Annotated in this window: 52 protein-coding genes and 3 tRNA genes (1 of these 55 running past the window's edge); 23 read left to right on the top strand and 32 right to left on the bottom strand. The window is 37.6% G+C overall.

Features of this window, described 5'->3' with window-relative positions; genetic code table 11:
* Window positions 1-307: 307 nt before the first annotated feature.
* Window positions 308-1501 (bottom strand): pyridoxal phosphate-dependent aminotransferase, encoded by a 1194-nt coding sequence (locus tag HA632_RS04220; RefSeq protein ID WP_176305966.1) that lies wholly within the window; start codon window positions 1499-1501, stop codon window positions 308-310.
* 129 nt (window positions 1502-1630) lie between these two features.
* Between HA632_RS04220 and HA632_RS04225 the strand changes: the two genes are divergently transcribed.
* Window positions 1631-2965 carry an aspartyl protease family protein gene (locus HA632_RS04225; protein WP_176305967.1) on the top strand — a complete coding sequence of 445 codons (1335 nt, stop codon included), beginning with the start codon at window positions 1631-1633 and terminating at the stop codon, window positions 2963-2965.
* Window positions 2966-2994: 29 nt separating this feature from the next.
* Here HA632_RS04225 and HA632_RS04230 read toward each other — a convergent pair whose 3' ends face one another.
* Window positions 2995-3429 carry a DUF1573 domain-containing protein gene (locus tag HA632_RS04230; RefSeq protein WP_176305968.1) on the bottom strand — a complete coding sequence of 145 codons (435 nt, stop codon included), beginning with the start codon at window positions 3427-3429 and terminating at the stop codon, window positions 2995-2997.
* A 280-nt stretch (window positions 3430-3709) separates the two neighbouring features.
* On the opposite strand from HA632_RS04230, the gene HA632_RS04235 reads away from it, so the two are divergent.
* A complete protein-coding gene (locus HA632_RS04235) occupies window positions 3710-6337 on the top strand; it encodes a valine--tRNA ligase (protein ID WP_176305969.1) in 2628 nt (875 codons plus the stop codon).
* A gap of 84 nt (window positions 6338-6421) precedes the next feature.
* On the opposite strand, the gene HA632_RS04240 is transcribed toward HA632_RS04235, so the two are convergent.
* The 5 genes from HA632_RS04240 to HA632_RS04260 form a co-directional block, all read right to left on the bottom strand.
* Entirely contained in the window at window positions 6422-6772 is a 351-nt protein-coding gene (locus HA632_RS04240) for a DUF2200 domain-containing protein (RefSeq protein WP_176305970.1), read from the bottom strand.
* 42 nt (window positions 6773-6814) lie between these two features.
* Complete coding sequence (locus HA632_RS04245; RefSeq protein WP_176305971.1) at window positions 6815-7903, bottom strand: PAS domain-containing sensor histidine kinase; 1089 nt, start codon at window positions 7901-7903, stop codon at window positions 6815-6817.
* Window positions 7904-8052: 149 nt separating this feature from the next.
* Window positions 8053-8472, bottom strand: a complete 420-nt coding sequence (locus HA632_RS04250) for a nucleoside-diphosphate kinase (RefSeq protein WP_176305972.1) — start codon at window positions 8470-8472, stop codon at window positions 8053-8055.
* A 66-nt stretch (window positions 8473-8538) separates the two neighbouring features.
* Window positions 8539-10125: a bacillithiol biosynthesis cysteine-adding enzyme BshC gene (gene bshC / locus HA632_RS04255; RefSeq protein WP_176305973.1), complete on the bottom strand. Its 1587-nt coding sequence runs from the start codon at window positions 10123-10125 to the stop codon at window positions 8539-8541.
* A 59-nt stretch (window positions 10126-10184) separates the two neighbouring features.
* The gene (locus HA632_RS04260) at window positions 10185-11156 is read right to left on the bottom strand and encodes a hypothetical protein (protein ID WP_176305974.1); all 972 of its coding nucleotides are present in this window, start codon (window positions 11154-11156) and stop codon (window positions 10185-10187) included.
* 91 nt (window positions 11157-11247) lie between these two features.
* On the opposite strand from HA632_RS04260, the gene HA632_RS04265 reads away from it, so the two are divergent.
* The gene (locus HA632_RS04265) at window positions 11248-12369 is read left to right on the top strand and encodes a cysteine desulfurase family protein (protein WP_176305975.1); all 1122 of its coding nucleotides are present in this window, start codon (window positions 11248-11250) and stop codon (window positions 12367-12369) included.
* Window positions 12370-12423: 54 nt separating this feature from the next.
* Window positions 12424-13038: a porin family protein gene (locus HA632_RS04270; RefSeq protein ID WP_176305976.1), complete on the top strand. Its 615-nt coding sequence runs from the start codon at window positions 12424-12426 to the stop codon at window positions 13036-13038.
* Between the two features lie 67 nt (window positions 13039-13105).
* Here HA632_RS04270 and HA632_RS04275 read toward each other — a convergent pair whose 3' ends face one another.
* The 6 genes from HA632_RS04275 to HA632_RS04300 form a co-directional block, all read right to left on the bottom strand.
* Window positions 13106-14086, bottom strand: a complete 981-nt coding sequence (locus HA632_RS04275; protein WP_176305977.1) for an MlaD family protein — start codon at window positions 14084-14086, stop codon at window positions 13106-13108.
* A gap of 8 nt (window positions 14087-14094) precedes the next feature.
* Window positions 14095-14844: an ABC transporter ATP-binding protein gene (locus tag HA632_RS04280; protein WP_176305978.1), complete on the bottom strand. Its 750-nt coding sequence runs from the start codon at window positions 14842-14844 to the stop codon at window positions 14095-14097.
* Window positions 14837-15616, bottom strand: coding sequence for an ABC transporter permease (locus tag HA632_RS04285; protein ID WP_176305979.1), 780 nt, complete (start codon window positions 15614-15616; stop codon window positions 14837-14839). The genes HA632_RS04280 and HA632_RS04285 overlap by 8 nt, the downstream gene beginning before the upstream one ends.
* A 130-nt stretch (window positions 15617-15746) precedes the next feature.
* Window positions 15747-17132, bottom strand: a complete 1386-nt coding sequence (locus tag HA632_RS04290) for an alpha-amylase family glycosyl hydrolase (protein WP_176305980.1) — start codon at window positions 17130-17132, stop codon at window positions 15747-15749.
* Between the two features lie 57 nt (window positions 17133-17189).
* Complete coding sequence (locus HA632_RS04295; protein WP_176305981.1) at window positions 17190-17951, bottom strand: C40 family peptidase; 762 nt, start codon at window positions 17949-17951, stop codon at window positions 17190-17192.
* A gap of 78 nt (window positions 17952-18029) precedes the next feature.
* Window positions 18030-19208: an acetyl-CoA C-acyltransferase gene (locus tag HA632_RS04300; RefSeq protein ID WP_176305982.1), complete on the bottom strand. Its 1179-nt coding sequence runs from the start codon at window positions 19206-19208 to the stop codon at window positions 18030-18032.
* A 318-nt stretch (window positions 19209-19526) separates the two neighbouring features.
* Between HA632_RS04300 and HA632_RS04305 the strand changes: the two genes are divergently transcribed.
* The 3 genes from HA632_RS04305 (at window position 19527) to HA632_RS04315 (ending at window position 19790) form a co-directional block, all read left to right on the top strand.
* A tRNA-Ser gene (locus tag HA632_RS04305) sits at window positions 19527-19610 on the top strand.
* A gap of 4 nt (window positions 19611-19614) precedes the next feature.
* Window positions 19615-19689, top strand: a tRNA-Pro gene (locus HA632_RS04310).
* 27 nt (window positions 19690-19716) lie between these two features.
* A tRNA-Arg gene (locus HA632_RS04315) sits at window positions 19717-19790 on the top strand.
* Between the two features lie 169 nt (window positions 19791-19959).
* On the opposite strand, the gene HA632_RS04320 is transcribed toward HA632_RS04315, so the two are convergent.
* Window positions 19960-21015 (bottom strand): DUF3810 domain-containing protein, encoded by a 1056-nt coding sequence (locus tag HA632_RS04320; RefSeq protein ID WP_176305983.1) that lies wholly within the window; start codon window positions 21013-21015, stop codon window positions 19960-19962.
* 225 nt (window positions 21016-21240) lie between these two features.
* Between HA632_RS04320 and HA632_RS04325 the strand changes: the two genes are divergently transcribed.
* On the top strand, window positions 21241-22704 hold the full coding sequence (locus HA632_RS04325) for an aminoacyl-histidine dipeptidase (protein ID WP_176305984.1): 1464 nt from the start codon (window positions 21241-21243) through the stop codon (window positions 22702-22704).
* Between the two features lie 57 nt (window positions 22705-22761).
* On the opposite strand, the gene HA632_RS04330 is transcribed toward HA632_RS04325, so the two are convergent.
* Window positions 22762-23625, bottom strand: coding sequence for an AraC family transcriptional regulator (locus tag HA632_RS04330; RefSeq protein WP_176305985.1), 864 nt, complete (start codon window positions 23623-23625; stop codon window positions 22762-22764).
* Window positions 23626-23707: 82 nt separating this feature from the next.
* On the opposite strand from HA632_RS04330, the gene HA632_RS04335 reads away from it, so the two are divergent.
* Window positions 23708-24070 carry a DUF983 domain-containing protein gene (locus tag HA632_RS04335; protein ID WP_176305986.1) on the top strand — a complete coding sequence of 121 codons (363 nt, stop codon included), beginning with the start codon at window positions 23708-23710 and terminating at the stop codon, window positions 24068-24070.
* A 40-nt stretch (window positions 24071-24110) separates the two neighbouring features.
* Here HA632_RS04335 and HA632_RS04340 read toward each other — a convergent pair whose 3' ends face one another.
* From HA632_RS04340 to HA632_RS04360, 5 genes are all read right to left on the bottom strand, one after another.
* Window positions 24111-24659 (bottom strand): PepSY-associated TM helix domain-containing protein, encoded by a 549-nt coding sequence (locus HA632_RS04340; protein WP_176305987.1) that lies wholly within the window; start codon window positions 24657-24659, stop codon window positions 24111-24113.
* Between the two features lie 3 nt (window positions 24660-24662).
* On the bottom strand, window positions 24663-26897 hold the full coding sequence (locus HA632_RS04345) for a TonB-dependent siderophore receptor (protein ID WP_176305988.1): 2235 nt from the start codon (window positions 26895-26897) through the stop codon (window positions 24663-24665).
* A gap of 149 nt (window positions 26898-27046) precedes the next feature.
* A complete protein-coding gene (locus HA632_RS04350; protein ID WP_176305989.1) occupies window positions 27047-28192 on the bottom strand; it encodes a PepSY domain-containing protein in 1146 nt (381 codons plus the stop codon).
* 75 nt (window positions 28193-28267) lie between these two features.
* Window positions 28268-30415, bottom strand: coding sequence for a TonB-dependent siderophore receptor (locus HA632_RS04355; protein WP_176305990.1), 2148 nt, complete (start codon window positions 30413-30415; stop codon window positions 28268-28270).
* A gap of 176 nt (window positions 30416-30591) precedes the next feature.
* Window positions 30592-31068 (bottom strand): DUF6265 family protein, encoded by a 477-nt coding sequence (locus HA632_RS04360; RefSeq protein WP_176305991.1) that lies wholly within the window; start codon window positions 31066-31068, stop codon window positions 30592-30594.
* Window positions 31069-31179: 111 nt separating this feature from the next.
* On the opposite strand from HA632_RS04360, the gene prfA reads away from it, so the two are divergent.
* The gene (gene prfA / locus HA632_RS04365) at window positions 31180-32253 is read left to right on the top strand and encodes a peptide chain release factor 1 (protein ID WP_176305992.1); all 1074 of its coding nucleotides are present in this window, start codon (window positions 31180-31182) and stop codon (window positions 32251-32253) included.
* Between the two features lie 50 nt (window positions 32254-32303).
* On the opposite strand, the gene HA632_RS04370 is transcribed toward prfA, so the two are convergent.
* From HA632_RS04370 to HA632_RS04390, 5 genes are all read right to left on the bottom strand, one after another.
* The gene (locus HA632_RS04370; RefSeq protein ID WP_228778752.1) at window positions 32304-32846 is read right to left on the bottom strand and encodes a hypothetical protein; all 543 of its coding nucleotides are present in this window, start codon (window positions 32844-32846) and stop codon (window positions 32304-32306) included.
* Window positions 32847-32884: 38 nt separating this feature from the next.
* Window positions 32885-33037 carry a lmo0937 family membrane protein gene (locus tag HA632_RS04375; RefSeq protein ID WP_176305993.1) on the bottom strand — a complete coding sequence of 51 codons (153 nt, stop codon included), beginning with the start codon at window positions 33035-33037 and terminating at the stop codon, window positions 32885-32887.
* 190 nt (window positions 33038-33227) lie between these two features.
* Window positions 33228-35018 carry a CHASE3 domain-containing protein gene (locus HA632_RS04380; protein ID WP_176305994.1) on the bottom strand — a complete coding sequence of 597 codons (1791 nt, stop codon included), beginning with the start codon at window positions 35016-35018 and terminating at the stop codon, window positions 33228-33230.
* A gap of 10 nt (window positions 35019-35028) precedes the next feature.
* Complete coding sequence (locus HA632_RS04385; protein WP_176305995.1) at window positions 35029-35475, bottom strand: response regulator; 447 nt, start codon at window positions 35473-35475, stop codon at window positions 35029-35031.
* A gap of 3 nt (window positions 35476-35478) precedes the next feature.
* Window positions 35479-36036, bottom strand: coding sequence for an AraC family transcriptional regulator (locus tag HA632_RS04390; protein ID WP_176305996.1), 558 nt, complete (start codon window positions 36034-36036; stop codon window positions 35479-35481).
* A gap of 257 nt (window positions 36037-36293) precedes the next feature.
* Here HA632_RS04390 and pyrF point away from each other — a divergent pair, with 257 nt between their 5' ends.
* Together pyrF and HA632_RS04400 are read left to right on the top strand one after the other, a co-directional pair.
* Entirely contained in the window at window positions 36294-37109 is an 816-nt protein-coding gene (gene pyrF / locus HA632_RS04395; protein ID WP_176305997.1) for an orotidine-5'-phosphate decarboxylase, read from the top strand.
* Between the two features lie 6 nt (window positions 37110-37115).
* Window positions 37116-37925: an ABC transporter substrate-binding protein gene (locus HA632_RS04400; RefSeq protein WP_176305998.1), complete on the top strand. Its 810-nt coding sequence runs from the start codon at window positions 37116-37118 to the stop codon at window positions 37923-37925.
* A gap of 169 nt (window positions 37926-38094) precedes the next feature.
* Here HA632_RS04400 and HA632_RS04405 read toward each other — a convergent pair whose 3' ends face one another.
* The gene (locus tag HA632_RS04405; protein WP_176305999.1) at window positions 38095-38829 is read right to left on the bottom strand and encodes a DUF4197 domain-containing protein; all 735 of its coding nucleotides are present in this window, start codon (window positions 38827-38829) and stop codon (window positions 38095-38097) included.
* Window positions 38830-39003: 174 nt separating this feature from the next.
* On the opposite strand from HA632_RS04405, the gene HA632_RS04410 reads away from it, so the two are divergent.
* Window positions 39004-42429 carry a methylmalonyl-CoA mutase family protein gene (locus HA632_RS04410; protein ID WP_176306000.1) on the top strand — a complete coding sequence of 1142 codons (3426 nt, stop codon included), beginning with the start codon at window positions 39004-39006 and terminating at the stop codon, window positions 42427-42429.
* 46 nt (window positions 42430-42475) lie between these two features.
* On the opposite strand, the gene HA632_RS04415 is transcribed toward HA632_RS04410, so the two are convergent.
* Complete coding sequence (locus HA632_RS04415) at window positions 42476-42622, bottom strand: hypothetical protein (RefSeq protein ID WP_176306001.1); 147 nt, start codon at window positions 42620-42622, stop codon at window positions 42476-42478.
* An 87-nt stretch (window positions 42623-42709) separates the two neighbouring features.
* Between HA632_RS04415 and HA632_RS04420 the strand changes: the two genes are divergently transcribed.
* Window positions 42710-43219, top strand: a complete 510-nt coding sequence (locus tag HA632_RS04420) for a hypothetical protein (RefSeq protein ID WP_176306002.1) — start codon at window positions 42710-42712, stop codon at window positions 43217-43219.
* A gap of 71 nt (window positions 43220-43290) precedes the next feature.
* Here the strand turns inward: HA632_RS04420 and HA632_RS04425 are convergent, their stop codons facing one another.
* The gene (locus tag HA632_RS04425) at window positions 43291-44550 is read right to left on the bottom strand and encodes a pyridoxal phosphate-dependent aminotransferase family protein (protein ID WP_176306003.1); all 1260 of its coding nucleotides are present in this window, start codon (window positions 44548-44550) and stop codon (window positions 43291-43293) included.
* Between the two features lie 119 nt (window positions 44551-44669).
* On the opposite strand from HA632_RS04425, the gene HA632_RS04430 reads away from it, so the two are divergent.
* The 3 genes from HA632_RS04430 (at window position 44670) to HA632_RS04440 (ending at window position 48445) form a co-directional block, all read left to right on the top strand.
* Window positions 44670-45242, top strand: a complete 573-nt coding sequence (locus HA632_RS04430) for a non-canonical purine NTP diphosphatase (protein WP_176306004.1) — start codon at window positions 44670-44672, stop codon at window positions 45240-45242.
* Window positions 45243-45535: 293 nt separating this feature from the next.
* On the top strand, window positions 45536-47458 hold the full coding sequence (locus tag HA632_RS04435; RefSeq protein WP_176306005.1) for a DEAD/DEAH box helicase: 1923 nt from the start codon (window positions 45536-45538) through the stop codon (window positions 47456-47458).
* A gap of 198 nt (window positions 47459-47656) precedes the next feature.
* Entirely contained in the window at window positions 47657-48445 is a 789-nt protein-coding gene (locus tag HA632_RS04440) for a carboxypeptidase-like regulatory domain-containing protein (RefSeq protein ID WP_176306006.1), read from the top strand.
* Here HA632_RS04440 and HA632_RS04445 read toward each other — a convergent pair whose 3' ends face one another.
* The gene (locus HA632_RS04445) at window positions 48446-49102 is read right to left on the bottom strand and encodes an RNA methyltransferase (RefSeq protein WP_176306007.1); all 657 of its coding nucleotides are present in this window, start codon (window positions 49100-49102) and stop codon (window positions 48446-48448) included.
* A gap of 57 nt (window positions 49103-49159) precedes the next feature.
* Here HA632_RS04445 and HA632_RS04450 point away from each other — a divergent pair, with 57 nt between their 5' ends.
* Window positions 49160-49852, top strand: a complete 693-nt coding sequence (locus HA632_RS04450; protein WP_176306008.1) for an NAD-dependent deacylase — start codon at window positions 49160-49162, stop codon at window positions 49850-49852.
* A 74-nt stretch (window positions 49853-49926) separates the two neighbouring features.
* Window positions 49927-51270 carry an adenylosuccinate lyase gene (gene purB / locus HA632_RS04455; RefSeq protein ID WP_176306009.1) on the top strand — a complete coding sequence of 448 codons (1344 nt, stop codon included), beginning with the start codon at window positions 49927-49929 and terminating at the stop codon, window positions 51268-51270.
* Between the two features lie 73 nt (window positions 51271-51343).
* Here purB and guaB read toward each other — a convergent pair whose 3' ends face one another.
* Both guaB and HA632_RS04465 read right to left on the bottom strand, forming a co-directional pair.
* The gene (gene guaB, locus HA632_RS04460) at window positions 51344-52816 is read right to left on the bottom strand and encodes an IMP dehydrogenase (protein ID WP_176306010.1); all 1473 of its coding nucleotides are present in this window, start codon (window positions 52814-52816) and stop codon (window positions 51344-51346) included.
* Between the two features lie 89 nt (window positions 52817-52905).
* On the bottom strand, window positions 52906-53769 hold the full coding sequence (locus HA632_RS04465; RefSeq protein WP_176306011.1) for a hydroxymethylglutaryl-CoA lyase: 864 nt from the start codon (window positions 53767-53769) through the stop codon (window positions 52906-52908).
* 171 nt (window positions 53770-53940) lie between these two features.
* On the opposite strand from HA632_RS04465, the gene HA632_RS04470 reads away from it, so the two are divergent.
* Both HA632_RS04470 and HA632_RS04475 read left to right on the top strand, forming a co-directional pair.
* Entirely contained in the window at window positions 53941-54552 is a 612-nt protein-coding gene (locus HA632_RS04470) for a SatD family protein (RefSeq protein ID WP_176306012.1), read from the top strand.
* A complete protein-coding gene (locus tag HA632_RS04475; RefSeq protein WP_176306013.1) occupies window positions 54549-55271 on the top strand; it encodes a DUF3307 domain-containing protein in 723 nt (240 codons plus the stop codon). Before HA632_RS04470 ends, HA632_RS04475 begins: the two co-directional genes overlap by 4 nt.
* Here HA632_RS04475 and HA632_RS04480 read toward each other — a convergent pair.
* Window positions 55241-56266, bottom strand: coding sequence for a quinone-dependent dihydroorotate dehydrogenase (locus tag HA632_RS04480; RefSeq protein ID WP_176306014.1), 1026 nt, complete (start codon window positions 56264-56266; stop codon window positions 55241-55243). The two genes, HA632_RS04475 and HA632_RS04480, sit on opposite strands and share 31 nt — an antisense overlap.
* Before the next feature lie 98 nt (window positions 56267-56364).
* Between HA632_RS04480 and nadC the strand changes: the two genes are divergently transcribed.
* Window positions 56365-57222, top strand: coding sequence for a carboxylating nicotinate-nucleotide diphosphorylase (gene nadC / locus HA632_RS04485; protein WP_176306015.1), 858 nt, complete (start codon window positions 56365-56367; stop codon window positions 57220-57222).
* Between the two features lies 1 nt (window position 57223).
* A protein-coding gene (locus tag HA632_RS04490) for a YihY/virulence factor BrkB family protein (protein WP_176306016.1) crosses the window boundary here: on the top strand, window positions 57224-57671 show its 5' portion. 509 nt of this gene lie beyond the right edge of the window; the window shows 448 of its 957 coding nt (coding positions 1-448); its start codon is at window positions 57224-57226; the stop codon falls past the right edge of the window.

A 57671-nucleotide genomic window follows, 5' to 3' on the forward strand; every position in this document is an offset into this window, starting at 1 on the left:
AAACCATTACCTTCAACAGACTATTGGTTTACGGTAGATTTCCCTGAGCAAGGAACAATGAAGCAATTTAAAGCACACTTCTCGTTGAAACGATAAAAGAAAATACACTTATCAAAAAAGCCACTCAAACGAGTGGCTTTTTTGTTGTGATAGAAAATCAAAGGGTGTCGTTAGCCCCGATTGCAGCGGCACCGCGTAGAGCGGAAAGCGGGAGCAGAAGTGAAAAAAACACAATAGGTCTGCTCCTGAAAATAAAAAACGCCTCAATCAATTGAAGCGTTTTAGTATTGAGAAAAGTGAACTATTATTATTGGTTATACACTTTTAAAGCTTCTTTTAGGATGGCCACAGAGCGAATCAAATCATCTTTTTTAAGGACGTAAGCGATTCTCACTTCGTCTAAACCAACATTAGGTGTAGAATAGAAACCAGCCGCAGGAGCGACCATAACGGTTTCACCATTGTTGTCGTAAGATTCTAAAAGCCATTGGGCAAAATCATCGGCATTTTTTACCGGTAATTGAGCGATGCAATAGAAAGCACCTTTTGGCGTGGCTACTTTTACACCTTCAATTTTTTGCAACTCGGCAATTAAGGTATCTCTACGGTCTTTGTATTCGGAAATCACATCGTCAAAATAACTTTGTGGCGTTTCTAAAGCGGCTTCGCTGGCAATTTGTGCATAAGTAGGCGGGCTTAAACGGGCTTGAGCAAACTTCATAGCTGTTGCCATTACTTCCTTATTTTTGGAAACAATACAACCAATTCTTGCGCCGCACATGCTGTATCTTTTCGAAACAGAGTCAATCATAATGGCATGCTCTTCTAAACCGGGAACGTTCATTACCGAGAAGTGTTTGTCGTTTTCATCATAGATAAACTCTCTGTAAACTTCATCGGCAATAAGGAATAAATCGTGTTTTTTTACGATTTCAGCCAACTGCATGATTTCTTCTTTGGAATACAAATATCCGGTTGGATTTCCCGGATTGCAAATTAAAATGGCTTTGGTTTTTGGGGTAATCAATTTTTCAAAAGCTGTAATCGGAGGCAAGGCAAATCCTTCATCTATAGTAGAGATTACCGGAACAACTTTTACCCCTGAAGCCGTTGAAAACCCATTGTAGTTGGCGTAAAAAGGTTCAGGTATAATGATTTCATCACCTGAATCCATTGTACTTCCCATGGCAAAAAGCAGAGCTTCAGAACCACCGGTTGTAATGATAATATCGGCCACATCAATAGGTAAACCGTGTGATTTGTAGTAAGCCGATAACTTGGTTCTATAGCTTTCAAATCCGGCCGAATGACTGTATTCTAACACGCTGATGTCTGCATTTTTTACAGCATTCAGCGCCACATCCGGAGTTTTGATATCGGGTTGACCAATATTTAAATGGTATACTTTGTGTCCTTTCTTTTTAGCAATTTCAGAATACGGAACCAATTTTCTAATAGGTGATTCAGGCATTTGCTGACCTTTCAATGATATCTTAGGCATGTTGTTGAATTTAGTGGTGCAAATTTGCGATTTTTTTAGTTTGAAAGCAATTCATTCTTTGGATTAAAAATTGTTAAAAAATATTTTTTGACAGCCTATTTTTACTAAATTTATAAAAAATCATACTTGATGCGATTCTTTTTCACTTTAATACTGTCTTTCGCCACTGTTGTGTCTTGTTTTTGTCAGTCGGGTTTCCAATTTGAAAAGAATCAAAAAAAAACAGTTATTCCTTTCCAACTTATCAATAATTTGATTTTTATTCCCATCGAAGTTAATGGAGAAACCTTGACTTTTTTATTGGATACCGGAGTTGAAGAAACCGTCCTTTTTAGCTTGGATGATAAAGAACAAGTCAGTTTCTTTAATATGGAAAAGATAATGCTGAAAGGTTTGGGCAGCAATGAGGCTGTGGCTGCTTATAAATCTTCGAAGAATAAATTGGACGCCAAAGGGTTTATTGATTTAGAGCATGAAATTTATTTGGTTCTCGATCAAGAATTTAATTTTTCTTCCCAAGTCGGCATACCGGTGAACGGTATTATTGGCTATCATTTTTTTAAAAACCACTTGGTCGAAATTGATTATGATAGAAAAAAAGTCATCGTTTACAATGAATCCAATCAAAAAATACGAAAGCGAATGGCCAAGTCCTACCACAAAGAATCGATTACTATTGAGAATAATAAACCCTATTATGTCACCAAAGTAGTTACTGCAGAACAATCACGCCCTTGCAAAATGCTCATAGACACTGGTAATAGTGATGCTATTTGGCTGTTTTTGAGTGAAGCCGAGGATATAAAACTACCGGCTAAATCCATACAATGTTTTTTAGGAAGAGGTTTTAGCGGTAATGTTTACGGACAAAGAGCCAGAATCGATAATTTTTCTTTTGGCAATAAGACCTTTAAAAATCCTATCGGTACTTTTCCGGATTCAACTTCTTTACGAAGTGTCAATTTTGTGGAGAATAGGGTAGGCTCTTTGGGAGGCGAAGTGCTCTCGAGATTCTCGGTGTTTTTTGATTACCAAAACAATTGTCTGTACTCTAAACCCGGCGCTAAAATTGGAAATCCTTTCAACTTTAACATGAGTGGACTTGAAGTCCAGCACGACGGGTTGGAATGGGTAACCCAAACCTATCAAGACCGTAGCAGTACAGCTGCCGTTTTCAAAGCCACGCAAGGCAGCGATGGACATGTGCAAGACAATCTGAAAATCAAGTTTGAATTAAAGCCGGTTTTCAGAATATTCAATGTGCGGGAAGGATCAACTGCAGCACAGGCCGGAGTCAAAAAAGACGACCGTATTATCAGTATTAACGGTAGAAACACCCATTATTTAACCATTGAAAATATAAACGAACTCCTTAAATCAGAGGAAGGTAGAACCATAGTAATAGAAGTAGAACGCAAAGGCGTAATTCTTACTTATAAATTCCAACTCAAAAGTATCTTATAAAAAAAAGCCCCGAAATTTCGGGGCTTTTTTTATTGCATCATCGGACTTTTAGTCTTCTTTTCTAAGAGGTTTTCAACGGGTTTAACGATTACTTCTCCTTTTATTTTTAGAACCACTCGACCATCTTCTGCATTGACGGCATTAGTTTCTACCGTGATGGTTTTTCTGATAGGACCAGGATTCATATTGTATTTCACTTCAATCTTTCCGGTTTTTCCCGGAGCAATTGGCTCTGTTGGTTTTGACGGCACCGTACAACCACAACTCGATTGTACATTTGTTATGATCAGCGGAGCAGTTCCCGTATTGGTGAACTCAAAAACCCTAATGCCACTGTCTTCTTCCTTAGTAACCTTACCATAATCTATGGTATTGTCTTTATCCTTAAATTCAATTTTTGGACCGACTTGGGCAAAAACCACTGCATTTACAAGGATTGCCGCGATAAGTAAATATTTCTTCATAGGTCAAAATTTAATATTTGGTTAGTAAAAATACTCCGTTTAAATTAATACACAAAAATTTAATTCTTAATTTTTTCTAAAGTCTTTATTAATTACTTTTGCAGTTCAGTTTGCAAAATGCGTGCCACATAGTTTTGGAGCGAATGGTCAGTGACTATCAGCCATCCATTTTCCCGCTTTCCGGGCTACACGGTAGCCTCTATAATCGGGGCTAAAAGAGTTTCGTATTGCATATTTGTAAACAAATAACCAAATTAACAAATCAACGAATTATTCATATATGATTCCAGCTCAATTCAATGCCTCCGCCGTAGAAAAAAAGTGGTACGACTACTGGATGAAAAACAACTATTTTCATTCCAAACCCGACCATAGAACGCCTTATACCATAACAATTCCACCACCAAACGTGACCGGTGTATTGCACATGGGACACATGTTGAACAACACGATTCAAGATGTATTGATTCGTCGTGCGCGTTTAAAAGGATTCAATGCTTGTTGGGTTCCCGGAACAGATCACGCGTCGATTGCAACGGAAGCAAAAGTGGTGGCAAAGTTGAAAAGCGAAGGCATCAACAAAAACGATTTAACCCGTGAAGAATTCCTAAAACATGCTTGGGATTGGACAGAAAAATACGGTGGAACAATTTTAGAACAATTAAAACAATTAGGTTGTTCTTGCGATTGGGACAGAACCAAATTCACCATGGATCCTGACATGTCGGCGTCTGTAATTCGTTCTTTCGTAGATTTATACAACAAAGGCCAAATTTACCGCGGTTACCGTATGGTCAACTGGGATCCGGAGGCCAAAACTACGTTGTCTGACGAAGAAGTAATCTACGAAGAAAGGCAAGGAAAATTATACCATTTAAAATACGCTATCGAAGGTTCAAACGAGTTTGTAACCATAGCGACTACACGTCCTGAAACGATTTTAGGTGATACTGCCATCTGTATCCATCCGGATGATGAACGTTATGCCCATTTGAAAGGAAAGAAAGCGATTGTACCAATTTGCAACCGAGTAATCCCAATCATTTTTGATGAGTATGTAGATATGGAATTCGGAACCGGCTGTTTAAAAGTAACTCCGGCACACGATATCAACGATAAGACATTAGGTGAAAAACACCACTTAGAAATCATCGATATTTTTAATGAAGATGCAACGTTGAATTCTTATGGTTTGCATTACCAAGGCAAAGACCGTTTTGTTGTTCGTGATGAAATCGCTTTAGAATTAGAAAAAATCGGTTCGCTAGCCAAAACCGAAAACCACCTCAATAAAGTAGGAACCTCAGAAAGAACCAAAGCCGTAATCGAGCCGCGTTTGTCTGACCAATGGTTCTTGCGCATGGAAGATTTGGTAAAACCCGCCATCAAAGCCGTTTTAGAAACCGAAGAAATAAAACTTTATCCGGCGCGCTTTAACAATACGTATCGTCATTGGTTAGAAAACATCCGCGATTGGAATATCTCACGCCAACTTTGGTGGGGACAACAAATTCCGGCTTACTATTATGGTGACGGAAAAGAAGATTTTGTTGTTGCTGAGAATATTGAAGAGGCGTTAAAACTAGCGCAGGAAAAGACCAAAAAACCACAACTGACAACCGACAACTTAACCCAAGACGCCGATGCTCTCGACACTTGGTTCTCTTCTTGGTTATGGCCAATGGCTGTTTTTGGGGGTATTATGGAACCGGAAAATGAAGACTTTAAATACTATTATCCTACCAATGATTTAGTTACAGGACCGGATATTTTGTTTTTTTGGGTTGCGCGTATGATTATCGCCGGTTATGAATATACCGGACAAAAACCATTCACCAATGTTTATTTGACAGGTTTGGTTCGCGACAAACAACGTCGTAAAATGTCGAAATCATTGGGGAATTCGCCCGAGCCTTTGGAACTGATTGAAAAATTTGGTGCCGATGGCGTTAGAGTTGGTTTATTGTTGAGCGCTTCTGCCGGAAACGATATTATGTTTGATGAAGAATTGTGCAACAACGGTAAAGCTTTCGGTAACAAAATTTGGAACGCTTTCCGACTCATCAAAGGTTGGGAAGTAGTCGATATTGCACAGCCGGAAAGTTCTAAAGTAGCGATAGAATGGTATGAAGCCAAATTGCAACAAACGCTGGTAGAAATCGAAGACCATTTTGAAAAATACCGTTTATCCGATGCTTTGATGAGCATTTACAAATTGGTTTGGGATGATTTCTGTTCGTGGTTCTTAGAAATGATAAAACCGGCCTACCAACAACCAATTGACCGCACGACCTTTGACAAAGCGATTGAAATGTTGGAAGCCAACTTGAAATTATTGCATCCATTTATGCCGTTCTTAACAGAGGAAATTTGGCAATACATCGCCGAAAGAACTCCGGAACAAGCGTTAATCATTGCGGAATATCCTAAAGTAACTTCGTTTAACGAAAAATTGATAGCCGATTTTGATTTTGCAGCCGAAGTAATTGCCGGTGTGAGAACCATTCGCAAAGACAAAAACATCGCGATGAAAGAGGCCGTTGATTTGAAAGTGGTGAATAATGAAAAGGCGTCCACTTATTTTGACAGCGTGATTACCAAATTAGGAAATATCACTAGTTTAGAATACATCACCGATAAAATTGATGGCGCACTAACTTACCGTGTAAAATCAAACGAATACTTTATTCCCGTTTCCGGAAATATCGACATTGCGGCCGAAATTGCTAAGCTCACCGAAGAGTTGAAATACACTCAAGGTTTCTTACGCAGTGTACAAGGTAAACTGGCCAACGAAAAATTTGTTTCCGGTGCACCGGCACAGGTCATAGATAACGAACGCAAGAAAGAAGCCGATGCTTTGGCAAAGATTGCCACGATAGAGCAGAGTTTAGCAAGTTTGAAATAATAAAAAGTCCCGAGAAATCGGGACTTTTATAATAATAGGCAAACCAAGCGACATGATGTTACACAAGCAAATCGTATGGCGAAACTAGATTCTTAAAATTTTGTCTAAAGCTTTGCCTTTGGCTAATTCATCGACCAGTTTATCGAGGTAGCGAATTTTTTGTATCAAGTCATCCTCTATGTCTTCCACACGGTAGCCACAAATTACACCTGTGATTTTTGATACATTCGGATTGATTTGTGGCGCTTGAGAAAAAAAAGTCTCAAAGTCTACTTTAAGGTCAATTTGTCGTTCTAAAGTAGCGGTATCATAACCCGTTAGCCAACAGATAATGGTATCGAGTTCTGCTTGTGTACGGCCTTTTCTGGTGGCTTTGTTCACATAATGCGGATAGACTCCGGCAAATGACATTTTATAGATTCTGTTTTTATCCATAGCGGTTGTATTGTGATTTAACCGGCTTATCGTTGCCGGTTTTTAGGAATTACTTTTGAAGCTGATGGTGAATGTTGTACCTTTTCCTATTTCGCTGGTCACGTCAATTTGGCCACCCATATCGGTCACATGATTATAAACCAAGTAAAGTCCTATGCCGTGACTGTCAATGTGCTGGTGAAACTTTTGATTGAGCCCGAAAATCTTGTCTTTTACTTTGTCGATATCAAAACCGCAACCGTTATCGGCCACAACCAGTTGGGCCACACCATTTTGGAATTGGGTTTTAATGGTAATTATCTGAGGTACTCCAAGTTGGCTATACTTAATAGCGTTGGTGATAAGGTTAATAAAAATACTTTCCAAATAAACCCTGTTGAAAAGGACCTTGTCAAAGGCCTCAAAATCAAGTTCAATTTTTATGTTAGACTCTTTGATTTGTGACTGTATTGAATGGAGCACAGAGCGGACCACATTTTCTAAAGACAAGTTTTCAACTTTAATGTTCAACTGGTCGTGATGACTAATGTTATCTACATAACTGTTGAGCGTTGTCTTCAAATTTTTAGTGGTCGTTTTAAGCATATCGATAAACTCGATGGTTTCTTGGTCTTGAATTTTGGTGACATCCAACAATTCAAATACCGACAACAAATTGTTTACCGGAGAACGCAAATCATGTGAAGCGGTATAGGTGATTTTTTTTAAATCCTGGTTGATTTTCTTGATGTTAGCAAGCAAATTGTTGCGTTCTACTTCTATTTTTTTACGGTAGGTTACATCCTTGGCAATGGCATAAACAAGTTCGTGATTTATGTGTGGCATAGAAGTCCAAGCCAACCAAACAATCTCACCGCTTTTGGTTATATAGCGGTTTTCAAAGTGAAGCAGCGGTTTTCCGCTTTTCACCAGTTCTCTGCTTTGGATGGTTTTTTCAAGGTCTTCGGGATATATAAATTCGTTGATAGGTCGCGACAATAATTCCGATTCGGTATAACCTAAAAGTTTGCAAACAGCAGGATTCACTTTTTTGAAATAACCGTCATATCCGGCTATGAAAAATAGATCCGCAGAAATATCAAAAAAAATTTCGGGCCGATAATGATCCGTCAGGGTTTGATAATCATTCATTTTGTTAAGAGATTCAGGACCGTAAATATAGCCAAATGTTTTTACCAATTTCCTCATTGCATAAAAAAAATCCCGTCTCAAACGAAACGGGATTGTATTGTAAAATAGTGATTAAGCTGAGAACTAATCACAGAAAACTAAGCGTTAAATTAAAACTGCTCTCTACCGGCAAAGTGAAAAGCACTTTCGATTGCTGCATTTTCGTCAGAGTCAGAACCGTGAACGGCGTTTTCTCCGATTGAAGTAGCATATTTTTTACGGATAGTCCCTTCAGCAGCATCAGCAGGATTAGTCGCGCCGATTAAAGTTCTGAAATCTTCTACTGCGTTGTCTTTTTCTAAGATAGCTGCAACGATTGGACCACGAGTCATGAATTCTACTAATTCGCCAAAGAAAGGACGAGCCGAGTGAATTGCATAGAATTTTTGAGCGTCAGCTACAGTCAATTGTGTTAATTTCAAAGATACAATTCTGAAACCACCTTCAGTAATCATATTTAATATTCCACCGATGTGTCCGTTTTCCACAGCATCAGGCTTAATCATAGTAAATGTTCTATTCGTTGCCATTTTGTTTGTTTTTTTAATTTGGGTGCAAAAGTAGTGTTTTTTAACCTATTTGCAAGTAAAGTACAATTATAAAATTGAAATTGTGAAGGTTTGTTCCAAAGGCTTTAATTCATTCAATAATTTTTGAATTAAATCATTTCCAAAGTCAAGATAAAATTCAGAGAAGTTGTTTCTTCTTTCCTGTAGTGACTGGTTGGGAAACAATTCGTTTTGCAATTGAAGAATACGTTCTAATTTTTCTGCGTGATTTTTTTTCTCTGCTTTGAGCAAACGTTTTTCAAGGTTTTCTAACCCTTTTAGTTGTTTGACTTCTTGCGCTTTTACGGCATTGCCAAAAGATTTGTCGGTTTGTGACGCCATTTGATGTAAAGTGGCAAACTGCTTTTTCAAATGTTCTTTCTGTTCCGTAAAATCAAGATTGAATTGCGAGAACTCTTGTGTTTTTTTGTTGAATAAATCTTGCTGATTTGAAAATAAATCGGACCACGAAAGGTTTAGTTTGTCTGCTTTTTGCAGTTGCTTTTCGGTTGCCAAAACTACAGAATTACGCACTAAAAGTATCGGAAATGTAACTTGATTTGCTTCGAAATTAGCCTTTAATTGTAACCAATAAGCAATCTCGCCGCCACCGCCAATGTAGCACAGATTAGGCAAAATGACTTCTTGGTAAAGTGGTCGAAGGATTACATTCGGACTGAATTTTTCCGGATTACTCTCTAAAAGCGTCAGGATTTCGCTTTCTGAAAAGACCAAATTAGTGTTATTGACTTTGAATTGATTATCTTCAAAAACGAGGCGTTCGCGGAGGTTATCCTCTATATAAAAAAGATTAATTTCTCTTGGATTTACTTGAATGGTATAGTCACGCAACAGTTCATTAGTCTTAGTGACATTTTGAAATGATGTTTGGTGAAGTAATTCCTCTTTAGCATAAGAAGTAAACAATTGCTTTAGCGCAACATCATCTCCGTCAAGGATTACCAAACCTTTTTGGCCAAACAATTCGTTGGCTAAAAATCTTGTTGCATCGGCCAAATTCGAATATTTCAAGTAGCTGTTATCAAACAATGATTTCAAATAATTGGCGTTGTCTCCTAATCCCAAGTCTTGAGCAAAAACTTCATAAACTTCCTCTAAACCTGCTGTCGACAAACGTCCTACTGGTCCGAAACTTTCTCTGTCCCATTGTATTTTCACGTTTTTGAAATGAAAATAATTGATTTCTTCAAAATCGTGGTCTTCAGTTGCCATCCAATAGATTGGGACAAAATTATAGTCAGGATATGCTTGCTTTAATTCTTGACAAAGATTAATTACTGAAATGATTTTATACAAAAAATACAGTGGTCCGGTAAACAAATTCAATTGATGACCGGTTGTAATGGTAAAGGTTTTATTGTCGGATAAGAGCGAAATGTTGGTTTTAGTAGTTTCGGAAATCTCAAACCCTCGGTATTGATTTTCTAAAGCGCTTACCAAAGTTTGTCTGTTGCCAGTGAAGTTTTTCGCCTTTTCTTCTATTTGAGGCTTGAAGTTTTCCAACTTCGGGAATCGATTGTACAAGGCTTTCAGTTCTGGTTTTTCATCTAAATAATCAACGATTAATTTAGAGAAATACCCCGATTTTTGATAGCTGATACAGTCGTTTGGCATGTTTGTTTTTTTGTAAAAATAAGAAAATTGAAACCACTAAAAGGGTTTTTAACTTTCAATTAAGGCGTGATTATCGTTCCGTATAAATAGTCGTTACCCAAATAAAAATCGCTGTTTCCTTTGGTCATAGTCACCTTCTTCAAACGGATGGTATGCAGAAAAAAGCCCGGTGTAGAAGTGGTTGTGCTGACTTCAATAATTCCGGTTCCTGCAGTGGCATCACCATAATTGGCGGTCCATTCTTGGTTTAATGTTGGCGTAACCGGTGCCGGAATAGTACAGAAATAATCATTATTAATTGTTCCGGAGAATAATTTATAGACCACTTTATTGGTTGAGCTAATCAAAGCCGTTCTGGGTGTAGTTGTAACTTCATTTTGAAATAGCGTACCAAAATCGGCTAAGTCTAATACAAAAGCTTCGCTACTGTTAAAATTAAATATTCGGTTGTCACCGGCACAAGTGCTTTTGGCGGCTTCTTCGTTAAATCCGAAGGCTAACGGACTTTGGGTAGCATTATAATTTCCAAATACAAAAGAGTTTCCGGCATAGGTTTGGGTTGTACCGTCTGGTTTTAAAAAGACAATGTCTTCAAAAACGATGTAATGTCTGTAACCTGTAATTTGGGTTATCCCGGTAGTTGAATTTACGGTTTTTATAGCGGTGGAAGTGATTAAAATCGTGCCCGAAGTAGCGTTCCATTCCTCTGACAAATTGGGCGTTGCTGCGGTTACTACATCACAAATGTTATCATCAGTGGGTGTTCCGTTATATTGTCTGTAAACTACTTCGATATTCCCGCTGATTTGCACTTCAATGGGATCGTTATCAGGGGTTTCGTCATTCACAAATGTCGTTGCCGGAATGGCTAAGATTAACATTTTGTTGTCGCTTATTTTATATAGAATGTCTTTTTGAGGACATTTTTGAATCGATACATCGGCAAAGTCAATAGTGTCAACGGTTAAATCACCATCATCACAGGCATTGATAAATAAAGCTACGGCTAATAACCCTAAAATTCGTTTCATTGGTATAGAGATTTTTAGCAAAAATAAGTTTTTTATACTATTAAATTTATCTTTTATCATTTAATTAGGATACTCGTTTTATATTTGCATTATGCAAAAAGTATATCTCGATAATGCCGCTACAACGCCCATTCGTCAGGAAGTTATTGATGAAATGGTGAGCGTGATGCAATCTGATTTTGGTAATCCTTCCTCTACCCACAGCATCGGCAGAAGTGCCAAAGCTGTTATAGAAACTTCGCGTAAAACCATAGCTAAGTATTTGCATTGCAACGCCCAGGAAATCATTTTTACCTCAAGCGCTACTGAAGCGACCAATTGGATTTTGAGGAGTTCTGTTAAAGATTTCGACGTCAAAAGAATCATTACTTCCAAGGTTGAACATCATGCCACTTTATATACGGTACAAGCTTTACAAGAAGAGTTCGGGATAGCCGTTGATTTTGTAAAAGTGCTCCATGATGGTAGTTTAGATTATGCACAGTTGGCCGAATTGCTCTCGGAGGAAACCAAGACCTTGGTCTCTTTGATGCATGTCAATAACGAAACCGGAGTCATTCACGATATTGCCAAAATAGGAGTGTTGTGTCACCAAAACAAAGCATTGTTCCATTGTGATACTGTGCAATCTGTTGGCAAAACGGAATTGGATTTACAACAATTGCCCATAGATTTCTTAGTAGCGAGTGCGCACAAATTCCATGGTCCAAAAGGAATTGGATTGGCATTTGTTCGGAAAAATTTGGTTTTACAGCCTATGTTGTTTGGTGGTGAACAAGAAAAAGGTTGGCGCGCCGGAACCGAATCGGTACATCAAATTGCCGGGATGGCCAAGGCTTTGCAGTTGTCTTATGATTATTTGGAAACAGAAAGAAACTATATAGCTGATTTGAAAGCTTATTGTTTGCAACAATTGCAAATGGCTTTTCCAACAGTAAAACAAAACGGAGCGAATACTTTTTACAACATACTGAATGTAGTATTGCCTTTTTCTCCTGAAAAAACCACTATGATTTTGTTTAATCTCGATATGAAAGGCATCGCTGTTTCTCGTGGAAGTGCTTGCCAAAGCGGAAGTATCAAGCCTTCGCATGTTTTAGCAGAAATGCTTTCGGAGGAAGATTTGACTAAACCGAGTTTACGTATTTCATTCAGCCATTACAATACCAAAGAAGAAATTGACTATTTAGTTAAAGTTTTAAAAGAAATCTAAATTGCTTTATAATTTTTAAAAAAAGCGTATTTTTGATTGACAAAACACCAGCTTATGAAAAATATTGTATTATCAGCGATTGCTTTATTGGGATTATCGTTATCTCTTTCGGCTCAAAAAAAAGGAGATGTCGAGTTTGGCTTTAATGTAGGTTATAACAGTTATTCTGTTTCTGACGCGCATACTGCTTCGGATGCCGGTATTGGATACAATTTTGCCGGTTCAATTGACTATTATTTTTCAAATGCTTGGAGCATCAAAGGAAAATTAATTTATGATCAAAAAGGATGGGATAATGGCTTTATTGAAGACGAGTTTGGCTCTTTTACTACCGATTTTAATTTAAATTATGTCACTTTGCCGGTAATGGCCAGTTGGCATTTTGGAAACAATAGGAATTGGTATTTGCATTTCGGACCTTACTTTGGTTTTCTGCTCAATGCAGAGGAAACCAGATATGGAGAAGATATTACGGAGGCTTTCAATGAAAATGATTTTGGTTTTGCCTTGGGGATTGGAGTTAAGATACCGGTTTCAAACAAGTTAAAGCTGTTTTTTGAACTTGACGGTCAAGGTGGTTTAACCGATATTTTCAAGCAAAATAATTATTCTGCAGTGACCAATAGCCGTACAAGTTTTAATATCGGTCTCAATTTTTTAATGAAGTAATCATTTCAGTTTACAATGAATAAAAAAATCTGCCATAGTGCAGATTTTTTTATGTTGATCACACGACTTATTTTTTAGCTTCGGCTTTCTTTTTGGCTTTTTCCTGCTTTTTGAAATAGCCTCTGAACAAAAAGTTGCTTTTTAAGGCTTCCAAATTTTCGTTGAGTTTTTTACTGGCTTCGTTGATATTGGTCATAGTCGAATCGATTTTCTTTACCAGTTTCGGATCGTTTGATAAATAGTTTATGGCACCTTTTCCTTCTTTGATGTTTAAAATCGTAGCATTAAGATTGCTGACAACTTTATTGATTTCCTGACTTGAAGCATCAAGATTGGTCACTGTTTTTCTGATTTTATTGCCAACAACCGTATCTTTTAAAACTCCGATTACATTGTCTTTGTTATCTAAAGCGGCAATTTGTTTGTTCAAATTGTCCATGGTTTGATTGGTTCTTTCACTGGTAACTCTGAGGTTGTGGATGGTTGCTTTTAAATCTTTGGCCATCACAGTATCCCGAAGTAAAACCCCGATGGTGCCTTTGCCTTGATTAATTTCATTAGTGATTTTGAGTAAATCTATTGTGAGTTGGGCCGCATTTTGATTGGTTACATTCAAAGTGGTCAGCATATCGTCTGTCCGTACCCGGTTTTGTGATTGAATGGCATCTCCGGGTCTTACAGGAGGCATATTGCCTTTTCCGGGAATGATATTAATGATTACACTTCCCACTAAACCGTCCGAACCAATAGTGGCCACGGCATCTTTTTTAATGTGTGGAAAAATGGCTTTGTCAATTTGCATGTTAACACTGATGGTAGAATCGTTTACAATTTCAATACCTCTAACGGTTCCAACATTGATTCCTGAGAACCGAACGTTATTTCCCAATTGCAGTCCACCGACATTGTTAAAAACAGCTTTCAGGTGTTCGGTTTTACCAAACATCTGTTGTTTGTTGCCGATAAAATAAATCGCCAAAACAAAAAAGGTTAGTCCGATGATGACGAATAACCCCAAGCGAATTTTTTGTGTGTCTGTTTTTTCCATATGCTAATTTACTTAAAAAAGGCTTTAATTTTTGGGTCTTCTGAAGCCGAAAGTTTTTCAAAAGTTCCTTCGGCATAATTGATATTATCGATGAGTAAAATCATTCTATTGGCAATAACTCTTGCACAATCCACATCGTGAGTGATAATGATGGAAGAAGTGTTGTATTTCTTTTGAATGGACATCATCAATAGTATAATTTCTTTGGATGTAATCGGATCCAGACCGGTGGTGGGTTCATCATACAAAATTATTTTCGGTTGCAGAATTAAGGTTCGTGCCAAAGCAATTCTGCGTTTCATTCCGCCTGACAATTCACTGGGCATTAAATCTATGGCGTGAGCCAAACCCACATTCTCCAAAGCTTCCATTACTAAAGGCGTAGTGTCTTCGATTATTCCGAACTTCTTGGTATGCCTTCGCAGCGGAAATTCTAAATTCTCTCTCACCGACATCGAATCATACAATGCGCTGCCTTGGAACAAGAAACCGATTTCGGTACGCAACTCATCCAATTCCCAATGTTCGAGTTGGTTGATGTTTTTGCCCATTACGGTAATCGTTCCGCTGTCGGGTTCTTCCAAACCAATAAGACATTTAATCATCACCGATTTTCCGGAACCCGATTTGCCCATGATGACCAAATTTTCGCCTTCGTATAATTCCATGTTAAAACCTTCTAAGACATGGTTGTCACCAAAGCTTTTTCTCAGGTTTTTGATTTCTATGATGGGTTTTTTATCCATTGGGCTAACCATAAAAAATATTAGTGACAAATACAGCTATAAAATCTATAATAAACAACAACATCGAGGTGTAAACAACTGCAGAATTGGCTGCCAATCCTACACCGGCAGTTCCTTTTTTGCAATTGTACCCTTTGTAGCAACCAACTAATCCTATGGCAAAACCAAAGAAAAAAGTTTTAAATGTGGTTGGAATCAAATCGCTGAATTGTAAGCTGTCAAAGACCTGATTAAAGTAAAGTAGGAAAGAGACATTGCCTTTTATGTTTTCTACCATGGCCGAACCAAAAATGGCAATGGTATCTCCAAAGAACACTAATATTGGCAGCATCATTGTGGTTGCCAGAATTCGGGTTACGACTAAATATTTAAAAGGATTGGTTCCCGATACTTCCATAGCGTCGATTTGTTCGGTAACGCGCATCGAACCCAATTCGGCTCCAATACCCGAACCGATTCTTCCGGCACAAATCAAAGCTGTAATGATTGGGCCTATTTCTCTTATGATAGAAATGCTGACCATTGACGGCATCCAAGAAACAGCTCCGAATTCTTCTAGAGTGGGCCGCGATTGCAATGTAAAAACCAAACCGATGATAAAACCGGTTACACTTACCAGCAACAAAGAGCGATTACCCATATTGTAACATTGGCGCAAAAATTCTTTGAGTTCGAAAGGAGGATTGAAAAGTTCTTTAAAAAAACGAGCGGTGAAATAGGAGAGTTCGCCAATTTCAATTAAAAAGTTCTTAAATGATGCTACAACTTTGGAATTGTTGTTCATAGATTGAAATTAAGCAAAAATCCTTATCAAATTTAGAAAATTATGCTGAGAATAACTACTTTTTGTCAACAAAAAATCCACTCTATCAATATAAATAAAGTGGATTCTCGGTACAATTGAACCAATGGTGTTATTTTTCCAAAACTGCATACTCCCAAGGTTTTAGCGTTAGGATATCATCTCCTTTGAGTGCTGTTTTCTTGCCTGAAAACACTTCGGTATAATCACCTTTCAGATATTTGGAATTTAGTTTTACGGTTACCGGTTTATCGCTATAGTTGATAATCGGAATTACCCTGTTTTTGTCTTTGGTTCGAGAAAATGAAATCACTTGTTCCATCTTGTCGTTATACAGGCGAACCATTACACCGCCTTCATTACCGTTCCACAAAGCTGGGTTGCGATGTTTTAGGGCAAAGAGTTTTTTGAACAATCCTTCATAAGGCATTTTGCTCCAATCAATCAAGTCTTTATCGAAAAACTTGAGCGAACGATTCAAACCAGCTTCTTGTCCACCATAGACTAGCGGCATTCCGTTGATGGTTCCGGTTAAAACGATAGAAGCCTCTAATCCGTCACCAAAATTATATTCCATATTATTATTCCAAGAATTCATATCATGGTTATCGGTAAAAAGCATTCTGTATCCATCACGCGGAAAAGTGCTCACGTCATGCGCCATGTATTCCACCAAACCGGCTATGCTTTTCTTATCGCGGGTTACGGCGACCATTTTATCGAATAGGGTCCATGAATAAGTCATGTCGAAAGCTTTTTTATGCAAATCACGAGATTCCCATTCACCCAGCATAAAAACAGGTTTTACCGCATCCATTTCGGCTCGAGCATTATCCCAAAAATCAGTTGGAATAAATCCGGCAGTATCACAACGGTAGCCATCAATATCAAAATCTTTTACCCAATATACTAAAGCTTCGGTCATGTATTTTCGAAGTTCGGGTTTATCATAATCAAAGTCGATTACGTCATCCCAATCGTACCAAGGTGTTGGTTGGAAATTGCCTTCTTCTGTTTTAGTATACCAGTCCGGATGGTCTTTGACCAATTGGTTGTCCCAAGAAGAGTGATTGGCCACCCAGTCAATGATAATATGCATGCCCATGCTGTGGATTTTGTCTACCAAATGTTTGAAATCTTCTTTTGTCCCAAACTCAGGATTAACACCGTAATAATCTTTTACCGAATATTCGCTGCCTAAAGTTCCTTTTCGTTTTTCAACACCAATCGGATGAATCGGCATCAGCCAAATAATGTCAATGCCCATGGCTTTTATTCTGGGCAAATGCGCTTCAAAAGCTTTGAAAGTGCCTTCGGGTGTAAACTGTCGAATGTTGGCTTCATAAATCGTTGCATTTTTGCTCCACTCAGGATGTTTAACTTCAACGAATTCTTTGGGTTGGTAGCGTGAATCACTGGTTTCACCGTTTTTTTCTTTCATACAGCTTACCGAAAGTAAGCCTAAAGCTAAAAATAAAATTTTGCTGATGGATTTCATTGTTAAGGAATTAAAAAAAACTAATTTAGATAAAAAAACCGAAACAGTTGTCTCGGTTTAAATTATTTTCTTGATGACTCTCAGTCGATGGGTATGACGGTTTTGATCTGCATTGTAAATCCCCAAATGGTCGAGTCTGTCAATTCTGACTTTGCCGCTGGCGTGGATGATGTAGTTGTTTTCCATCATGATGCCAACATGGATAATTTTGCCTTCATCGTTGTCAAAAAAAGCCAAATCACCGGGTTCACTTTCTTCAATAAAACTCAAGGCATCGCCCTGAGCAGATTGTTGTGACGCATCTCGCAATAGATGATAACCATTTAATTTGTAAACCATTTGGGTAAAACCGGAGCAGTCAATTCCAAAAGGTGTTTTGCCACCCCAAAGGTATGGGGCATTCAAATACATATAAGCTGTGGCAATCAAATCTGATTTTGCTTTTATGCCACTGGTTCGCATGCCTTCAAATTCAAAACCTTCAATGTTGATGTCATTGTGATTCAAAAAAGAAAGTGAAGCGCCTAACGGAATAGGTAAGAGCATGTTTTTGGCATTGGTTACATATTCCACTAAATCAGAATTTAGAATGATTGCGTCTTTGGATAAATCTTTGAAGTTCTTTTCGGAGATGATTTGGTATTGCTTGGAATCAACCCAACCTTCATAATCGTCGTATTGCAATTTGATTTTGGCCCACTGGTTTTGACTTTCCAAAACTTCAAAATGCTCACCAAACAAGACTTGAGAAACGATTTCGCTTCGATCACTGGGTTCGGCTCGTAGAGGAATTATGGCAAGGTTACAAATGGCAAACATCTAAATCAATTATGAATTATTAATTACGAATTATGAATTAATCAAACCGTAATTCATAATTCGTAATTCGTAATTATTTTAAATTCTTTCTATTACTATGGCAGAAGCACCACCACCACCATTACAGATAGCTGCAGCACCAATCTTAGCATTATTTTGTTCCAAAACGTTAATCAAAGTTACAATGATTCTTGCTCCTGAACATCCCAGAGGATGGCCTAACGAAACGGCACCACCGTTAACATTTACTTTGTTATTGTCTAATCCTAAGATTTTGGCGTTCGCCAAACCAACAACAGAAAATGCTTCGTTGAATTCGAAATAATCAACATCTGCTATTGACAAACCGGCTTTGTTTAAAGCGATAGGCAATGCTTTTGCCGGAGTAGTGGTGAACCATTTTGGTTCTTGTGCTGCATCGGCGTATGATTTGATGTAAGCCAAAGGTTTTAGACCTAGAGCCTGAGCTTTTTCTTCACTCATTAAAACTAAAGCAGCTGCTCCGTCATTGATGGTTGAAGCATTGGCAGCGGTTACAGTTCCGTCTTTAGTAAATACGGCATTTAACGTAGGGATTTTGTCCAATTTTACATTGGTGTATTCTTCATCTTTAGAGAAAATAATCGGTTCGCCACGGCGTTGCGGAATTTCAACCGGAACTACTTCATTGTCAAATTTTCCTTCAGACCAAGCTTTAGCCGAACGCTCATAAGATTGAATCGCAAAGGCATCTTGTTCTTCTCTGGAAATTTTATATTCTGAAGCACACAAATCGGCACAAACACCCATGGCGTTTCCATCGTAAGCATCGGTCAAACCATCTTTTTGCATACCATCAACCATAGTGGTTGGACCAAACTTCACACCGTTTCTCAAATGAACATAATGTGGAATCAAACTCATGTTTTCCATACCACCTGCCACTACGATTTCGGCGTCACCGCTCATGATGGCTTGTGCGCCTTGCATCACGGCTTTCATACCCGAGGCACATACTTTATTGACGGTTGTTGTTGGAACAGTATTCGGTAAACCGGCAAAAATGGCCGCTTGAGTAGCCGGAGCCTGCCCAACGCCTGCCTGGACTACATTACCCATTAAAACTTCGTCTACTAAGTTGGGATCTAAATTGATTTTATTTAGCGCCCCTTTGATGGCAACGGCGCCTAATTGTGTCGCAGTAACAGTCGATAAACTCCCCATAAAACTTCCGATAGGGGTTCTGACAGCTGATACGATAACTACTTTTTTACTCATGATAATATGCTTGTTTTGTTGTTTGTTTTTTGCTTCGGCATTAATGTTAAGTCTGTTTTGCCGAATGTCCACAGGACATTCTCCTCTTAATATCAAATGTATTGCAAAACTAATCTTTTCTTGGAAAATTAATGAATTTGTGTCATAATAAATGTTGATTTGAGAATAAATAAAGAAATCTTATTTTCTACTTGATTGAAAGAGAAGCGGTTTTAATTAAAATTTAAAAAAAGAAATGAAATAGTTGTAAATTATAGAATGATAAATTACATTTGCAACCGCTTAAAGAAAATGTTCTTAAACAAAATTGAAAATTTAGGAGAGGTGCCGGAGTGGTAACGGAGCAGATTGCTAATCTGTCGACGGGTAACCGTCGCCAGGGTTCGAGTCCCTGTCTCTCCGCTCTCGGGGTGTAGCGTAGCCCGGTTATCGCGCCTGGTTTGGGACCAGGAGGTCGCAGGTTCGAATCCTGCCACCCCGACAATTTTCAAGACATTTTTTTTAGCATGGTTCCATAGCTCAGCTGGATAGAGCAACTGCCTTCTAAGCAGTAGGTCGAAGGTTCGAATCCTTCTGGGATCACAAATGAATTCATTCAAACAGAAAAAATGACAAGTTTACTTGATCATTTTTTTGTTTTTAAGAAATTATCAAAGCGGAGCTTTGAAGGATGTTGCGCAGCAAAAATCCTTGTGTGATTAAAAGATAAACCACTGAGAAATCAGTGGTTTTTTTATTCCATTATGCTTTGTTATTTTATTTCCTTGTCTTTATAGTAATTGATGAGCAAATCCACAAACTTACTATAACTGTCAATGCCATCTTCTTGTTGATTCGACTTCAAATATTGGTCATAAAAAGCGTGAAAAGCTTTGTCAATTATGGTGTCATATTGCTTCCAAAAGGTTTCGCTTTCTTTGTAATTTTCCAAAATTCCCGGATTGATTTTGACTTTTAAACGGTTGAATTCTTTTTCATTTTTCATTCCTATATTCGACATACAATAGCGTAAAGCACTTGTCAAAGCGGAATATTGAAAATACAAATCCTCATTTTTAACACCAGCCATAAATCCTATAAAATTACATTCGCTTTCGCTACCAAAGCCTATTTGGTGTGCCATTTCGTGACAAACGACATTTGGGAAACCATACATCGGTAACTTGTCATTGACTTGTGCTTCATTGGTAAACGGATTCAAATAGCCACCAAACCCCATATAAGTCAGTGGTAAACTCATCAAGGATTTCTTTTTGCTTGGGGTTTCATATTTGAAAACAGGATACTGTTTGGCCAAATGATCATAACCATTTTGTGTTAATTTAAAGACACTGTCTTGCGAATACGGATTGACCACTTTTTTAGTGCTGTCTTTGGTTATGGCCAATTGTACTTCGTTGGTTTTGATAATCAGTTTTTCCGTAAAAGCGACCAATTCTTTTTCAGTGTATTCTCTTTTGATACTCATTTTTTCGAAAAGCGGTACACGGTAATAGTTGAAAGCCCAAAGAAAGTGAAAGATAAAATACATTACCGAAACAAAACTTAAAGAAGCCCAAATCTTGTCTTTCCAATTCAGTTTTCGATTCTTGTAAAACCAGTAAATACAATAGATAATGGTAATTCCGTAAATAATATCGCCTACTGAAAAAGGAATTTTGCCCAACATCGTTCTGGAAAAACGCGAAATCAAAACGTACAATCCATTACTGTAAAAATGTTCTACCGTTTCCGGAAAAAAGGCGAGGATTTTCAGAAAGAGTATCTGAATTACTAAAAATAAAGGAAGTATATGTTTGCGTTTCAAAGTCAATTTTTAAAAATGTAAATATAATCACAATTTGCACAATCGTCAATTCGAGTGTTTTTTATGTAATAAAAAATGTATCGAGAATAGTTTTGAAGATGAAATGTTCTTGATTAGCTTTGCTCAGTTCGGCTAAAAGCCTCGTGTCAATTTTCTGTCGAAAATCACTCGAACTGACGACGCAACTTTGTAACTTTGCTACTTTGAAACTAACAAACTAAATAAATGAGCCAAGAAATTAGAAACCTTGAACCCAAAGCACTTTGGAACAAGTTTGCCGATTTAAATGCGGTGCCTCGTCCGTCCAAAAAAGAGGAACGCGTGATTGAATTCATGAAAAACTTTGGAAACAGTTTGGGATTGGAAACTTTTGAAGATGACATCCGAAACGTAATCATCCGCAAACCGGCTACTCCGGGCATGGAAAGCCGTAAAACCATTGTCTTACAAGGGCATTTGGATATGGTTCACCAAAAAAATAACGACACCGTTTTTGATTTTTTGACCCAAGGCATCGACATGTATGTGGATGGTGATTGGGTTCGTGCTAAAGGAACGACGCTTGGCGCTGACAACGGTTTAGGTGTTGCGGCTATCATGGCGGTTTTGGAGAGCAAAGACATTCCGCATCCTGCGATTGACGCACTTTTCACGATTGACGAAGAAACCGGAATGACCGGCGCTTTGAATTTAAAAGGCGGTATTTTAAAAGGAGAAATTTTGTTGAATTTAGATACCGAAGAAGACGATGAAATTGATATCGGCTGTGCCGGTGGAATTGACGTTACAGCTACCAGAAGCTATACTGAAGAAGAAACGCCTGAAGGTTCGGTAGGTTACACCATTACCGTAAAAGGTTTGAATGGTGGGCATTCGGGAATGGATATCCATAAAGGTTTAGGAAATGCCAATAAAATCATGAACCGTTTGTTATTTGACGGTTTCGAAAATTTTGGACTTCAAATTGCCGAAATCAGTGGTGGAAGTTTGCGCAATGCGATTCCTCGTGAAAGTGTGGCCAAAGTAATCGTGGCCGGTATGTATGACGAAGCGTTTGTATTTGACATGCAAGAAATCATCAACGATATTAAAACCGAATTCAAAACCATGGAACCCAAACTTGAGATTGAAATCGTAAAAAGCGATTTGCCTTCTAAAGTGATGGATTTGGGTGTTCAAGAAGGTTTGTTGCGTTCGATTTATGCCGCGCACAATGGTGTTTACCGTATGAGTGCTGACATGGCTGATTTAGTGGAAACCTCTAATAATATCGCTCGTGTGATTGTAAAAGAAGGTCAAATTTCAATTCAGAACTTGACACGTTCCTCTGTAGAGACTTCTAAAATGGATTTGGCCAATGCGCTGCGTTCGGCGTATGAATTGTTTGGTTGTGAAGTTGAATTCTCAGGCAGTTATCCGGGCTGGACTCCGAATGTTAATTCTGAAATCTTAGACGTTTTGGTTAATATTTACGAAAAGCAAAATGGCAGCAAACCCAATGTAGTGGCTTGTCACGCCGGATTAGAATGTGGTATTTTAGGAACCAATTATCCGGGTATGGATATGATTTCTTTTGGGCCTACGATTCACGGTGCTCACAGTCCTGATGAAAGAGCTTCGATTAAATCTTCACAGAAGTTTTGGAAGTTTTTCTTGGAGATTTTGGCGAATATACCAGAGAAAAAATAGAGTATAGAATATAGAAAATAGAAAATAGAAACCTCGTTTAGCCATAGACGAGGTTTTTTAGTTTAGTTTTTTTCGGAACTCACTCGGCGTCATTCCGGTTTGCTTTTTGAATAATCGAGTGAAATAAGAATAATTTTCAAATCCCAATATATCAGCAACTTGATTTATCGTTTTTGAAGCATTGGTTAAAAGTCTCTTGGCTTCTAAAATGACTCGATTTGTAATTAATTCTGTTACGGTTTGGTTTAAAATATCTTTGCAAATTCGATTTAAATGTTTCAAGGTGATGCTCATTTTATCTGCATAAAACGACGGTGACTTTTCGGTTTTAAAATGCTGTTCCAAAAGTTGTTCAAGCTGATGAATTTTGTAATTATAAGAATGTGATTTATGATTTGCTGTAGAAAGGTATTTTCGGGAGATTTCGATATGAATGCTATCGAGTAGGTTTAATAGTTTGTCTTCTTTTCTTTGATTGTTGTTTTGGCTTTCGGCTATCATCAAATCGAAATAGGGTAGAATAGAGGCTAATTCACCGATTTCAAAAACGATTTCCGGTTGGTTCATCACCGATTGGTAAAAAGGATAGTCTTCAATTTTTTTGTTGCCAAAATAGAGGTTGTAAATTTCCTGTGCGTAAAAGAAAATATATCCCTCAATGTCTTCGGATAATTGCCAGTGGTGTATTTGTCCGGGTTGGAGTACAAACAAGCTTCCGGGTTTGATGTCATAACGAGTGAAATCAATTTCGTGTGTGCCGCTGCCATTCGTAAATAAAACCAACAAATAAAAGTTGTGTCGATGCGGTTTTTCTATAAAACTGTGGGCTTTCAAATGGTTTTTGAAAGTGTTGATGTACAACTCTTTTTTGCCCAAATCGGCTTTAAAATGGTCAATATTGTAAATCGGATGTTTTTTCAAAATGTCTTTATTGTGCTATTATTAGCGAAGATACTAAACAATTGATTGCCATAATCCTTTTACCTTTGCCTAAAAATAAATCATGCTAAGTAGTTTATACCATATTTTCAGAAATGAGTGTCCTAATTGTCACAAAGGCAAAGTCTTTGCTGATAAGAGTTTCTTCTTTAGTTTTGGGTTTCCCAAAATGCATGAACACTGCAGCCATTGTCATTTCAAGTTCGAAAAAGAACCGGGTTATTTTTTTGGCGCCATGTTCGTCAATTATGGTTTGACTGTAGGGCAAGGCATTATTACTTATCTTATCGCAAGTCCGTTTTTTGACAAAACTTTCGATTTGAGAATCATCCCCATTATCGCTGTTGTTATTGTATTGCTAAGTTGTTTCAACATTCGGCTGTCGAGGATGATATGGATTTATATGTTTAAGAATTATTCGATGTAAAATAAAAAAGCTCCCAAGAAAGGGAGCTTTTCGCATCTTATTAACCCAATAAGAATAAAAACAACAGTGGGAAAAGTAACCCGGCGATGGCCAGTTTCCAACCCCTGCGTTTAAAGGTAAACTTCCCGGCCGGAATCATAATCGCGCCCGTGATAGCTATAGTTATCAATGATATTCCAAAAATGTCTGAATAATAAATCCACCAATTGGAGGTGTTTTTGTGCAGCTTCATCATGTGACTGATCAATGGTGTTTTTTGGAAAGAAACAATTTCGCCTTTTCCGGTTGTCATGTCGATTTCAACATCGTGTTTTTCGAAAGAAATTTTAAATTTTCCTTCTTTTACATTATGACGTCTGATTTTATCCTCAATCCCGAGAGTTTTACCTAAGGAATCGGCAAAAGGCTCGCTGATTTTGTCTTCGGATGGTAATTTTACCTCGATGGCTTTGGTTTCTACCGTATATTTTTCGGGATGCCAACTTTCTCTGTGGTTCATCATAATCCCCGAAAAGGCAAACGAAACAATTAATCCTATGTAAAAATATCCTAAGTCGCGGTGCAAATTTCTGATGGTGGTTTGCTTCATTTTTTAGAATTTATAGGATAGCGTTGTAGTAAGCATTCTTGGGGTAATTGGTGTCACGGTGTTGTCATCGTATACGTAATAGTTGACTACATTGCCTAAGTTGGCTAATCTGGCTCTGATAGCAAAATTTTTGATGGAATAACCCACTGAAGCATCAAACTGTAAAAAACCTTCCACGGGAATTGGTTTTCTGGCCATTTCTGCTGCAGTAGAAGCATTGTTTGGTCTTAATCTTCCACCCAGGCGTTCTCCGATATATGTTGATTGTACACCCAATTCCAATCCTTTTAACTTAGTATTTTCAAAAGTGTAGAAAGCACTCGCATTGGCTGTGTGTTTTGGAGAGAATCTCAGGTGAGTTCCAACATTGTAAATGTTACTTTTGGTATACTTTGTTTCATTAAAACTGTAACCCGCAATCAATCTTAATCCTTTGTGATGACCGGTAATATCTAGTTCAACTCCTTTGCTTTCGTAAGCGCCGGCCAATTCTTTAATGTTGGTGTTGGTATTTCCGTTGGAGAAATCGGTTTGTGCCAAATTGCTGTAGTCGATTAAGTATGTAGTCAAATTGGCTACCAAGTGACCTTTGAAGAATTCGTTTTTGATTCCCACTTCATATTGATTAATGGTGGAATGAGGCAAAGCATTTAGGTTTCTGTCGGTTCCGGTATTCAAAACAAATGAATCAGAATAGCTGGCAAAAATGGAATTGTTTGTGGTAGGTTGGAATACAAAACCAATTTTTGGTGACACTATATTATCGTTGGAGGTAGTTTCAGCGTTAGCGTTTGTCGTAAAGGTCAAAGTGTTGGTAGTGCTTTCCAAATAGCTGTAACGCAAACCGGCCAATACTTTGAATTTTGTATGTAATTCAATTAAGTCTTGGAAATAAACACCGGCTCTTTTTATATTGGCTAAGGCATTAGTGTTTTTATCCAAGGTAGGCACAACAGTATTGTCATAAATTGAATTCTTTGAAATTATATAATATGGATTGAAGATGTTTATTTTGTCGTAATAATTGATGTTTTTGTAAGCCAAAGTTGTGGTATTGCTTTGGTCGGCATCGGCACCAACTAATAAGGTATGTTTGATTTTTCCGGTATTGAATTTTCCGTTTAAATCAATTTCAACCAAACTATAGTCTTGCTCAGTATCGGCTTTTTGAACCCCACGAATCCAATCGCCATTGGCACGAACTAAATTGTTATTGGAATTATTTGGGTCATTAATACCAGCATTTGGTCTTAAACTCGACAACAAATTAGTACTGTAGCCTTGGTACGAAAAGATGCCTTTTAATTGCCAATTTTTATTCAAATCATGGTTGATGGTTGAAGTGAAACCTATTTGCTCCGAATCAAATCTTCCCCAATTGAAACCTAAGAAAGTGTTTATGGGCAATTCAACTACTTTATAGTCAATGGCGGCCAAACCAAAATCAGGTGTTCTGTTGTCCTTGGTGTAATCCGCTTCTACAATAATGTTTGTTTTGGCAGAAATATCAAATAGGAAAGACGGATTAAAATAAATGCGTTGCGTTTGTACTTGATCTCTAAAGCTGTTACCTTGTTCGTAGCTGCTGATGAATCGATAAGCAACTGTATTGCTGTTGTTTACAGCGCCGTAAACATCAACGGTTGGCTTGAAAAAATTATATTCAGTGGCTCTAAAAGATAATTCACCACCATGATCAAATCTTGGTTTTTTAGTGATAAGGTTCAGGATTCCACCCGGTGCAACGTTTCCGTATAGAAGTGCGGCACTACCTTTTAAGATTTCAATGCTTTCCAAAGAACTCGTTTCGGGAATTAAGGAGCCGTTGAAACGAATCCCATTTTTAAAAGTATTACCGCCGCTAAAGGTAAAACCTCTAGAGCCCAACTCTTCTTGGTTGTTTCCTGAAGCATTACTCGCTCCGGAAACATAAACACCATTAGCATTTTTTAAAGCGTCTGATAGTCTTAAAATCTGTTGTTGTTTGATGGTTTCTTTTCCTATTACAAAAGTGGCCTGTGGTAAATCTAAGGGCTTGATATTCGTTTTACCACCTTTTACAATAGTTTTTTGTTGTTGTGAAATGATCACTACTTCTTGAAGGACTTCTCCTTTTTTGTTTTTTACAGTATCATTTACTGCATAAAGTTCTTCTTGATAATTATTGTTGGTCTCTTGGGAAAAACCAATGGCACTAGTAGTAAGTGTTAGGGCGAGAATGGAAATATATTTATACATTTATTTAGAATAATTTAAAATAACGATGCAAATATAAATACGGAAAATCGAATAAAAAAGTTTATTTAGATTAAATATAAATAGTTTTCAACAGCTTGAATTTAATACTTTGATTTACTGAATACTACAAACAAAAAAAAACGCCTGAATTATTTAGGCGTTTTTTTATTTCTTCTTCCATACCAAATCAAAAAGCCGGTAACGGGTAAACTGGCAATTAGTAGACTAATCAAAAAGGCAAATATTTTTCCCGGTAAACCCAATATGGCGCCGGTGTGAATATCATAATTCATTCGCATCAATTTATCAGAAGTGGTGGCGTCTTGCAACTTACCGTAAATATGATTGACCTTTTTTTCTTTTAAGGTATATTGGTCGAAATAGCGATAATCAGTTTTCCAATAAGTACCTTCGTCCAAATTGGCATTGGCGGCAATGGAACCGGAATCGCTTTCAGGTGGATGAACTTCAATGGATTGAGCCTTTGGATATTCCTTTTTCATTAATATAAATACTTTATCCAAGGGTTTTTCCACGGAAGCAAAGGAGATTTCTTTTTTGGAAGCCGGATCTTCGTACACCAAAGATTTATCACCACCCATTAGGGTATAATAACCATAAGCAAACCAAGGGAATCCCCAAACCAATCCGGTAACAGCAAAGATTAGCGCAATGGACATTACATAAAATCCCGTGATATTGTGCAAATCGTAGTTTTTTCGTTTCCATTTTAAGCCTTCTCTCCAACGGAACCAAAAACGTTGTTTGGCTGCTTTTCTGTTTTTGGGATACCAAAGAATCAAACCCGTAATTAACATGAACATGAAGATTAAGGTAGCCGAGGCACAAACTGTTTGTCCGATTTCATGTGGTAACCAAAGGTAAAAATGGCCATCCAAAATCCATCTGAAAAAACCCGAATACATATCTGCCACTTCTAAGACTTCTCCGGAATAGGGATTAAGGTAGATAATATTGTAATAATCATTGCTTTCAACAACATCGTCATGACTAAAAAAAATGGCTTCAGCCGATTTGTTTGAACCGTTGTATTTAATAGCGTGAAGGACTTTGTTCGGGAATTCCTTTCGGGCAATTTTTTCCAATGATGAGGGTAAAAGGAGAGGAGCATTTTGCTTTTCTACAAAGCGATATTCTTCAGTGATGTTTAAAATCTCTTCTTGAAAGGCATAAAAGCAACCGGTAACAGCAATGATAAAAACGATAATGCCCGAACTTAGTCCAAGCCATAGATGGATGCTTCTGATGATTTTTTTGAAAGCGCTATTTTTCATTTATAAAGGGTAAAAACTCCCCATCGAAATGAGGAGTTTAATTAAACAAACAGGAAACCAAATTCTAATGAAGAATTAAAATTTATACGTTAGTCCGGCAGTCAAACTTCTCAGCTTTTGCGGAGTTACTGTAGACCAACCTGAATAATATTTTTCGTTAAGCAAATTGTTTACTTTTAAAGTAATGTTGAATTTATCGCTGTTGTAAGACAGGGCAGAATTCAAAACGGTGTATGAGGGCAATTCGAAAGTACCAATATTGCTCCGGTTTAAGGTTTTATATTCGCTGGCATAATTTCCGCCAAATCCGAATCCGAATCCTTTTAAATCTCCACTTAAAAAAGTATAGTTGGCCCATAAGTTCACTAAATTTTCCGGTCCGGCTTCTTCCGGGCGCAATCCCAAATAACCGTCTCCAGGATTGTCCTTGGTCACTTCACTATCATTATACCCATAACCGGCAATAATGTTAAACCCTTTCATGGGATTGGCGGTAAAACTAACTTCTACACCTTTACTGTTTACTTCACCGCCTTGAATGGCATTATTGATGTTATTCGGGTCAGTCATCAATCGGTTTTTAACATCAATGTTATAATAGCTGATTGAAGCTGAAATAATGTCTTTGTAAAGATTTGTTTTTAATCCGAATTCGTATTGATTGGCCTGTTCCGGGTCGAAAGATTTCATTCTCGGATTGGAACCGTCTACATCAGAAACTTGTTGAGGCGCTACATTGATAAAACCATTCATGTAGTTGCTGAAAACGGAAACTTTGTTTTCTATAATTTGGTATACGGCTCCAAATTTAGGAGAGATACTGGTTTGGCTGCTTACTTCGTCTGTCGACCAGTAAGCGGTTTTGCCCTTGAAAACATCGGCACGCAAACTGGCCATCACTGAGAGCTTGTTGGTAATATTGAATACATCTGAAACATAAGCACTTAAAATTTCGCTTTCAGCGGTTGAATTGCCTTCAAAAGAACCAACCAAAAGATTGTCCACGCCGGCTTGCGTCAAGTCACCGCTGTCAGTTTGGTTTACCAAAGAAACTATTCCGTTGCCAACCCATCCGGTACTGCCGTTAAAAATATCCGATCTGAAATAATCAACTCCGGCGACCATGCGATTTCTTAGTTTTCCGATAGTGAAATCACCAATAAAATTTTGTTGGATACCGGTGGTTAAGGTTTCCCCGTTTCTTTTTGAAATGTATCGGGTAAATTCATCCCCGTTAGCTGAGTCCCACAAATAGGAGTAATAACCACTGGTTTTGCTGTTACTTCTGGCCAAAACAGTTTGTGAAGTCCATTGATCAGATAGTTTGTAAATCATTTGTGCTTGCAAATTAAAGGTAGGATTGCTGATGGCTAATTCATTGGAAGTATATGATTTTTTATAGCTTTTTTCAAATAAATCTATTGAATCGAATGAAAGGGGAGAATACCTGCTTAAGAATATCATCGGGGCATTGGCTGATGTTCTTTCGTAAAATTCAGTATTGATTAAAAAGGAAAGTTTGTCATTAACTCTATAACTTAAAGATGGTGCTACTAACAACGATTTTCCGAAACCGGCATCTTGAAATGAACCTTCTTTTTGGTAAGCGGTATTTATTCTGAAATCAACATTGGAATTTATAGGAATGTTGACATCGGCAGTGACTCTGTCCATACCATAAGTTCCGGCATTATAACCAATTTCGCCGCCAAATTTTGAATAGGGCTTTTTAGTTACGATATTGATTAATCCACCATAGGAAATTAAGCTACTGCCATACAATGTGCCCGAAGGTCCTTTTATTACTTCAATATTATCAATGTTAATTGGGTCTATGGTTCCGTTATTGATGCCGGCAAATCCATTGATCATGGTTGGTTGCGTGGCAAAACCTCTAACGATATAAAATTCAGCACCATCTCCGCCACGACCGGTTGACTCCCATAGCCTTGAAACACCTGTAGCATTTTTAAGAGCATCATTAAAATTGGTGACAACTTGTTCTTTTAAGAGTTCACTGGTAACTGTATTGTAGACTTGTGGATTTTCAATATTGTTTAGCGGCATTTTAGAAACAGTGGTACTTTTTTCTCTCTTGTACTTGTATTTGTTAGTGTTGATTTCAACTTCTTTTAAGGTATTTATAGAATCTTTTTGTGTTGTTTGTCCCAAAAGAGTCGTTGAAAAAAGCAATGAAGCGGATAGGATTAGTATGTTTTTCATTTTTATTTAGATTGATTAAAAATAATTATGCAAATATAAAAGGCGATTTTAAATTACAAAACTTATTTAGAATAAATATAAATAATAATTTTTATACTGTTGATTTTCTAAGTTTTAGAAATAAAAAAACCTCACCAAATGGGTGAGGTATTGAAGTTTTATAAAGATTAAGAGGGTTATTTTTTTGTCATCGGATAACTTTCTGAGCTTTGTTTTCCTTGTTGTAACCCCGAAATAGTAGCCACCAATGCTTTTTCATTGACTTTTTTATAAGTGATTTTCTGTGGATAATCGTGTTTTGGGTTTTCAAAAGCAAAACTGTTTGCAACGTCAGTTGTTAATTTAAAATCGACAGGTTTCTCATTATTTTGCCCTTTTACAGTTGGTCGGTAAATTAAATCATCATCGACTTGCGTTAATACAATACTTTCGGAATGTACAGTGTCTTTTTCCTTAACAATAAAATAAGCTTGTCCCGAAAAAGTACTATCGTTGTCTTTGGTCCAAGTTTCTGTCAAACGGCCTTCAGGTGTTTTATTTTCCCATTGTCCAATTAGCCAGTTCATTTGCTCTAACTTGTCAAAGTTTTTTTCCGACTTGGTTTGACATGAAGCCAATAATAAAACGATTCCTACTGTAATTAAGATTTTCATGATGTTGTTTTTTTATGATAATACAATACTAAGAAAAAAACTTGAAACCTTTAACTTTAAACTTGAAACAAAAAATTGTATTTTTGCACTCCGAAATAGAAAGACAAACACATGTTAGACAGATTACAATATGTAAAACAGCGCTTCGACGAAATCTCAGATTTGATTATCCAACCTGATGTTATCGCCGACCAAAAGCGTTATGTACAGTTAAATCAGGAATACAAAGGATTAAAAGCGTTAATGGAGAAGCGTGATGAGTACGTTCGTTTAACAGACAATATCGCTGAAGCCAATGAAATTTTAGATGATGGTTCTGATGCCGAAATGGTGGAAATGGCTAAAATGCAAATGGACGAAGCCAAAGACCGCTTGCCACAGTTGGAAGAAGAGATTAAATTCATGCTGATTCCAAAAGATCCTGAAGATGCGAAAAATGTAATGGTGGAAATCCGTGCCGGTACCGGTGGAGACGAAGCTTCTATTTTTGCCGGAGATTTGTACAGAATGTATACCAAATATTGTGAAGGCCGCGGCTGGAGAACTTCAGTTGTAGATATGAACGAAGGTACAGCCGGTGGTTTTAAAGAAGTAATTTTTGAAGTTACGGGTGAAGATGTTTACGGTACTTTGAAATTTGAAGCCGGGGTTCACCGTGTACAACGCGTACCACAAACTGAAACTCAAGGTAGGGTTCACACGTCTGCCGCTACCGTAATGGTGTTGCCGGAAGCAGAGGAATTTGACGTGCAAATTGATATGAATGACGTTCGTATCGATTTCTTCTGTTCTTCAGGCCCGGGCGGACAGTCGGTAAATACTACCAAATCAGCAGTGCGTATGACTCACATCCCAACCGGATTGGTAGCCCAATGTCAGGATGAAAAATCACAACATAAGAATAAAGACAAGGCGTTAACCGTTTTGCGTTCGCGTTTATACGAAATGGAGTTGGCCAAAAAACAAGCGGAAGATGCGACTAAACGTTCGTCTCAAGTAAGTAGTGGTGACCGTTCGGCGAAAATCAGAACGTATAATTATGCCCAAGGAAGAATCACCGACCACCGAATTGGTTTGAGTATTTTTGACCTTGATGGTTTTATGAATGGTAACCTTCAGAAAATGATTGATGAACTTCAATTGGTTGCCAATACCGAAAAGCTAAAAGAAAGCGAAGTTTTTTAAAATAAAAAGGGCTAACAAAATGTTAGCCCTTTTTATTTTTTCAATATAAATTACAACTTAAATCCATAGGCAATCCTCAAAGCAATTAATCCCAAACCTTTATCGATTGTGTTGTTTTCTATTATAGGAAAATCACTGTGGTAGTCGTATCTTACACTAAGATCGATGGTTTCGGTGGCATAACCAATTCCCGGACTTATCAACAATGATGTTTTATCGTAATTATTAGTTACCGCAAAAGCCGCTCCAACTTCGCCCAACAAATACAGTTTATCTTTTAAAACAAAAGCTTTAAATCCACCTTTCAAGGGTATATATCCCAAGTCATTGTCTTTTCCGCTTACAAAAAAATTGCTGAAACCGGTTGTCAAGGTCAATGAATATCTTTTGGATAAATCATATTGCAGTCTTATATCGGCGCCAATATTGTAATCATACGGATCTTGAAGCGGAAGACCACCGTTAAGTCCAAATCCTAAGCGGAAGCCTTGGTCATAGTTTTTTGTCGGTGCTTCTTGAGCAAAGGTTGTAAGTGTTCCAAAAAGGCACAGTACTACAACAAAATTCACGGAATTTCTAAGAATAGTTTTCATGGTACAGAATTTAAATAATTGTTAGCGTCGTTTTTTTTCTATATCTCTTTTCCTTTAATGATTCTAAGCAATATTGCAATTACTGCAATAACCAATAGTATGTGAATTATGGAGCCTACATTATAAACAAGGAATCCAAAAAACCAAAGTATTACTAATACTACCGCTATGGTATATAATAAATTTTGCATGGTGGTGTGTTTATGAATTAATTTTTACCCAAATTTAGCCTTATCAATCAAGGCTTAACAACGATACAAAGTTGCAATCGTTTGCCCTTTTTTGCGTTACAATAATTTTTCAAATTGTTACAGAATTTCCATTAAAGACAAAAAAAATCCTGTGCAAAACACAGGATTGATATTTTAAAGCTGAATCTTCTTAGCAATCTTCCGAGAGATAGATGGTAAAGATTGAACCTTCATTGGGCTTGCCTTCCGCAAAGATGTAGCCTTTGTGATTTTCTACGATTTTTTTACAAATGGCCAACCCGATACCGGTTCCGGCATATTCGTTTTTGTTGTGTAATCGGTTAAAAAGGATGAATATTTTTTCGGCATATTCTTGTTCGAAACCAATACCATTGTCTTCAAAAGTGATTTTATAAAATTTGTCTTTGGTGTTTTTAGGGATTAAATCTTCTTCAAAAGCGGACACTCTTTTGCACGATATTTTGATTTCGGGTACGACATTTTCCTTACTGTATTTGAGTGAATTCCCAATCAAGTTAATAAACAACTGTTGGATTTGAAAAGGGATAACAGTCATTTTAGGCAAATCATCGTTTTGAATAACGGCATTTTTTTCTTCAATAGATTGGGCCAAATCAAATTTGGCATTTTCCAACAATTCATTCAAATTGACTTTTTCAAAAATCTTTTCTGTTTTGTTGGCTCTGGAATATTGCAACAAATCATCAATAAGGATTCTCATTCTGTCCACTGAGGAATGAATTCGGGTAATGTACTCTTTTCCGTTTTCAGAAAGGTTATCGTATTCCTTGTCCGAAAGGCGTGAAATAAAGGTTTGAATTTTTCGCAATGGTTCTTGTAAATCGTGACTGGCCACATAATTAAACGCCAAAAGTTCTTTATTACTGGCTTCAAGTTCAATATTTTGTTGTTCCAATGATAAAGAAGCTAATACTTCATCGGTTACATCACTGGTGGTACCAATCAAAAGTTTGTTTCCCGATTTATTGGTCACAATTCGACCGGTAGTTCTGAAGTATCGTAACTTCTTGTCTTTTTTAATCACGCGATAGGTGAAAGACGGAAGATTGTCATTTTCTAATCGCTTTGAATTTATTCCTTCAAAATACGATTTGTCCTCCGGATGCACGTATTTCAAAAAATCATTTTGCCCGTTTTTAAAAGATTGTGGTTCGCAACCCAATAACCTGTAAATATTGTCTGAAAAGGTATATTCATCCGTGTCAATATTGAGTTGCCAACTCCCGAAATTACCCACTATTTCTGCCAAATTACTCGATTCGTTGAGTACGGTTAAACGGTTGTTGGATATTTGCATTTTCTCTAAATCGCGATTGATTCTGATGTAGGAAATAGAAATCAGCACCAAGGTAATCAGCAAAGTAATGTAAATAAAAATCGGAGTTACTTTGATGGTGTCTTTATAGCTCAATTCTCTTGTCTTTAAGTTTTTTTTCTCCAAAAGAATCATCACATTAATTTGATTGCGAACACTGTCCATGGTATATTTGCCTACCAACAGTTTTTCTTTTAAGACGGTGTCATTTAATGATTTGTTTAAAGAAAGGTGCAATGCTGCCGAAAGGTAATTTTGTCTTTTATTAATGTAAAATTCTAATTTTCTGAGGTTGTTTTCTTGGTCAGGATCATTTTGAGAATAACTTTTAACAATGTCTAAGGAATGGGCAATTTTCTTTTTGGCTTGGATATAGGGTTCTAAAAAGGTAGAGTCTTTGGTAATCAAAAAACCACGCTGACCGGTTTCGGAATCTTTTAAATAGGAAAATAAGCGCTCCAATTCGAGGTTGACATCATAAGAATGATTCACCCATTTGGAGGAGTTATTCAACAAATTGATATGCTTAAAAGTAACGGCGGATATAAAAAATATAGCAAAAATTGAAACCACAAAAATGCTTTTGAGAAAGATAGGAGATTTGTAAAAGGCATTTAGTTTCATGATTCGGGCTTTATATTTTTAGTAAAAAATTTTCCTTATTTAATCCCGAAGTATGGTATTGCCAATTGATGGTTACCACATCCGATAATACTTTTTTCAGCGTTGCAAAGTCGTTTGGCTTTTTGATGTAAATATTAGCACCTCTGATAAAGGTTTCTTCCACATGTTCTTCAGAAGAAGAAGTTGAAAAAATTGCTATCGCAATGTCATCAAAGCGATTGTCTTTTTTTATTTCGTCCAAACATTCAATACCGTTTTTTCTGGGCATGTTTAAATCAAGAAACAACACATTGGGCAAAACCGCATCAGGTTGGTTCAAATAGTTCATGAGTTCAACACCGTCATTAAACGTATTTACTTTGGTATTAATTTTTAATTCCTCAAACGCATCAGTAAAAAACAGCCTGTCATCTTCATCATCATCCGCCAAAATAATATGTATATATTCCTTCTCCATAAATTATTTTTTGTTTGCAATCTCTCTTCTCTTGTTTATAATCCTTTGGAAAGCCGAGGGCGTTATTCCAGTGACATTCTTAAATTGAGTACTCAAATGAGCTACGCTCGAGTAATTAAGTTTAAAGGCAATTTCGGTTAAACTTAGTTGACCGCTCACAATGAGTTGTTTGGCATATTCTATTTTTTGCATAATGATGTAATTTTCTATAGAAGTATAGGTTACATCTGAAAACAAATTAGACAAATAGCCATAACTGTGGCTCAATTTTTCTGCAAGATAAACAGAGCTTTTGACATTTACTAATTCAGGACTGTGAATCATTTCTATAATGGTGTCTTTCATTTTCTGAACCAAAACAGTTTTTTGGTTTTCAATGATATCAATTCCATATTCTTTGAGTTCATCGGTGAATTCCTGGAAAGTTTCTGAGTTGGTTTTATCAAGAATTTCTACTTCGCCAAACCCCAAAATTCGATGCTTGATTTCGTGCTTGATGAGTTTTTCTTCTAAAACTTTGCGGCACACAGCATTAAAGTCAAATTTGATAAAAATTTTCATAAATGAATACGGATTTATTATTGTCTATAAAAGTAACAAAATATTTCCATCAAAAAAGCCGTAAATTAATACGGCTTTTTTTCTCTCTCTAACCCCAACTTTTATTGTTGCCAACAATAATTAAGGCATTACTTATTATTAGCTTTACAAAGATATTTCAGCCATAAAAGTTAGGCGTTATATAATTTTCAGCTTATGTTATAAAATTTTCACTTTTCACATTTCAATTAGTAACTTTGCCACACAACTACTAAAAAATGACAACAACACAACTCGTTCAACAAATTCGTCAAAAAAAATCTTTTCTCTGTATAGGTTTAGATGTTGATTTAACTAAAATTCCACAGCATTTATTGGCACTGGAAGATCCTATATTCGAATTCAATAAAGCCATTATTGATGCCACACACGATTTGTGTGTTTCCTATAAGCCCAACACGGCTTTTTATGAAGCTTATGGTTTAAAAGGTTGGCAATCATTACAAAAAACCATCAATTATCTTAACGAAAATCACCCTGAAATTTTCACTATAGCCGATGCAAAACGCGGTGACATCGGCAATACATCAACCATGTATGCCAAAGCTTTTTTAGAAGATTTGAACTTTGATTCCGTAACTGTAGCACCTTATATGGGTAAAGATTCGGTTGAACCGTTTTTGGCTTTTGAAAACAAGCACACTATCATGTTGGCACTAACGTCAAATGAAGGTGCTTTTGATTTTCAAACTAAAAATGTTGAGGGTGAAGAATTGTATAAAACGGTCATCAAAACTTCCAAGACTTGGAAAAACAGTCAAAACTTAATGTATGTTGTGGGCGCTACTAAAGCAGAATATTTTGCTGAAATTCGAAACATCGTCCCTAACAGTTTCTTCCTGGTTCCCGGTGTTGGTGCGCAAGGCGGAAGTCTTTCTGATGTTTGTCAACACGGAATGAATGAAGAAGTCGGTTTGTTAATCAACTCCTCGCGTGCGATTATTTATGCTTCCAATGGGATTGATTTTGCTCAAAAGGCTAGGGAAGAAGCTTTAAAACTGCAACAGGAAATGGCAGAAATAATGAAATTTTAATTCAGCTTGAAAACTTTTACAGACCAACTAGGAAAGACTCATTCTTTTGAAATCGTGCCAAAACGCATTGTTTCTTTGGTGCCGTCGCAAACAGAACTTCTATATGATCTGGGTTTAGAAGAAAATATAGTCGGAATTACTAAATTCTGTGTGCATCCGTTTCATTTCAAGTCTACCAAAAAGATTATCGGCGGGACTAAAAAAGTTCATTTCGAAAAAATCCGTTTACTACAGCCAGATATTATCATTGCTAATAAAGAAGAAAACACCATAGAAATTGTAGAAGAGTTATCCAAAATCTGCCCGGTTTGGGTAACCGATATCATTACTTTGGAAGACAATCTGAAAATGATAGCAGATTTCGGCACGCTTTTCAACAAAAGAACCGAAGCGCGGAAATGGATAGACAAAATCAATTTTGCACACGCTGATTTTCAACACTTCATCATAGACAAGCCCGTGAATAAAGTAGCCTATTTTATTTGGGCCAACCCTTATATGGTTGCCAGTGGTGATACTTTTATCAATGAATTATTGAAGCTAAATAAATTCGAAAATATTTATGATAATCATCCCAAGTACGAAGGAAGGTATCCTGAAGTGATTATCCAAAAAATGCGCATACAAGGCGATCCCGATTTGGTTTTGTTGTCTTCAGAGCCATTTCCGTTTACTGATGAGCATGCCTTTGAATTAGGTCGATTTACCCATCATGCGAAGACAGTTTTTGTTGATGGCGAAATGTTTTCTTGGTACGGAAGTCGCATAGTTAAAGCCTTTGGATATTTTAAAATACTTCACGAAAAAATAGCCTAAAAAAATAGCCGATGCTCTTTCGAACACCGGCAATTTTTTAACTAACCTAACCAAATAATAAAAAACCAATTTATTACGATACAAAGATAAGGCTCGTTTTTGAGTTCTTATGTTAAGGTTATGTTATTCTTATGTTATTGATTTCTAAAATTTTAATTGAGCTTCGGCTTTACTTTTTGTCTTGTTTGGCAAATACTTTTTTTAGTAAGTCGGTGCTTCTCGCATTCAGATTGGTTCTGATGTCTTTTTCCTCAACAGCGATCATTTTAAACACACCTTCTAAGGCTTTATTGGTGGTGTAATCCGTTAAGTCGGGATTGACTTTGGTAACCATTGGCAAACTGTTGTACTTTTTAATTATGCTGGCCCAAACTTTATCAGCGCCTACTTTGACAAAAGAGTTTTGAATAACCGGATTAAATTTGGCATACAGTGGACTTGTAGTTTCTGTTTGTAAATAAGAGGTTGCGGCATTTTCGCTACCCATTAGGATATTTTTGGCATCAGCAAAACTCATGTTCTTTACGGCATCCACAAAAATAGGAGTCGATTCTTTAACTGCGTCTTCAGCCGCACGATTCAGCATCAATATTCCTTTGTCTGCTAAAGAACTCATGCCCATTTTGCGCAATGTTTTATCAACTCTTTGCAATTCCTCCGGGAGTAAAATTTTGACCATTTCATTTTTGTAAAAGCCATCTACTGCGGTCAATTTGGTTACTTGCTTTTCAATACCTTTGTTTAAAGCTTCTTTTAATCCTTGCGAGATATCTAACGAACTTAGCGAACCCAATCCCGAAGAAGAACTGTTTGATGGAACTATTTTTTTAATTTCATCCAAAATTTTAATCTGTGAAAAACCTAAAGTAGGAACTAAAAGGAGTAAAGCGATTTTTGTTTTCATAGTCGTATTCTTTTGTTTTTCAAAAGTAAGCAATCTTCATGTCGAAAAAGTTAGGCTTCTGTTAATTTAATCATTCTTTCTAAAAGCGACTTTTGGTTTTATTTTTCAGATTTTAAATGGTACTTTTTTAATAATTCTGTAAATTGCACCCTCAAAACAGACACTTATTTAACAATGGTTCAAGAACAACCCTATATTCCTAAAAATAAAGTAAGAATTGTAACTGCAGCTTCTCTTTTTGACGGTCACGATGCCGCCATCAACATTATGCGTCGTATTATTCAAGCCACCGGTGTGGAAGTAATTCACCTTGGGCACGATCGCAGCGTAGAAGAAGTCGTAAATACTGCTATACAAGAAGATGCCAATGCCATTGCAATGACTTCCTACCAAGGTGGACACAACGAGTATTTCAAATACATGCACGATTTATTGAAGGAGAAAGGAGCCGGACATATCAAAATATTTGGCGGCGGCGGCGGCGTAATTCTGCCTAGTGAAATCAAAGAACTTCACGAATACGGCATTACCAGAATTTATTCTCCGGATGACGGTCGTTCTATGGGACTACAAGGCATGATTAATGATTTGGTAAAACAATCTGATTTTCCTGTTGGTGACGAATTGAACGGAGAAATCAATCATTTGGAAGAAAAAAATCCAACGGCTATTGCTAGAGTGATTTCGTCTGCTGAGAACTTTCCTGATGTGGCCAAAGAAACTTTAGAGGCCATTCATAAGAAAAATGAAACCACACATATACCTGTTCTTGGAATTACCGGAACCGGTGGCGCCGGAAAATCGTCTTTGGTAGATGAATTGGTTCGCAGGTTCTTAATCGATTTCCCGGAGAAAACAATCGGATTGATTTCGGTTGACCCATCAAAACGCAAAACCGGTGGCGCTTTATTAGGAGACAGAATTCGTATGAATGCTATCAATAATCCTAGAGTTTACATGCGTTCGTTGGCTACTCGTCAGTCAAATTTGGCTCTGTCTAAATATGTAAACGAAGCAATTCAGGTATTGAAAGCCGCAAAATATGATATCATCATTTTGGAAACTTCCGGAATTGGTCAAAGCGATACTGAAATTTTAGAACATTCAGATGTGTCGCTGTATGTAATGACGCCTGAGTTTGGTGCTGCCACGCAATTGGAGAAAATCGATATGTTGGATTTTGCTGATTTGGTAGCGATTAATAAGTTTGACAAACGCGGGGCGCTGGATGCGATTCGCGATGTGAAAAAACAATACCAACGCAACCACAATCTTTGGGATACGAATCCGGATGATATGCCCGTTATAGGTACTATTGCGTCACAGTTCAATGACCCGGGAATGAATACGCTCTACAAAAAAATCATGGATAAAATTGTGGAGAAAACCGGAGCCGATTTAAAATCGACTTTCGAAATCACCCGTGAAATGAGCGAAAAGATATTCGTCATTCCGCCACACAGAACCCGTTATTTATCGGAGATTGCCGAGAACAACCGCAAATATGATGAGACGGTTTTAACGCAAGTGGAAGTAGCTCAAAAGTTATATGGTATCTATAAAACCATTGAATCTGTTAGCAAAAAACAGGCTGAAATTGATAAGGCAGGAATTGAAGTTAATAGTTTGAATTTCAATGATGATAACAAAGACTTCCTAAACTTATTGGTTAAAGAGTTTGACCGCGTAAAAATGAACCTCGATCCATTCAACTGGGAAATTATCCTGACTTGGAATGACAAGGTCAATAAGTATAAAAATCCGGTGTACAGCTTTAAAGTGCGCGACAAGGAAATCAAGATTGAAACGCATACCGAAAGTTTGTCTCACTCTCAAATTCCAAAAGTAGCCCTGCCAAAATACAAGGCTTGGGGTGACATTTTAAAATGGAACTTACAGGAGAATGTTCCGGGAGAATTCCCTTTTGCATCAGGTTTGTATCCATTTAAAAGAGAAGGTGAAGATCCAACTCGTATGTTTGCGGGAGAAGGCGGACCGGAAAGAACCAATCGTCGTTTTCACTATGTTTCCCTTGGAATGCCTGCAAAGCGTTTGTCTACAGCATTTGACTCAGTAACTTTATACGGAAATGACCCTGATTTGCGCCCGGATATTTACGGGAAAATCGGAAATGCCGGAGTTTCTATTTGTTGTTTGGATGACGCCAAAAAATTGTATTCCGGTTTCGATTTGAGTCATCCGATGACTTCGGTTTCGATGACCATTAACGGTCCGGCACCCATGTTGTTAGGATTCTTTATGAATGCGGCTATAGACCAAAACTGTGAAAAATACATTATTGAGAACAATCTTCAAGTGGAAATTGAAGAGAAAATCAACGAAATCTACAAAGCAAAAAATGTAGCGCGTCCAAGATACAACGGCGATTTACCCAAAGGAAATAACGGCTTAGGCTTAATGCTTTTAGGCGTTACCGGAGATCAGGTTTTACCCAAAGAAGTTTATGACGAAATCAAAATCAAAACGCTTACACAAGTTCGCGGAACGGTTCAGGCGGATATTTTAAAAGAAGACCAAGCACAAAACACTTGTATTTTCTCGACTGAATTTGCGTTGCGATTGATGGGTGATGTTCAAGAATATTTCATCCAAAAGAATGTCCGCAATTTCTATTCGGTTTCGATTTCGGGTTATCACATAGCAGAAGCAGGAGCGAATCCGATTACGCAATTGGCGTTTACGTTGGCGAATGGTTTCACTTACGTGGAATACTATTTAAGCCGTGGCATGAACATAAATGATTTCGGACCGAATTTATCATTCTTTTTCTCCAACGGAATTGATCCGGAATATGCTGTAATCGGAAGAGTAGCGCGTAAAATTTGGGCGAAAGCCATGAAAAATAAATACGGCGCCAACGAAAGAGCACAGATGCTGAAATACCACATCCAAACTTCGGGACGTTCATTACACGCTCAAGAGATTGACTTCAATGATATTCGTACCACTTTACAAGCTTTGTATGCTATTTATGATAACTGTAATTCATTGCATACGAATGCGTATGACGAAGCGATTACTACGCCAACGGAAGAATCAGTACGTCGTGCGATGGCGATTCAGTTGATTATCAATAAAGAATTGGGCTTAGCCAAAAACGAAAACCCAATCCAAGGTTCATTTATTATAGAAGAACTAACCGATTTAGTAGAAGATGCTGTTTTACAAGAGTTCGACAGAATAACAGAACGTGGTGGTGTTTTAGGTGCAATGGAAACGATGTACCAAAGAAGCAAAATTCAAGAGGAATCATTGTACTACGAAACTTTGAAACATACCGGTGAGTTTCCAATTATCGGAGTAAATACTTTTTTAAGTTCGAAAGGTTCGCCAACGGTTGTGCCGATGGAAGTCATTCGTGCCACTGAAGAAGAAAAACAATTCCAAATCAAAACATTGGAAACGCTTCACCAAGCCAATACCGGTTTAGAAGAAGAGCATTTGAATATGTTGCAAGAAGCAGCCATTTCCAATAAAAACTTGTTTGAAAGATTGATGGAAGCCACTAAGTATTGTTCGTTAGGTCAAATTACTTCAGCTTTGTTTGAAGTAGGCGGACAGTATAGACGGAATATGTAAAACAAAGGCTTTTATATTTAAAAAAACTCTCAGTAATGTGGGGTTTTTATTTTTCGTCTTTGCTTTCATTAAATTTTCGAACCATTGTTTTTAACAGTTCGGCACGCGCCACTTTCTTAGCTTTTTCCTTATCTTGCGCCTTGTGAAGTTTGTCGTTGTGCGCTTTGATGTTTCTCGGATTATTTCTTCCCATTCGTCAAAAGTACAAATTTTTGTTAAAAAGAAAGTTTGGCATCAATATTGAACTGCCCAAAACATCAATCATTTAAAATTATAAACCATGAAAAAGATTACCCTTATTTTAGCTTTTATCGGGATGATAACGCTACAAAGTTGCACCGTTAACGATAATGACAGTGATGGAATTGATAACGATACCATCGGTGAGGTATTTGAATATAGCAATGTAAATTTTTTGCCAAATGACTATACTTCAGTATTGGTTTTCCCTCATTCTATTTACAATTCTGATATGGTTTTAGTCTACCGATTATCAGGAACTTTTCAAGGAGAAGATGTTTGGAAACCACTACCTGAAACTTACTTTTTTGGAGACGGTACCTTAGATTTACGCTATGATTTTGACTTTACCCGATTTGACGCACAAGTCTCTATGGAAGGCTTTGATTTAGCGGGAGTAAGTTCAAGTTTCAGATTGAATCAAGTATTTAGAGTGGTAGTAGTACCGGCTTATTTCGGAAACAAAACCAACGGAGTAAACTTAAAGGATTACAAAGCGGTATTGAAAGCCTTTAACATTGATGAGAGCAAAATAGTCAAAGTACAATAAATTTTAATAGTCTTTAAACAAAAAACCATCCTTTAAGGATGGTTTTTTAGTTATATAAAAATATCTTTTTATTAGGATACGTCAACCGTAGTAGCTTCTGCAATTTTTTTATAAGTTCCGTTAACTAATTTTTCACGGATTGCATCAAAAGCCGTAAGCGTTTCTTCGATATCGGCCAAAGTGTGTGAAGCTGTTGGAATCATTCTCAATAAGATAATCCCTTTAGGAATCACAGGATAAACCACAATGGACAAGAAAATACCGTAGTTTTCTCTTAAATCATTCACCATAACCATCGCTTCAGGAATAGAACCTTCTAAATAAACAGGAGTAACACAAGTATTGGTATCACCAATGTTAAATCCGTGGGCTTTTAATCCGTTTTGTAACGCATTTACGTTTTCCCAAAGTTTGGCTTTCAATCCCGGATTGTCTCTCAACAATTGTAATCTTTTCAAAGCCCCAACGGTTTGAATCATCGGCAACGCTTTGGCAAACATTTGCGAACGTAAATTGTATTTTAAATAATCTATAATGTCTTTATCAGCGGCCAAGAAAGCACCAATACTCGCCATTGATTTGGCAAACGTAGAGAAGTAAACATCAATTCCGTCTTGACAACCTTGCTCTTCACCGGCTCCGGCACCGGTTTTTCCTAAAGTTCCAAAACCATGAGCGTCATCGACTAACAAACGGAAATTGTATTTCTTTTTCATTTCTACAATTTCTTTCAACTTTCCTTGTTGCCCACGCATTCCGAAAACACCTTCGGTAATGAAAAGAATTCCGCCGCCGGTTTCAGTCGCCATTTTGGTCGCACGTTGAAGATTTTTCTCCATGCTTTCCAAATCGTTGTGTTTGTAAGTGAAACGTTTACCCATGTGCAAACGCACACCGTCAATGATACAAGCATGAGCATCAACGTCGTAAACAATAATATCGTTTTTGGTTACCAAAGCGTCAATACATGACATGATTCCTTGGTAGCCAAAGTTTAATAAGTAAGCTGCTTCTTTTTGTACAAAAGCGGCCAATTCTTTTTCTAATTGTTCGTGTGCATCGGTATGGCCACTCATCATACGAGCCCCCATTGGGTAAGCTGCACCGTATTGTGCTGCAGCATCAGCATCAGCCTGGCGTACTTCCGGGTGATTGGCTAAGCCTAAATAGTCATTCAAACTCCAGTTCAAAATATCTTTTCCGTGAAATTTCATTCTTGGGCCCAATTCGCCTTCCAATTTTGGAAATACATAATAGCCTTCCGCCTGAGAAGCCCATTTTCCTAATGGACCTTTATTGTTTTGTATTCTTTCGAATAAATCTTTTACCATTGTAAAGTGTATTTAAAAACGAGGCAAAAATAGTAATTATATTGTTGAAATTAAAGATTATGAAAATATGTTTTAAGACTTTCTCATCTATTATATTTGTGAACTTAATATTCAAATTTATGCATCTCGTTTTCGCCTCTAACAACCAAAACAAAATCAAGGAAATACAACTTTTACTTCCTGGATACATTCAAATATTGAGTTTGGAAGAAATAGGTTGTTTTGAAGAAATTCCTGAAACTGCTGCCACCATCGAAGGCAATGCCATACTTAAAGCCAATTATGTCACTGAAAAATACGGATACAATTGCTTTGCCGATGATACCGGTTTGGAAGTGGAAGTTTTACACGGTGACCCCGGCGTTTATTCTGCCCGTTATGCAGGCGAACAAAGAGATGCGAATGACAATATGGACAAATTATTGGATAATCTTAAAGATAAAACCAATAGAAAAGCCAATTTCAAAACCGTCATTTGCCTGAAGATAAATGGGCAACAACATCTTTTTACCGGAATTATCAACGGCCAAATCATCGAAGAAAAAATAGGTACGAATGGTTTTGGTTACGACCCGATTTTTGTAGCTGATGGTCATACTAAAACCTTTGCAGAGTTGACTATAGAAGAGAAATCAACTATAAGTCATCGCGGTTTGGCAGTAAAGCAATTGGTTGCGTTTTTGAGTCGCTGAGTGGCTGAATAAAAATTAACGTTCTAATTAGCCCCGATAGGAGCTAGCTACCCTGCCTGCTGGCAGGCATGCGTGTAGCGCGGATAGCGGGAACATAAGCGAGAGTAAGATAAAATTACTGCTCCTAATTACACTATAAACTTGCATAAAAAATGTCTGATATTCAGCTACTCAGCCACTCAGCTACAGAGTTGCTTTGTTGTGTAAAAGTTAACTTTCTGATTATCAAATCAAAACAAATTAGCGTATATGGTTTTTAAAACTTACCTTTGCACCAAATTTTAAAACTTTATATGAATAAATTTGAACAATTAGGTCTGAATGAATCGTTACTGCTGGCGATCAAAGATCTAGGATTTGAGAATCCGTCAGAAGTACAAGAAAAAGCGATTCCAGTACTATTGGAACAAAACACAGACTTGGTTGCCTTAGCGCAAACAGGAACAGGGAAAACGGCCGCTTTTGGTTTTCCGCTTATTCAAAAAATTGATGCCGAAAACAGAAATACACAGGCGTTAATTTTATCACCAACGCGTGAGCTATGCTTACAAATCACCAACGAGATTAAACAATACTCAAAATATGTAAGAGGTTTACATACAGTGGCAGTTTATGGTGGTGCAAGCATTACGGAACAAGCCAGAGATGTAAAACGTGGAGCACAAATTATTGTGGCAACTCCGGGAAGAATGCAAGACATGATTAATCGTGGGCTTGTTAACATTAAGAACATTAACTTCTGTATTCTTGACGAAGCGGATGAGATGTTAAACATGGGATTTTATGAGGATATCGTTTCGATATTGTCTGATACTCCCGATGAAAAAAATACGTGGTTGTTTTCAGCTACTATGCCTGCAGAGGTTGCCAGAATTGCTAAAAAATTCATGCACGAACCGGCAGAAGTAACCGTTGGAACTAAAAATTCAGGATCTGCTACAGTATCACACGAATTTTATTGCGTGAATGCTCGTGACCGTTACGAAGCTTTGAAAAGATTGGCCGATGCTAATCCGGACATCTTCTCGGTAGTTTTTTGTAGAACCAAAAGAGACACCCAAGCCGTGGCTGAAAAGCTAATTGAAGACGGATATAACGCCGCAGCTTTGCACGGAGATTTATCTCAGGCGCAACGTGATGGTGTTATGAAATCTTTCCGTGGTCGTCAAATTCAAATGCTTGTTGCGACAGACGTTGCGGCTCGTGGAATTGACGTTGATAACATTACGCACGTAGTAAACTATCAATTACCGGACGAAATTGAAACGTACAATCACCGTTCAGGCCGTACCGGTCGTGCCGGTAAATTGGGAACTTCAATCGTAATCATCACCAAAAGTGAGTTGCGTAAAATTTCGTCTATCGAAAGAATCATCCAACAAAAATTTGTGGAGAAAACCATTCCTAGCGGAATCGAAATCTGCGAAATTCAATTATTACACTTAGCCAATAAAATCAAAGATACCGAGGTAGACCACGAGATAGACAACTATCTTCCGGCGATTAACGAAGTACTTGATGGTTTGTCTAAAGAAGAATTGATCAAGAAAATGGTTTCGGTTGAATTCAATCGTTTTATCAATTACTACAAAAAGAAACGCGATTTATCCGGTGAAAAAGGAGAAAGAAGCGAAAGAAGTTCAGAGCCAAGAGAAATCAGAGCCGGAGATCCTGTTCGTTATTTCGTCAACATTGGTTCAAGAGACGATTTTGATTGGATGCAATTGAAAGATTTCTTAAAAGAAACACTAGACTTAGGTCGTGATGACGTATTCAAAGTAGATGTAAAAGAAGGATTCTCTTTCTTTAATACTGATGGAGAACATACTGATAAAGTGATGTCTATCCTTAATGGATTTGACCTAAACGGAAGAAGAATCAATGTTGAGATTTCTAAAAACGATGGTGGAAGCCGCGAAAGACGTGACCATAACGGAAGAAGTGGTGGAGGAGAAAGAAGAAGCTCAGGCGGATTCGGCGGTAGAAGTGGTGGCGGAAGTTTTGGCCCAAGAAAAGAAGGTGGTTTCAGAAGTGAAAGAAGTTCGGCTCCGAGAGAAGGCGGTTTCAGAAGTGACAGAAATGCAGCTCCAAGAAGAGAACCGGGTTCTTTTCAAAGAGAAGAAAGAGCGCCAAGACGTTCTGCTGAAAGCAATTCAGACAGACCGGCAGGACGCTCGTTTGAAGCGGCTAAAAACAGAAGACCGAGAAAAAGCTAATAACTTTTAAATTACGAATTACAAATTAGTAATCACGTTAAATATTATCAAACTCCGTTTTACTTAGGTAGGAACGGAGTTTTTTTTATTTAAACTCTGATTCGTAATTGGAGCTTTTGTTAATTTTGTTCTAATTCTCTAAACAAACTGCAAAATATCTTAAAAGAGTTTCATACTTTTAAACCATCAAAATCAGCTATGAGATATTTTACCCTTTTATTTCTGTTTCTATTTTCACTAAGTGCCTTTGCCCAAGACAATCCTACCGGTCAAAAGGTTAGTGGTACCATTGTAAATGACAATTCTTTATTGCCAATTCCCAATGCCAATATAATCAACATCAACAAAGTAAAAGGTGTAGTGACCAATGCCAGCGGTTATTTTGAAATGGAAGTCAGTGTAAGTGACACTTTGCACATTTCCATATTGGGGTATCAATCTTTGAGGATTAGAGTAACCAATGACTGGTTGAAAAATGGTACGGCCAAAATTTTAATGACCGAGAAAGCCATTGCTTTGGAAGAAGTAATCGTTAAAAAATATGATTTGACCGGTTATTTGGAAGTCGATTCTAAATTGATTCCCGAAAAAGAAAATTACCGTTACAGCATTTCCGGTTTGCCTACCGCTTATGAAGCCGGCGAAAGTTCTCCAAATGCTTTTACCCGAGTGTTGGGCTCTATTTTCAATCCTGCAGACATGCTGTATAATTTCTTTGGCAACAAACCCAAAGAGCTTAAGAAGCTGAAACAAATGAAGAAAGACGATACGGTTCGCAATCTTTTAGAGTCTAAATTCGACCGAGAAATGATTTCGGTACTGTTAGGCGTAGATAAAAAAGAAATTGCCGAAATCCTGCAACGTTGTAATTATTCAGAATCGTTCATTCAAACGGCTAATGATTTACAAATTATGGATGCCATCAGCGAATGTTATGAACAATACAAAGTGCTGACCAAAAAGCACGAAAAGTATGTTAAAGAGTAATTACTGCTCAGCATAATACCGCTCCTCAATCCGCTTAATATCCTTAATAGAGTTTTTGGCCCAAGCCAAACGCTTTTCTAAAATTTCTTCCGCAGTCAATTTCCAATCGACTTCTGATTGGCGTAGGCGAGTAGTGATGTCCTGAATGATAATCGCTGCCGAAACCGAGATGTTTAAACTTTCAGTAAATCCAACCATGGGGATTTTTAAATATCCATCAGCTTGTTCCATCACTTCTTGAGACAATCCCTCTTTTTCGGTACCAAAGAACAAGGCACTTTTTTGGGTCACATCAAACTCATGCAACAAACAAGAATCATTATGCGGAGTCGTGGCAATAATTTGATAACCTTTATTTTTCAAGGTTTGTATACAATTGGAAATGTTGTCAAACTTATTGATATCAACCCATTTTTGCGCACCCATTGCAATTTCTTTGTCGATATTTTTGCCAAATCGTTGTTCAACGATATTGATTTCCTGTATCCCAAAAACCTCGCAACTGCGCATCACTGCACTCGTATTGTGGAATTGGTAAACATCTTCAACCGCAATAGTAAAATGATTGGTACGGTTTTCCAAAACCTTTAGAAAGCGCTCTTTTCGGCTGTCGGTTAAAAAATCTTCGAGATAGTTTAGGTAATCGAGGTCAATCATAAAATTCGTTTTGTCAAAAATAACAAAAATGTGTAGCTTTAAATCCAAATTACAACAATGAAGAAAAAATTAGTCGTTTTAACCGGCGCCGGAATCTCTGCAGAAAGCGGCATCAAAACTTTCCGAGATGCCGATGGTTTGTGGGAAGGTCATGATGTAATGGAAGTGGCTTCCTATGACGGTTGGCTCAGAAACAAAGCCTTGGTTTTAGATTTTTACAATCAAAGAAGAAGGCAATTACACGAGGTTAAGCCGAATTTAGGACATATTGCTTTAGCCGAAATGGAGAATGATTTCGAGCTGCATATTGTTACTCAAAATGTTGACAATCTTCACGAACAAGCCGGAAGTACAAAGGTTTTGCATCTGCATGGCGAATTGTTAAAAGTACGAAGCGATCATCATCGGTTTGAGGTTTTAAATTGGACTTCCGATTTAAATATAGGCGATGTTGATACTGCCGGAAATCAGTTGCGGCCTCATATTGTCTGGTTTGGGGAAGCGGTTCCTGCGTTAGAAGAAGCAATAGAAATTGTGGAAACCGCCGATTATTTGGCAGTCGTTGGTACTTCGCTTCAAGTGTATCCTGCCGCAGGTTTGATGCATTACGCCAACCCAAATGTTCCGGTGTTTTATATTGATCCCAAACCGGCTACAATATATGATTTGAAAAATCCGTTAGAAGTGATTCCAAAGAATGCCACAGAAGGGGTTCCGTTATTAAGACAAAAATTACTCCATTTTCGATAAAAAATTGAACACTAAAGACTGAACACTGAACACTATTCCTTATTTTTGCACCTCCAAACAACAACACACAACACATGTCACTAACTACTTTAAATGCCATTTCACCGATTGACGGAAGATACAGAAAAGCAACCAAACCTTTAGCGGCTTTTTTTTCCGAAGAAGCTTTGATTAAATATAGAGTTTTGGTTGAAATTGAATATTTTATTTCATTATGTGAAAGCAATTTACCTCAGCTAAAAGGAGTTGATAAAAGTAGCTTTGAAGCGCTTAGAAATATCTATAGAAAGTTCACAACCGAAGATGCATTAGTCATAAAAGAAACCGAGAAAACAACCAATCACGATGTGAAAGCCGTTGAGTATTTTATCAAAGACAAATTCGAAACTTTAGGATTGAGTGATTACAAAGAGTTCATCCATTTTGGGTTGACTTCACAAGATATCAATAATACGGCGATTCCGCTTTCGACGAAAGAAGCTTTTGAAAAAGTGTATATGCCAAGTTTGATTGCTTTGATTGCTAAGTTGAAAGAGTTAAGCATGGAGTGGAAGGATATTCCGATGTTGGCCAGAACACACGGGCAACCGGCTTCACCAACCCGCTTGGGGAAAGAAATTTTGGTATTCGTAGAACGTTTGGAAGAACAAATGCGTTTGTTGTTCAATATTCCGTTTGCGGCCAAATTTGGTGGCGCTACCGGAAATTACAACGCGCATCATGTGGCTTATCCGAATGTAGATTGGAAACAATTCGGAACCACTTTCGTAGAAGAAACTTTGGGATTGCAGCATTCTTTTCCAACAACTCAAATTGAACATTACGACCATTTTGCAGCGTTTTTTGATGCATTGAAAAGAATCAATACGATTATAATCGATTTAGACCGGGATATTTGGACGTATGTTTCGATGGATTATTTCAAACAAAAAATAAAAGCAGGCGAAATTGGTTCTTCGGCTATGCCACATAAAGTCAATCCAATCGATTTTGAAAACTCTGAAGGGAACTTAGGTATTGCCAATGCGGTATTCGAACATTTGTCTGCCAAATTACCAATTTCAAGATTGCAACGCGATTTGACGGACAGTACGGTTTTGAGAAATGTTGGCGTTCCATTCGGACATACAATCATTGCTTTTGAAGCGACACTGAAAGGATTAAACAAATTGTTGTTAAACGAATCAAAGTTTGCAGAAGATTTAGAGAAAAACTGGGCTGTAGTAGCCGAAGCCATTCAAACCATTTTGCGTCGTGAAGGTTATCCTAATCCATACGAAGCTTTAAAAGGTTTGACCAGAACGAATGAAGTAATGAACAAAGAATCAATTCACGCTTTCATTGGAACATTAAATGTTTCGGATGATATTAAAGCGGAATTGTTGGCGATTTCACCAAGCAATTATTTAGGCATATAATTCCCTAAATGCATATAAAACAAAAGGCATAAGAAATTTACTTATGCCTTTTTACTTTTGCCTAATGGCTTAATTATCTCGAATAATTCGGCGCTTCTTTAGTAATCGTCACATTGTGTGGATGACTTTCACCAATACCACTGGTGGTGATGCGAACAAAACGTCCGGTTTCTTGTAAGGTTGGAATATCTTTGGCACCACAATATCCCATTCCGGCTCTGAGTCCGCCAATGAATTGTTGCATACTTTCGTTTAACTCACCTTTGTAAGGTACGCGACCTACAATGCCTTCCGGAACTAATTTTTTGATATCGTCTTCCACATCTTGGAAATAACGGTCTTTCGAACCTTCTTGCATGGCTTCAACTGAGCCCATGCCGCGATATGATTTGAATTTTCTGCCTTCAAATATGATGGTTTCTCCCGGAGATTCTTTGGTTCCGGCTAATAATGAACCCAGCATTACACTATCAGCACCGGCAGCAATCGCTTTCGGAATATCACCTGTGTAACGAATTCCACCATCGGCAATAACAGGAACTCCTGTGCCTCTTAAAGCGGCGGCAACTTCTAACACAGCAGAAAATTGCGGAAATCCAACGCCGGCCACCACTCGGGTTGTACAAATTGAACCCGGTCCAATTCCCACTTTAACCGCATCGGCACCATTTTCAACTAAGTATAGGGCGGCTTCGGGTGTAGCAATGTTTCCCACTACGACATCTAGATTGGGAAACTTTGATTTTACTTCTTTTAAAACACTTACCACACCTTTGGTATGTCCGTGAGCCGTATCGATAATCACAGCATCTACACCGGCATTTACCAATGCAGTTGCTCTTTCCAAGGCATCCGCTGTAACGCCCAATGCAGCGGCTACTCTTAAACGGCCAAACTTGTCTTTATTCGCAATAGGTTTTTGGGTAAGTTTGGTGATATCTCTAAAGGTGATCAATCCAACCAATTTATAATTAGTATCCACCACCGGTAGTTTTTCAATTTTGTTTTGTTGCAAAATGCCTTCAGCTTCTTGTAATGTTGTACCTACCGCTGCCGTGACTAAATTTTTAGAAGTCATTACTTCAGTTATAGGACGGGAATTTATTTTTTCAAAACGCAAATCTCTGTTGGTGGCTATTCCTTTCAAGATACCGTTTTCGTCCACTACAGGAATTCCGCCTATGCCAAACTCTTTCATGGCCATTTTAGCATCACCAACAGTAGCTGTTAAAGGCAAAGTTACCGGATCGAGAATCATTCCGGCTTCGGCACGTTTTACTTTTCTAACTTTAGCGGCTTGTTGCTCAATAGTCATATTCTTGTGTAATACGCCAATGCCGCCTTCTTGAGCCATAGCAATAGCCATAGCGCTCTCGGTTACAGTGTCCATCGCTGCAGACACTATAGGAACATTCAAAGTGATGTTTTTTGAAAACTTCGATTGTATACTGACTTCGCGCGGTAAAACTTCAGAATAATTAGGGATTAGCAGTACATCGTCGTAGGTAAGTCCTTCACCAACGATTTTAGTGGCGTGTGCTTTCATGTTGCAATTTGTAGTTGTAGTTAAATTGCGAGCAAATATACGTTAAAAGTTAGAAGTACGAAGAACGAATTACGAAGTTTTTAACTTTTTTAATGATAAGCATTAAAAATCTTAGAGGCTTCATTATAAGCACTTTCAAAACTCATCGGACTCGTACCGGTATTTTCTCTTTGAGTGGTGAAGTAGGAGAGCAGTTTTTCCGTTGGCATATTCCCGGTCAAATCGTCTTTGGCCATCGGGCATCCGCCAAAACCTTGAATCGCTCCGTCAAATCGACGACAACCGGCTTTGTAGGCCGCATCTACTTTCTCGTGCCATTTATCGGGAGTGGTATGTAAGTGGGCGCCAAATTCTATATCAGGGTATTTCGGAATCAAATTCGAAAATAAATAATCAATCACATCAGGAGTAGAACTCCCGATAGTATCCGAAAGCGATAAAATTTTTACGCCCATATTGGCCAATCGTTCCGTCCATTCGCCTACAATTTCCACATTCCATGGATCGCCGTAAGGATTGCCGAATCCCATTGACAAATATGCCACGACTTCTTTATTTGATGCGTTGGCAATGTCTAGAATCTCTTGTAAGGTGACTAAACTTTCAGCAATAGTCTTGTGCGTATTACGCATTTGAAAGTTTTCCGAAATCGAAAAAGGAAAACCTAAATATTGAATTTCCTTGTGAACAGACGCCAATTGTGCGCCTTGGGTATTGGCAATGATGGCCAAAAGTTTGCTTTGAGTTTGGGATAAATCCAATTGTGCTAAGACTTCCGCGGTGTCTTGCATTTGCGGAATGGCTTTAGGCGAAACAAAACTTCCAAAATCAAGCGTATCAAAACCAACGCGAAGCAAGGATTGAATATAATCTACTTTCTTCTCGGTTGGAATAAAGGTTTTAATGCCTTGCATGGCATCGCGCGGACATTCTATAATTTTGATAGGCTTCATAATCGATTTCAAAGATACTAAAACTCGCCATTTTTTAAAATTTATATTTTGACCAAGCATTACCTTTTTGAGTAATAAAATTAAATATTACACATTTTGGTAATAATTTAATTTATTACACATTTTGGTAATAAAATTTGGTTTATAAAATTTATTGCCTATATTTGAGTTATGATAAGCATTATAACCGGCGATATTGTCAATTCCAGAAAGCTGTCTTCCAACGTTTGGATAGACGGCTTAAAGACTCTATTGAACTCGTTTGGAAGGAGTCCGAATGATTGGGAAATCTATCGTGGTGATGAATTTCAATTAGAGATAAAAAATCCGGAAGAAGCATTTTTTGCGGCTTTACAAATCAAAGCTTATTTCAAAACTTTGAAATTAGATGCCCGAATGAGCATCGGGATTGGAGACAAAACATATAGCGCCCAGAAAATATCCGAAAGCAACGGGTCTGCCTTTTTGCGGTCGGGAGAAGTTTTTCAAACATTAAAAAAACAAAAAGTGAATTTAGCGGTAAATACGGGAAACGCGGAGTTAGATTTTGATTTGAACTTAAAACTGCGTTTGGCCTCAACGTTCATGGACAGCTGGTTGCCGCAATCGGCAGAATTGGTTCAGGTTGCCATGCAAAACCCAACGTTGTCACAGGAAGGAATCGGGCAGAAGTTGGGCATCAATCAAGCCGCTGTCAGCCGAAGAAGAAAACGTGCGCAATATGACTTGCTCTTGGAAACCGATCATTATTTCCGTCAAAAAATTAGAAATCTAAGCGTATGATTATTTTTGTAAAGCTTCTTTTGGTGCATTTGTTGGGCGATTTCTTGTTCCAACCGACTTCTTGGGTTTTGGACAAAGAAAGGAAAGTTCACCGTAGTCTTTACCTGTACTTGCATACTTTATTACACGGCGTTATGGCTTTTATAGTCGTTGGAAAAGCAAATTTTATAGGCTATGCTGTTGCTTTGGCTTTGTCACATGGCTTTATTGATTTTATCAAGTTGCGTTTTCAGAAAGAAACCACTAAGCGAAATTGGTTTATTGTTGACCAATTATTGCATTTGGGGATTTTGGTTTTAATCGCCTTTTGGTATGGTAATATCAGTCTCGATTTTACTTTAATTGGGGAACAAGTTTGGGTTTTAGCAACTGCTTTGATATTGCTAAGCAAACCGACATCTATACTTATTAAAAATATCATTTCGATTTGGACGCCGGAAAGTAAAACTGAAAAACCCGACACTTCTTTACAGAATGCCGGGAATTATATTGGTATCTTGGAACGACTATTTGTGTTTTATTTTGTGATTACAGGACACTTGGAAGCCATAGGATTTCTGTTGGCCGCCAAATCTATCTTCAGGTTCGGAGATTTAAAAGAAGCCAAAGACCGAAAGCTGACCGAATATGTTCTCATCGGAACCTTGTTGAGTTTTGGGATTGCTTTCGTTGTGGGATTGCTTTACAATTATGCTTTGTATTTTCTCAAAATGGCCTGATTGATATCCTTAATCAAATTCGGGCCTTCATAAATAAATCCGGTGTATAATTGCACCAAACTCGCTCCGGCTTCCAGCTTTTCAATCGCATCTTGAGCCGAATGGATACCGCCAACCCCAATAATAGGAAAGGCTTTGTTGCTTTTTTCCGAAAGAAAACGAATGACTTCTGTGGAACGTTCGGTTAACGGTTTACCTGATAGGCCACCGGTTTCGACTTTATTTCCAGATTGCAAACCTTCTCGAGAAATTGTAGTGTTGGTTGCAATAACACCAGCGATTTTAGAATCATTTACAATATCAATAATATCCAATAGTTGCTCGTTGGTCAAATCGGGCGCAATTTTTAATAGAATTGGCTTCGGTTTTTTGTGCAACAAATTGTGCGATTGTAGAGTGTTTAATAACTCTGTTAAAGGTTTTTTCTCCTGAAGTTCTCTTAAGTTAGGCGTATTCGGAGAACTCACATTCACTACAAAATAATCCACATAATTGAACAAGGCATCAAAACAAATCAAGTAATCGGAAGTTGCATTTTCATTTGGAGTAACTTTGTTTTTGCCAATATTGCCGCCAATTAAAACGCCTTTGTTTTCTTTTAATCGCAAAACAGCCGCTTCAACACCGCCATTGTTAAATCCCATTCGGTTAATGATTGCGCTGTCTTCTTTTAAACGGAACAAACGTTTTTTAGGATTTCCGTCTTGAGGTTTTGGTGTCAAAGTGCCGATTTCGATAAAGCCGAAACCAAAATGTGATAATTCATTATACAACTTGGCGTCTTTGTCAAAACCTGCCGCTAAACCGACCGGATTTTTGAATTTTAAGCCAAAAACTTCGCGTTCCAGGTGTTTGTCTTCGACTTCATAAATCGATTTTAAAAGGTTGGGAACAAAAGGAATTTTGGAGATGAATTTAACCAAAGAGAAAGTGAAATAATGCACTTCTTCCGGATCAAACCAAAAAAGAATTGGGCGAAGGAGTAGTTTGTACATGTGTTGTGTTGTTGTACTGCAAAAATAGAAATTCAAATTCAATTTTCATTTTTAAATCACTAAATTTAATACTACTTTAGCCAAACAATACTTGTCTAATGATTTCAGAGAAACAGTTTCAAACAGAACTTGATATAATTATTCAAAATGGCATTCGTGAAGATATTGGTCCGGGCGATTACAGTTCGCTGGCTTGTATTCCCGATGATGCCAAAGGAAAAGCCAAACTTTTAGTTAAAGACACCGGAATTATTGCCGGAGTAGCATTTGCTCAAATGGTTTTTGAGAATGTTGACCCAACTTTGCAAGTCGAAGTTTTTATTGAAGACGGAATGCCCGTAAAACATGGTGATGTTGTTTTTCACGTTTCGGGTAGTTCACAATCTATTTTGAAAGCGGAACGTTTGGTACTGAATTCGATGCAAAGAATGTCTGCGATTGCAACAAAGACTAATAAATACGTCCAACTTTTAGAAGGCACCAAAACCAAAATCTTAGATACTCGAAAAACGACTCCCGGTTTTAGAGCTTGTGAAAAATGGGCCGTTAAAATCGGCGGCGGTGAAAACCATCGTTTTGCGTTGTATGACATGATCATGTTGAAAGACAATCACAATGATTTTGCCGGTGGAATTACCCAAGCCATTACCAAAACGAAAGCTTTTTTAAAACATCATAATTTAGATTTAAAGATTGTAGTCGAGGCCAGAAGCTTAGCCGAAATTGAAGAAATCCTTCAAAACGATGGTGTTTATCGCATACTGATTGACAACTTTAATTTTGAAGATACCGAAAAAGCTGTAGTGCTAATTGGCGATAAATGTTTGACGGAATCATCAGGAAACATCAATGAAACCACTATTCGACAATATGCAGAATGCGGCGTGGATTACATTTCTTCCGGCGCTTTGACCCATTCGGTTTACAATATGGATTTAAGTCTAAAAGCCTTTTAAAATGAGTGTCGAAATCGAAGCCAGGTTAAAAAAAATTCCGGTAGTCAGACAATTGGTTTTGTTGTTGCAAAAAATCCAATTGCCTTGGTTGCACGGTCTGTCACTATATGATTTAATCGAAATTTATTTTATCGGAATTTTCGAAGGTGCTATTTCTTACCGTTCCGGAGCCATTGCTTTTAGTTTCTTTATGGCCTTGTTTCCGTTTGCGCTTTTTATTCTGAATCTGATTCCGTACATTCCAATAGAAGGTTTTCAAGACGATTTTTTAGGGTTTGTGAGACAAAGCGTTCCACCCACGACCTATGATGCAATTTTTAAAATCATCAATGATATTTTGCACAACAGTAATTCCGGATTAATTTCAACGGGATTTTTTATGGCCATTTTATTGATGACCAATGGTGTTAATGCTATTTTAGGCGGATTTGAGAGTTCTCACCATATGA

The sequence above is a fragment of the Flavobacterium sp. J49 genome (assembly GCF_011742145.1).
In the GTDB taxonomy this organism is placed as follows: domain Bacteria; phylum Bacteroidota; class Bacteroidia; order Flavobacteriales; family Flavobacteriaceae; genus Flavobacterium.

Excerpts from the sequence above, each read along its gene's own strand:
- pyrF (WP_176305997.1), top strand. The coding sequence starts at position 36,294 with ATGACAACAACACAACTCGTTCAACAAATTCGTCAAAAAAAATCTTTT.
- HA632_RS04380 (WP_176305994.1), bottom strand. The coding sequence starts at position 35,018 with ATGAAACTAAATGCCTTTTACAAATCTCCTATCTTTCTCAAAAGCATT.
- HA632_RS04250 (WP_176305972.1), bottom strand. The coding sequence starts at position 8,472 with ATGGCAACGAATAGAACATTTACTATGATTAAGCCTGATGCTGTGGAA.
- HA632_RS04445 (WP_176306007.1), bottom strand. The coding sequence starts at position 49,102 with ATGATTGACCTCGATTACCTAAACTATCTCGAAGATTTTTTAACCGAC.
- HA632_RS04270 (WP_176305976.1), top strand. The coding sequence starts at position 12,424 with ATGAAAAATATTGTATTATCAGCGATTGCTTTATTGGGATTATCGTTA.
- prfA (WP_176305992.1), top strand. The coding sequence starts at position 31,180 with ATGTTAGACAGATTACAATATGTAAAACAGCGCTTCGACGAAATCTCA.
- HA632_RS04425 (WP_176306003.1), bottom strand. The coding sequence starts at position 44,550 with ATGGTAAAAGATTTATTCGAAAGAATACAAAACAATAAAGGTCCATTA.
- HA632_RS04265 (WP_176305975.1), top strand. The coding sequence starts at position 11,248 with ATGCAAAAAGTATATCTCGATAATGCCGCTACAACGCCCATTCGTCAG.
- HA632_RS04290 (WP_176305980.1), bottom strand. The coding sequence starts at position 17,132 with ATGAAATCCATCAGCAAAATTTTATTTTTAGCTTTAGGCTTACTTTCG.
- HA632_RS04370 (WP_228778752.1), bottom strand. The coding sequence starts at position 32,846 with ATGAAAACTATTCTTAGAAATTCCGTGAATTTTGTTGTAGTACTGTGC.
- HA632_RS04420 (WP_176306002.1), top strand. The coding sequence starts at position 42,710 with ATGAAAAAGATTACCCTTATTTTAGCTTTTATCGGGATGATAACGCTA.
- HA632_RS04285 (WP_176305979.1), bottom strand. The coding sequence starts at position 15,616 with ATGAACAACAATTCCAAAGTTGTAGCATCATTTAAGAACTTTTTAATT.
- HA632_RS04340 (WP_176305987.1), bottom strand. The coding sequence starts at position 24,659 with ATGAAGCAAACCACCATCAGAAATTTGCACCGCGACTTAGGATATTTT.
- HA632_RS04385 (WP_176305995.1), bottom strand. The coding sequence starts at position 35,475 with ATGGAGAAGGAATATATACATATTATTTTGGCGGATGATGATGAAGAT.
- HA632_RS04220 (WP_176305966.1), bottom strand. The coding sequence starts at position 1,501 with ATGCCTAAGATATCATTGAAAGGTCAGCAAATGCCTGAATCACCTATT.
- HA632_RS04235 (WP_176305969.1), top strand. The coding sequence starts at position 3,710 with ATGATTCCAGCTCAATTCAATGCCTCCGCCGTAGAAAAAAAGTGGTAC.
- HA632_RS04390 (WP_176305996.1), bottom strand. The coding sequence starts at position 36,036 with ATGAAAATTTTTATCAAATTTGACTTTAATGCTGTGTGCCGCAAAGTT.
- HA632_RS04335 (WP_176305986.1), top strand. The coding sequence starts at position 23,708 with ATGCTAAGTAGTTTATACCATATTTTCAGAAATGAGTGTCCTAATTGT.
- HA632_RS04345 (WP_176305988.1), bottom strand. The coding sequence starts at position 26,897 with ATGTATAAATATATTTCCATTCTCGCCCTAACACTTACTACTAGTGCC.
- HA632_RS04410 (WP_176306000.1), top strand. The coding sequence starts at position 39,004 with ATGGTTCAAGAACAACCCTATATTCCTAAAAATAAAGTAAGAATTGTA.
- HA632_RS04355 (WP_176305990.1), bottom strand. The coding sequence starts at position 30,415 with ATGAAAAACATACTAATCCTATCCGCTTCATTGCTTTTTTCAACGACT.
- bshC (WP_176305973.1), bottom strand. The coding sequence starts at position 10,125 with ATGCCAAACGACTGTATCAGCTATCAAAAATCGGGGTATTTCTCTAAA.
- HA632_RS04440 (WP_176306006.1), top strand. The coding sequence starts at position 47,657 with ATGAGATATTTTACCCTTTTATTTCTGTTTCTATTTTCACTAAGTGCC.
- HA632_RS04405 (WP_176305999.1), bottom strand. The coding sequence starts at position 38,829 with ATGAAAACAAAAATCGCTTTACTCCTTTTAGTTCCTACTTTAGGTTTT.
- HA632_RS04475 (WP_176306013.1), top strand. The coding sequence starts at position 54,549 with ATGATTATTTTTGTAAAGCTTCTTTTGGTGCATTTGTTGGGCGATTTC.
- HA632_RS04470 (WP_176306012.1), top strand. The coding sequence starts at position 53,941 with ATGATAAGCATTATAACCGGCGATATTGTCAATTCCAGAAAGCTGTCT.
- HA632_RS04230 (WP_176305968.1), bottom strand. The coding sequence starts at position 3,429 with ATGAAGAAATATTTACTTATCGCGGCAATCCTTGTAAATGCAGTGGTT.
- HA632_RS04275 (WP_176305977.1), bottom strand. The coding sequence starts at position 14,086 with ATGGAAAAAACAGACACACAAAAAATTCGCTTGGGGTTATTCGTCATC.
- purB (WP_176306009.1), top strand. The coding sequence starts at position 49,927 with ATGTCACTAACTACTTTAAATGCCATTTCACCGATTGACGGAAGATAC.
- HA632_RS04260 (WP_176305974.1), bottom strand. The coding sequence starts at position 11,156 with ATGAAACGAATTTTAGGGTTATTAGCCGTAGCTTTATTTATCAATGCC.
- HA632_RS04325 (WP_176305984.1), top strand. The coding sequence starts at position 21,241 with ATGAGCCAAGAAATTAGAAACCTTGAACCCAAAGCACTTTGGAACAAG.
- HA632_RS04240 (WP_176305970.1), bottom strand. The coding sequence starts at position 6,772 with ATGGATAAAAACAGAATCTATAAAATGTCATTTGCCGGAGTCTATCCG.
- HA632_RS04295 (WP_176305981.1), bottom strand. The coding sequence starts at position 17,951 with ATGTTTGCCATTTGTAACCTTGCCATAATTCCTCTACGAGCCGAACCC.
- HA632_RS04430 (WP_176306004.1), top strand. The coding sequence starts at position 44,670 with ATGCATCTCGTTTTCGCCTCTAACAACCAAAACAAAATCAAGGAAATA.
- HA632_RS04465 (WP_176306011.1), bottom strand. The coding sequence starts at position 53,769 with ATGAAGCCTATCAAAATTATAGAATGTCCGCGCGATGCCATGCAAGGC.
- HA632_RS04375 (WP_176305993.1), bottom strand. The coding sequence starts at position 33,037 with ATGCAAAATTTATTATATACCATAGCGGTAGTATTAGTAATACTTTGG.
- HA632_RS04280 (WP_176305978.1), bottom strand. The coding sequence starts at position 14,844 with ATGGTTAGCCCAATGGATAAAAAACCCATCATAGAAATCAAAAACCTG.
- HA632_RS04350 (WP_176305989.1), bottom strand. The coding sequence starts at position 28,192 with ATGAAAAATAGCGCTTTCAAAAAAATCATCAGAAGCATCCATCTATGG.
- HA632_RS04245 (WP_176305971.1), bottom strand. The coding sequence starts at position 7,903 with ATGAATGATTATCAAACCCTGACGGATCATTATCGGCCCGAAATTTTT.
- HA632_RS04415 (WP_176306001.1), bottom strand. The coding sequence starts at position 42,622 with ATGGGAAGAAATAATCCGAGAAACATCAAAGCGCACAACGACAAACTT.
- HA632_RS04480 (WP_176306014.1), bottom strand. The coding sequence starts at position 56,266 with ATGTACAAACTACTCCTTCGCCCAATTCTTTTTTGGTTTGATCCGGAA.
- HA632_RS04435 (WP_176306005.1), top strand. The coding sequence starts at position 45,536 with ATGAATAAATTTGAACAATTAGGTCTGAATGAATCGTTACTGCTGGCG.
- HA632_RS04300 (WP_176305982.1), bottom strand. The coding sequence starts at position 19,208 with ATGAGTAAAAAAGTAGTTATCGTATCAGCTGTCAGAACCCCTATCGGA.
- guaB (WP_176306010.1), bottom strand. The coding sequence starts at position 52,816 with ATGAAAGCACACGCCACTAAAATCGTTGGTGAAGGACTTACCTACGAC.
- HA632_RS04450 (WP_176306008.1), top strand. The coding sequence starts at position 49,160 with ATGAAGAAAAAATTAGTCGTTTTAACCGGCGCCGGAATCTCTGCAGAA.
- HA632_RS04225 (WP_176305967.1), top strand. The coding sequence starts at position 1,631 with ATGCGATTCTTTTTCACTTTAATACTGTCTTTCGCCACTGTTGTGTCT.
- HA632_RS04360 (WP_176305991.1), bottom strand. The coding sequence starts at position 31,068 with ATGAAAATCTTAATTACAGTAGGAATCGTTTTATTATTGGCTTCATGT.
- nadC (WP_176306015.1), top strand. The coding sequence starts at position 56,365 with ATGATTTCAGAGAAACAGTTTCAAACAGAACTTGATATAATTATTCAA.